The 55,121-nt window shown below is 69.6% G+C and carries 59 protein-coding genes (2 of these 59 running past the window's edge); 38 read left to right on the forward strand and 21 right to left on the reverse strand.

Annotated features, from left to right (window positions below; translation table 11 throughout):
* Positions 1-1,176, reverse strand: the 5' portion of a protein-coding gene (locus ED92_RS31740; RefSeq protein WP_037344833.1) for an MMPL family transporter. The gene continues 1,005 nt to the left of window position 1, outside the view; the window shows 1,176 of its 2,181 coding nt (coding positions 1-1,176); the start codon lies at positions 1,174-1,176; its stop codon lies off the left edge, out of view.
* A 160-nt stretch (positions 1,177-1,336) separates the two neighbouring features.
* Here ED92_RS31740 and ED92_RS31745 point away from each other — a divergent pair, with 160 nt between their 5' ends.
* Complete coding sequence (locus ED92_RS31745) at positions 1,337-1,906, forward strand: TetR/AcrR family transcriptional regulator (RefSeq protein ID WP_016335985.1); 570 nt, start codon at positions 1,337-1,339, stop codon at positions 1,904-1,906.
* Between the two features lie 46 nt (positions 1,907-1,952).
* A complete protein-coding gene (locus ED92_RS31750) occupies positions 1,953-2,825 on the forward strand; it encodes a hypothetical protein (protein WP_037344836.1) in 873 nt (290 codons plus the stop codon).
* On the opposite strand, the gene ED92_RS31755 is transcribed toward ED92_RS31750, so the two are convergent.
* Both ED92_RS31755 and soxR read right to left on the reverse strand, forming a co-directional pair.
* Positions 2,799-3,122, reverse strand: coding sequence for a hypothetical protein (locus ED92_RS31755; RefSeq protein WP_037344838.1), 324 nt, complete (start codon positions 3,120-3,122; stop codon positions 2,799-2,801). The genes ED92_RS31750 and ED92_RS31755 overlap by 27 nt on opposite strands.
* 46 nt (positions 3,123-3,168) lie before the next feature.
* Entirely contained in the window at positions 3,169-3,630 is a 462-nt protein-coding gene (soxR, locus tag ED92_RS31760; protein WP_016335982.1) for a redox-sensitive transcriptional activator SoxR, read from the reverse strand.
* A gap of 52 nt (positions 3,631-3,682) precedes the next feature.
* Between soxR and ED92_RS31765 the strand changes: the two genes are divergently transcribed.
* The 3 genes from ED92_RS31765 to ED92_RS31775 are packed head-to-tail and all read left to right on the forward strand — an operon-like array spanning position 3,683 to position 5,709.
* Entirely contained in the window at positions 3,683-4,375 is a 693-nt protein-coding gene (locus tag ED92_RS31765; protein WP_037344840.1) for a transketolase, read from the forward strand.
* 4 nt (positions 4,376-4,379) lie between these two features.
* Positions 4,380-5,270: a transketolase family protein gene (locus tag ED92_RS31770; RefSeq protein ID WP_037344841.1), complete on the forward strand. Its 891-nt coding sequence runs from the start codon at positions 4,380-4,382 to the stop codon at positions 5,268-5,270.
* A 10-nt stretch (positions 5,271-5,280) separates the two neighbouring features.
* A complete protein-coding gene (locus tag ED92_RS31775) occupies positions 5,281-5,709 on the forward strand; it encodes an NUDIX hydrolase (protein WP_037344844.1) in 429 nt (142 codons plus the stop codon).
* A gap of 7 nt (positions 5,710-5,716) precedes the next feature.
* Here ED92_RS31775 and ED92_RS31780 read toward each other — a convergent pair whose 3' ends face one another.
* Together ED92_RS31780 and ED92_RS31785 are read right to left on the reverse strand one after the other, a co-directional pair.
* The gene (locus ED92_RS31780; RefSeq protein ID WP_037344846.1) at positions 5,717-6,889 is read right to left on the reverse strand and encodes an acyl-CoA dehydrogenase family protein; all 1,173 of its coding nucleotides are present in this window, start codon (positions 6,887-6,889) and stop codon (positions 5,717-5,719) included.
* Between the two features lie 71 nt (positions 6,890-6,960).
* Positions 6,961-7,140 carry a hypothetical protein gene (locus ED92_RS31785; RefSeq protein WP_016335976.1) on the reverse strand — a complete coding sequence of 60 codons (180 nt, stop codon included), beginning with the start codon at positions 7,138-7,140 and terminating at the stop codon, positions 6,961-6,963.
* 136 nt (positions 7,141-7,276) lie between these two features.
* Between ED92_RS31785 and hisH the strand changes: the two genes are divergently transcribed.
* From hisH to ED92_RS31800, 3 genes are all read left to right on the forward strand, one after another.
* The gene (gene hisH, locus ED92_RS31790; protein ID WP_037344849.1) at positions 7,277-7,900 is read left to right on the forward strand and encodes an imidazole glycerol phosphate synthase subunit HisH; all 624 of its coding nucleotides are present in this window, start codon (positions 7,277-7,279) and stop codon (positions 7,898-7,900) included.
* Between the two features lie 9 nt (positions 7,901-7,909).
* Positions 7,910-8,647, forward strand: coding sequence for a bifunctional 1-(5-phosphoribosyl)-5-((5-phosphoribosylamino)methylideneamino)imidazole-4-carboxamide isomerase/phosphoribosylanthranilate isomerase PriA (gene priA / locus ED92_RS31795; RefSeq protein ID WP_037344851.1), 738 nt, complete (start codon positions 7,910-7,912; stop codon positions 8,645-8,647).
* Positions 8,648-8,727: 80 nt separating this feature from the next.
* On the forward strand, positions 8,728-9,084 hold the full coding sequence (locus ED92_RS31800) for a DUF1330 domain-containing protein (protein WP_037344853.1): 357 nt from the start codon (positions 8,728-8,730) through the stop codon (positions 9,082-9,084).
* Here ED92_RS31800 and ED92_RS31805 read toward each other — a convergent pair.
* From ED92_RS31805 to ED92_RS31840, 8 genes are all read right to left on the reverse strand, one after another.
* Entirely contained in the window at positions 9,068-9,454 is a 387-nt protein-coding gene (locus ED92_RS31805; protein WP_037344855.1) for a PPOX class F420-dependent oxidoreductase, read from the reverse strand. The two genes, ED92_RS31800 and ED92_RS31805, sit on opposite strands and share 17 nt — an antisense overlap.
* Positions 9,455-9,463: 9 nt before the next feature.
* Positions 9,464-10,198 carry an ABC transporter permease gene (locus ED92_RS31810; RefSeq protein WP_016335971.1) on the reverse strand — a complete coding sequence of 245 codons (735 nt, stop codon included), beginning with the start codon at positions 10,196-10,198 and terminating at the stop codon, positions 9,464-9,466.
* Positions 10,195-10,920 carry an ABC transporter ATP-binding protein gene (locus tag ED92_RS31815; RefSeq protein ID WP_037344858.1) on the reverse strand — a complete coding sequence of 242 codons (726 nt, stop codon included), beginning with the start codon at positions 10,918-10,920 and terminating at the stop codon, positions 10,195-10,197. The genes ED92_RS31810 and ED92_RS31815 overlap by 4 nt, the downstream gene beginning before the upstream one ends.
* A 427-nt stretch (positions 10,921-11,347) precedes the next feature.
* On the reverse strand, positions 11,348-12,271 hold the full coding sequence (locus tag ED92_RS31820; RefSeq protein ID WP_037344859.1) for an NADP-dependent oxidoreductase: 924 nt from the start codon (positions 12,269-12,271) through the stop codon (positions 11,348-11,350).
* 28 nt (positions 12,272-12,299) lie between these two features.
* On the reverse strand, positions 12,300-13,298 hold the full coding sequence (locus tag ED92_RS31825; RefSeq protein ID WP_037344861.1) for a hypothetical protein: 999 nt from the start codon (positions 13,296-13,298) through the stop codon (positions 12,300-12,302).
* Positions 13,295-13,804 (reverse strand): RNA polymerase sigma factor, encoded by a 510-nt coding sequence (locus ED92_RS31830; RefSeq protein ID WP_037344863.1) that lies wholly within the window; start codon positions 13,802-13,804, stop codon positions 13,295-13,297. Before ED92_RS31830 ends, ED92_RS31825 begins: the two co-directional genes overlap by 4 nt.
* A gap of 89 nt (positions 13,805-13,893) precedes the next feature.
* Positions 13,894-15,114 carry a phytase gene (locus ED92_RS31835; RefSeq protein WP_037344866.1) on the reverse strand — a complete coding sequence of 407 codons (1,221 nt, stop codon included), beginning with the start codon at positions 15,112-15,114 and terminating at the stop codon, positions 13,894-13,896.
* A 10-nt stretch (positions 15,115-15,124) separates the two neighbouring features.
* The gene (locus ED92_RS31840; RefSeq protein WP_037344868.1) at positions 15,125-15,727 is read right to left on the reverse strand and encodes a TetR family transcriptional regulator; all 603 of its coding nucleotides are present in this window, start codon (positions 15,725-15,727) and stop codon (positions 15,125-15,127) included.
* Positions 15,728-15,765: 38 nt separating this feature from the next.
* On the opposite strand from ED92_RS31840, the gene hisF reads away from it, so the two are divergent.
* Genes hisF through ED92_RS31870 form a run of 6 tightly spaced genes read left to right on the forward strand, consistent with a single transcriptional unit; the run spans position 15,766 to position 19,185 of the window.
* Positions 15,766-16,539, forward strand: coding sequence for an imidazole glycerol phosphate synthase subunit HisF (gene hisF / locus ED92_RS31845; RefSeq protein WP_026466775.1), 774 nt, complete (start codon positions 15,766-15,768; stop codon positions 16,537-16,539).
* Positions 16,536-16,925, forward strand: coding sequence for a hypothetical protein (locus ED92_RS31850; protein ID WP_037344870.1), 390 nt, complete (start codon positions 16,536-16,538; stop codon positions 16,923-16,925). Before hisF ends, ED92_RS31850 begins: the two co-directional genes overlap by 4 nt.
* Entirely contained in the window at positions 16,915-17,271 is a 357-nt protein-coding gene (gene hisI, locus ED92_RS31855; RefSeq protein ID WP_016335961.1) for a phosphoribosyl-AMP cyclohydrolase, read from the forward strand. Before ED92_RS31850 ends, hisI begins: the two co-directional genes overlap by 11 nt.
* A 3-nt stretch (positions 17,272-17,274) precedes the next feature.
* Positions 17,275-17,637, forward strand: a complete 363-nt coding sequence (locus ED92_RS31860) for a DUF1304 domain-containing protein (RefSeq protein ID WP_037344871.1) — start codon at positions 17,275-17,277, stop codon at positions 17,635-17,637.
* A gap of 57 nt (positions 17,638-17,694) precedes the next feature.
* Complete coding sequence (locus tag ED92_RS41475) at positions 17,695-18,570, forward strand: hypothetical protein (RefSeq protein ID WP_152611066.1); 876 nt, start codon at positions 17,695-17,697, stop codon at positions 18,568-18,570.
* 9 nt (positions 18,571-18,579) lie between these two features.
* Positions 18,580-19,185 carry a hypothetical protein gene (locus ED92_RS31870; protein ID WP_037344872.1) on the forward strand — a complete coding sequence of 202 codons (606 nt, stop codon included), beginning with the start codon at positions 18,580-18,582 and terminating at the stop codon, positions 19,183-19,185.
* A gap of 13 nt (positions 19,186-19,198) precedes the next feature.
* On the opposite strand, the gene ED92_RS31875 is transcribed toward ED92_RS31870, so the two are convergent.
* Positions 19,199-19,804 (reverse strand): TetR family transcriptional regulator, encoded by a 606-nt coding sequence (locus tag ED92_RS31875; RefSeq protein ID WP_037344873.1) that lies wholly within the window; start codon positions 19,802-19,804, stop codon positions 19,199-19,201.
* Positions 19,805-19,899: 95 nt separating this feature from the next.
* On the opposite strand from ED92_RS31875, the gene ED92_RS31880 reads away from it, so the two are divergent.
* From ED92_RS31880 to trpA, 5 genes are all read left to right on the forward strand, one after another.
* Positions 19,900-21,462: an anthranilate synthase component I gene (locus tag ED92_RS31880; RefSeq protein ID WP_037344874.1), complete on the forward strand. Its 1,563-nt coding sequence runs from the start codon at positions 19,900-19,902 to the stop codon at positions 21,460-21,462.
* On the forward strand, positions 21,455-22,012 hold the full coding sequence (locus ED92_RS31885) for a Trp biosynthesis-associated membrane protein (protein ID WP_081975990.1): 558 nt from the start codon (positions 21,455-21,457) through the stop codon (positions 22,010-22,012). The genes ED92_RS31880 and ED92_RS31885 overlap by 8 nt, the downstream gene beginning before the upstream one ends.
* A gap of 192 nt (positions 22,013-22,204) precedes the next feature.
* Entirely contained in the window at positions 22,205-23,014 is an 810-nt protein-coding gene (gene trpC, locus ED92_RS31890) for an indole-3-glycerol phosphate synthase TrpC (RefSeq protein ID WP_020630310.1), read from the forward strand.
* Entirely contained in the window at positions 23,011-24,240 is a 1,230-nt protein-coding gene (gene trpB / locus ED92_RS31895; RefSeq protein ID WP_052120980.1) for a tryptophan synthase subunit beta, read from the forward strand. Before trpC ends, trpB begins: the two co-directional genes overlap by 4 nt.
* Positions 24,237-25,028, forward strand: coding sequence for a tryptophan synthase subunit alpha (trpA, locus tag ED92_RS31900; protein ID WP_037344876.1), 792 nt, complete (start codon positions 24,237-24,239; stop codon positions 25,026-25,028). Before trpB ends, trpA begins: the two co-directional genes overlap by 4 nt.
* Before the next feature lie 62 nt (positions 25,029-25,090).
* On the opposite strand, the gene ED92_RS31905 is transcribed toward trpA, so the two are convergent.
* Positions 25,091-25,657 (reverse strand): hypothetical protein, encoded by a 567-nt coding sequence (locus ED92_RS31905; protein ID WP_037344877.1) that lies wholly within the window; start codon positions 25,655-25,657, stop codon positions 25,091-25,093.
* A gap of 104 nt (positions 25,658-25,761) precedes the next feature.
* Entirely contained in the window at positions 25,762-27,135 is a 1,374-nt protein-coding gene (locus tag ED92_RS31910; protein ID WP_037344878.1) for a glutamine synthetase family protein, read from the reverse strand.
* Positions 27,136-27,231: 96 nt separating this feature from the next.
* Here ED92_RS31910 and ED92_RS31915 point away from each other — a divergent pair, with 96 nt between their 5' ends.
* Genes ED92_RS31915 through lgt form a run of 3 tightly spaced genes read left to right on the forward strand, consistent with a single transcriptional unit; the run spans position 27,232 to position 30,610 of the window.
* Entirely contained in the window at positions 27,232-28,374 is a 1,143-nt protein-coding gene (locus tag ED92_RS31915; RefSeq protein ID WP_037344879.1) for an amidohydrolase family protein, read from the forward strand.
* Entirely contained in the window at positions 28,371-29,540 is a 1,170-nt protein-coding gene (locus ED92_RS31920) for a M20 family metallopeptidase (RefSeq protein WP_037344881.1), read from the forward strand. The genes ED92_RS31915 and ED92_RS31920 overlap by 4 nt, the downstream gene beginning before the upstream one ends.
* A 29-nt stretch (positions 29,541-29,569) precedes the next feature.
* Positions 29,570-30,610 carry a prolipoprotein diacylglyceryl transferase gene (lgt, locus tag ED92_RS31925; RefSeq protein WP_037344882.1) on the forward strand — a complete coding sequence of 347 codons (1,041 nt, stop codon included), beginning with the start codon at positions 29,570-29,572 and terminating at the stop codon, positions 30,608-30,610.
* A 260-nt stretch (positions 30,611-30,870) separates the two neighbouring features.
* On the opposite strand, the gene ED92_RS31935 is transcribed toward lgt, so the two are convergent.
* Both ED92_RS31935 and ED92_RS31940 read right to left on the reverse strand, forming a co-directional pair.
* Positions 30,871-31,935: a diacylglycerol kinase gene (locus ED92_RS31935; protein ID WP_037344885.1), complete on the reverse strand. Its 1,065-nt coding sequence runs from the start codon at positions 31,933-31,935 to the stop codon at positions 30,871-30,873.
* An 11-nt stretch (positions 31,936-31,946) separates the two neighbouring features.
* Entirely contained in the window at positions 31,947-32,732 is a 786-nt protein-coding gene (locus ED92_RS31940; RefSeq protein ID WP_037344887.1) for an SDR family oxidoreductase, read from the reverse strand.
* 326 nt (positions 32,733-33,058) lie between these two features.
* Between ED92_RS31940 and gltB the strand changes: the two genes are divergently transcribed.
* The 5 genes from gltB to ED92_RS31965 all read left to right on the forward strand — a co-directional run bounded on the left by gltB (position 33,059) and on the right by ED92_RS31965 (position 43,166).
* Positions 33,059-37,627: a glutamate synthase large subunit gene (gene gltB / locus ED92_RS31945; protein ID WP_037344888.1), complete on the forward strand. Its 4,569-nt coding sequence runs from the start codon at positions 33,059-33,061 to the stop codon at positions 37,625-37,627.
* Positions 37,620-39,128: a glutamate synthase subunit beta gene (locus ED92_RS31950; RefSeq protein ID WP_037344890.1), complete on the forward strand. Its 1,509-nt coding sequence runs from the start codon at positions 37,620-37,622 to the stop codon at positions 39,126-39,128. Before gltB ends, ED92_RS31950 begins: the two co-directional genes overlap by 8 nt.
* 113 nt (positions 39,129-39,241) lie before the next feature.
* The gene (locus tag ED92_RS31955; RefSeq protein ID WP_037344893.1) at positions 39,242-40,633 is read left to right on the forward strand and encodes an alpha/beta hydrolase; all 1,392 of its coding nucleotides are present in this window, start codon (positions 39,242-39,244) and stop codon (positions 40,631-40,633) included.
* A gap of 128 nt (positions 40,634-40,761) precedes the next feature.
* The gene (locus tag ED92_RS31960; RefSeq protein WP_037344894.1) at positions 40,762-41,694 is read left to right on the forward strand and encodes a serine protease; all 933 of its coding nucleotides are present in this window, start codon (positions 40,762-40,764) and stop codon (positions 41,692-41,694) included.
* 80 nt (positions 41,695-41,774) lie between these two features.
* A complete protein-coding gene (locus ED92_RS31965; protein ID WP_037345701.1) occupies positions 41,775-43,166 on the forward strand; it encodes a class II 3-deoxy-7-phosphoheptulonate synthase in 1,392 nt (463 codons plus the stop codon).
* A gap of 79 nt (positions 43,167-43,245) precedes the next feature.
* Here the strand turns inward: ED92_RS31965 and ED92_RS31970 are convergent, their stop codons facing one another.
* On the reverse strand, positions 43,246-44,550 hold the full coding sequence (locus ED92_RS31970; RefSeq protein WP_200882766.1) for a wax ester/triacylglycerol synthase family O-acyltransferase: 1,305 nt from the start codon (positions 44,548-44,550) through the stop codon (positions 43,246-43,248).
* 225 nt (positions 44,551-44,775) lie between these two features.
* On the opposite strand from ED92_RS31970, the gene ED92_RS31975 reads away from it, so the two are divergent.
* Positions 44,776-45,285, forward strand: a complete 510-nt coding sequence (locus tag ED92_RS31975) for a DinB family protein (RefSeq protein ID WP_037344897.1) — start codon at positions 44,776-44,778, stop codon at positions 45,283-45,285.
* On the opposite strand, the gene ED92_RS31980 is transcribed toward ED92_RS31975, so the two are convergent.
* Entirely contained in the window at positions 45,272-46,057 is a 786-nt protein-coding gene (locus ED92_RS31980) for a DUF1295 domain-containing protein (protein WP_037345702.1), read from the reverse strand. The genes ED92_RS31975 and ED92_RS31980 overlap by 14 nt on opposite strands.
* Positions 46,057-47,328, reverse strand: a complete 1,272-nt coding sequence (locus ED92_RS31985) for a cyclopropane-fatty-acyl-phospholipid synthase family protein (protein WP_037344899.1) — start codon at positions 47,326-47,328, stop codon at positions 46,057-46,059. The genes ED92_RS31980 and ED92_RS31985 overlap by 1 nt, the downstream gene beginning before the upstream one ends.
* Before the next feature lie 87 nt (positions 47,329-47,415).
* Between ED92_RS31985 and ED92_RS31990 the strand changes: the two genes are divergently transcribed.
* The 10 genes from ED92_RS31990 to ED92_RS32035 form a co-directional block, all read left to right on the forward strand.
* Positions 47,416-48,693, forward strand: coding sequence for an NAD(P)/FAD-dependent oxidoreductase (locus ED92_RS31990; RefSeq protein ID WP_037344900.1), 1,278 nt, complete (start codon positions 47,416-47,418; stop codon positions 48,691-48,693).
* Positions 48,687-49,427 (forward strand): DUF1365 domain-containing protein, encoded by a 741-nt coding sequence (locus ED92_RS31995; protein WP_037344902.1) that lies wholly within the window; start codon positions 48,687-48,689, stop codon positions 49,425-49,427. The genes ED92_RS31990 and ED92_RS31995 overlap by 7 nt, the downstream gene beginning before the upstream one ends.
* Positions 49,420-50,028: an ECF RNA polymerase sigma factor SigK gene (gene sigK, locus ED92_RS32000; RefSeq protein WP_037344903.1), complete on the forward strand. Its 609-nt coding sequence runs from the start codon at positions 49,420-49,422 to the stop codon at positions 50,026-50,028. The genes ED92_RS31995 and sigK overlap by 8 nt, the downstream gene beginning before the upstream one ends.
* Positions 50,025-50,795: an anti-sigma factor domain-containing protein gene (locus ED92_RS32005; RefSeq protein ID WP_037344904.1), complete on the forward strand. Its 771-nt coding sequence runs from the start codon at positions 50,025-50,027 to the stop codon at positions 50,793-50,795. Before sigK ends, ED92_RS32005 begins: the two co-directional genes overlap by 4 nt.
* Positions 50,796-51,045: 250 nt before the next feature.
* Complete coding sequence (ftsZ, locus tag ED92_RS32010; protein WP_037344905.1) at positions 51,046-52,368, forward strand: cell division protein FtsZ; 1,323 nt, start codon at positions 51,046-51,048, stop codon at positions 52,366-52,368.
* Between the two features lie 74 nt (positions 52,369-52,442).
* Entirely contained in the window at positions 52,443-53,150 is a 708-nt protein-coding gene (gene pgeF / locus ED92_RS32015; RefSeq protein WP_037344906.1) for a peptidoglycan editing factor PgeF, read from the forward strand.
* The gene (locus ED92_RS32020; RefSeq protein ID WP_037344907.1) at positions 53,147-53,878 is read left to right on the forward strand and encodes a YggS family pyridoxal phosphate-dependent enzyme; all 732 of its coding nucleotides are present in this window, start codon (positions 53,147-53,149) and stop codon (positions 53,876-53,878) included. Before pgeF ends, ED92_RS32020 begins: the two co-directional genes overlap by 4 nt.
* An 81-nt stretch (positions 53,879-53,959) precedes the next feature.
* A complete protein-coding gene (locus ED92_RS32025) occupies positions 53,960-54,559 on the forward strand; it encodes a cell division protein SepF (protein ID WP_037344908.1) in 600 nt (199 codons plus the stop codon).
* 114 nt (positions 54,560-54,673) lie between these two features.
* A complete protein-coding gene (locus tag ED92_RS32030; RefSeq protein ID WP_005155180.1) occupies positions 54,674-54,949 on the forward strand; it encodes a YggT family protein in 276 nt (91 codons plus the stop codon).
* 54 nt (positions 54,950-55,003) lie between these two features.
* A protein-coding gene (locus tag ED92_RS32035; RefSeq protein WP_037344910.1) for a DivIVA domain-containing protein crosses the window boundary here: on the forward strand, positions 55,004-55,121 show its beginning. 743 nt of this gene lie beyond the right edge of the window; the window shows 118 of its 861 coding nt (coding positions 1-118); the start codon lies at positions 55,004-55,006; its stop codon lies beyond the right edge, outside the window.

Raw genomic sequence — 55,121 nt, forward strand, 5'->3', positions numbered from 1 at the left:
CGGTGCGGCGGTGCTGTCGTTCGGCAGGCCGAGCTGCATGCTCGCGGCGGGCACGGCGACGATCGCGAGTCCGGCGATCGCGGCGATCAGCACCGGGATCCGGTGGCGGGCGACGAACTTCGCCCAGCGCTCGCCGTGTGTCGTCGTGCTTTCCTTGCGGCGCAAGCGGATCTTGCCGCCCGCCAGCTTGCCGCCCGCGAAACCGAGGATGGCAGGCAGGAGGGTGAGCGCGATGACGACCGCGATCGCGACGGTGATCGCCGCGGCGATGCCCATCTCGCCGAGGAACGGGATGCCGACGACGGTCAGGCCCGCCAGCGCGATGATGACGGTCAGCCCGGCGAACACCACGGCGGAGCCCGCGGTACCGGTGGCGCGTCCGGCGGCTTCCTCCGGATCCCGTCCGATGGTGAGTTCGTGCCGATACCGGGAGACGATGAAGAGCGCGTAGTCGATGCCGACGGCCAGGCCGATCATCAGCGCGAGCACCGGCGTGTTCGTGTTCAGTTCGAGGAAACCGGACGCCGTGGTGATACCCGCCATGCCGATGCCGACGCCGATGAGCGCGGTCAGCAGCGGGATCCCGGCCGCGAGCAGCGAGCCGAAGGTGATGATCAGGACGACCGCGGCGACGGCGACACCGAGGCCTTCGGTGGCGTTGGTCGCGGGCATCGCCTGCACGGCGTCACCGCCGAAGTCCACTGTGTACCCGGCCGCCTTGGCGGCGTCCGCGGCGGCCATCAAGCCCTCGCGGTCGGCGTCGGTGAGCTCGAAGCCCGGCACGCGATAGCTGACCTGCGCCAGCGCGACGTGTTTGTCGGGGGAGATCGCCTGCATCTGCAGCGGGTTGACCACGCCGGCGACCTTCGGGGCGTTCTCGAGTCCCTTGACGAGTCCCGTGATCGCCGCCTGTCCGGCGGGATCGGTGATGTCGCCGGGCGTCGAGATGACGACGCGCGCAGTCGCGCCACCGGCGGCGGCTTCCGGGAACCGGTCGGCGAGCTGGTCGATCGCCTTCTGCGACTCGGTGCCGGGGATGGTCACCGAGTTCGAAAGCTGGCCGGACAGGGTCAGCGCTCCCGCGCCGAGGGCCACCAGGACGGCGGCCCACACCGCCGTCACCAGTGCCCGGCGCCGGAACGAGAACCGGCCCAGGCGGTAGAGGAAGCTGGCCACGAAAGTCTCCCGTTCACTCGATCAGGTTCATTCCAAGCTAGCCGATCGGCTAGGGGCCTACAAGCCGATCGGCAAGTGTGTGACTAGCCGCACGGCTAGTACTCGTTTGGCCACGCGGGCACGCTTGACGTAATCTCCGACGGCTGAACGAGGAGGGAACATGGACGTCGTCCACGCGGAGGACACCCGCACGCGACTACTGGGCACGGCGTTGCGGTTGTTCACCGAACACGGCGTGGAAGGCACCTCGCTGCAGATGATCGCGGACGCCCTCGGCGTCACGAAGGCCGCCGTCTACTACCACTTCAAGACGAAGGCGGAGATCACCGAATCCGTCGCCGAGCCCGTGCTGCGCGAGCTGGAGGGCATCGTCGACGACGCCCGCGCCCAGCGCACCCGGGGTGCGCAGATCGACCACCTGCTGGACGGTTTCGTCGATCTCGTGGTGCGGCACCGTTCGCTGGTCGCCCTGTTCTCCAGCGACCCCGGCATCGCCCGCGCGATCGAGAAGTCCGTGCACAGCTCGGACAGTTTCAAGAACCGGCTGCTGGAGATCCTGGTCGGCCCGGATCCGGATCTCACCGCGATCGTCACCGCGCAGGTGCTGCTGGCGGGGATCGCCGTCGCCGGCGGCTCGCCCGAGGTCGCGTCGCTCGACGACGAAACGCTGCGCGAAACGCTCCTGGCCGTCGGGCGCAAGCTCTACAACCGCCCGCGCCGCCGTTCGTGACCGATGTGTTCAAGACGGCGGCCGCGATCCACGCGACGCTGTCGGTATGAACATCGATCTGACGACGGCGGCCACGTTCATGGCCACCCAGGCCCGACTGCTCGACAGGCGGCGCTTCGAGGTCCTTTTCCGCGACGGTGACCCCGCGGCGGCGCTCGCCGCGCTGGAGGCGTACCGCAATCCCGACGGCGGTTACGGCCACGGGCTGGAACCCGACTGCCGCTCGGTGACGAGCCAGCCCGGTGGCGCGCTGCACGCTTTCGAGGTCTTCGCCGACGTCGGCCCGGCGACCAGTCCGCGCGCGGCCGAACTCTGCGACTGGCTCGACTCGATCTCCCTGCCCGACGGCGGGATCCCGTTCGCGGTCCCGATGCCGGATCCGTTCGGCAGCGCGCCCTTCTGGGCGAACGCGGATCCGTCGGTCTCCTCGCTGCAGATCACCGCGATCGTCGCGGTCACCGCCCATCGCGTCGCGGCGCACGATCCCGCGGTCGCCGCGCATCCGTGGCTGGCGAAGGCGACGAGCTACTGCCTCGGCGAGATCGAAAAGCTCGACGAGACACCGCACGCGCTCGTGCTCGCCTTCGCGATGAAGCTGGTGGACGCCCTGGGCGACACGCGTCTGGTCGAGAAGCTCGGCCGGTTCCTCCCGGCCGACGGGGTGGTCGCCGTCGGCGGCGGCATCGAAGGCGAGGCCATGCGCCCGCTCGATTTCGCCCCGGAACCCGGCGGCCCGGCACGGAAACTCTTCCGGCCCGAGGTCATCGAAGCGGATCTGCGGCGGGTGGCGGGCGGCCAGCACGAAGACGGGGGCTGGCGGGTCGACTACACCAGCTATTCGCCCGCGGCCGCGCTGGAGTGGAACGGCATGTTCACCGTGGGCACACTGGGGCTACTGAGGGCCAACGGCCTCGTCTAGCCGCCGCAGGAACTCCGGCGGAACGGCCGCGGTGAGCCACACACCGTTGGCGCTCACCTGGAATTCGTGTCCGGCGGCGGTCATTTCCCGCGCCCCGACGGCTCGCGCGGTGTCCACGGTCGCCGAGAGATGCACGGCGTGCCGGTTCATCGGCCGGAGCCCCTCGCGCCGTTTGTCGTTGCCCTCGACGACTTCGTCGAGTTCGTCGGGGGTGAGGGTGATCCCGATGTCGCCGGGTGCGTGCCGCAGATGCCGGGAGAGTCGCTTCGAGACCCGGATGAGGTGTTTCTTGTCCATTTCGAGGCACAGTGACCCATATCCGGCCCCCGCGTGGCAACGGAATTCAGATGCCGCCCTCGGACGCCGGGCGCAGTTTGCCCGCGCCGGGGCCGAACCGCGACATCTGGTCGTCGGCGTTGTAGAGCCCGCAGCTGCGCAGGGAAAGGCAACCGCAGCCGACGCAGCCGGTCAGCCGGTCACGCAGGCGCTGCAGCGCGTCGATCCGCGCGTCGAGCTCGTCCTGCCAGCCTCGCGAAAGGCGGGCCCAGTCGGCCTTGGTGGGGGCGTGGTCCTTGGGTAGGGTCTCCAGTGCCGAGCTGATGTCGTCCAGGCTGAGGCCGACCCGTTGCGCGGCGCGGATGAAGGCGATCCGGCGCAGCACCGAACGCGAGTACCGCCGCTGGTTGCCAGCCGAGCGTTCGGAGCTGATCAGCCCTTTGTCCTCGTAGAAACGCAAAGCCGTATGGGGCACGCCGCTGCGGTCGGCGACCTGTCCGATGCTCAGGTGTTCAGCCAGTCTCGTCACGTCGCCAGGCTAGCCTTGACTTCGACCTAAGTCGAGGTTGCAACCTCGGTTCATGACCACTGACATCAAGACCGGCTACGAGGATCTGCCGCGGCTGATCTCGCTGATGACCGGGGACGAGAAGCATCAGGCCGCCGCGGAGTCCACTGTGGACGTCTTATGGGTGCTCTACGACCGTGTGCTCGACATCACCCCGGAGAACATCCGCGAGCCCGGCCGCGACCGTTTCCTGCTGTCGAAGGGCCACGGCCCGATGGCTTATTACGCGGTGCTGGCGAAGAAGGGCTTCATCCACGAGGAGGAACTCGCCGACTGGACTTCGGCCGAGTCCCGGCTCGGCCACCATCCGGACCGGGCGAGGTTGCCCGTGGCCGAGATCTCCAGCGGCTCGCTCGGGCACGGGCTCCCGCTGGCCATCGGCACCGTGTTCGGCCTGCGCGCCAAGGGATTCCGTGACGCCAAGGTCGTCACCCTCGTCGGCGACGCGGAACTCGACGAGGGCTCCAACCAAGAGGCCATCGCGGTCGCCGGCCGCATCGGCATGCCGCAGCTGACCGCCGTCGTCGTCGACAACTCCTCGGCCACGCACGGCTGGCCCGGCGGGATCGCGCGCCGGTTCGAGGTCGAGGGCTGGACGACGCGCACCGTCGACGGCCGCGACCACGACGCGCTCCACGAAGCCCTCACCACACCCCATCCGGACCGGCCGCTCGCCGTGGTCGCGACCGTCGAGCGAAAGGCCTGAACCCGTGAACATGCGCGAAACGTTCCTGGAAGCCGCCGCCGAAGTGCTCGACACCGACGCGAACGTCGCCGTCGTGCTCGCCGACATCTCCGCGGCACAACTCGCCTTCGCCGCGAGGAAACATCCCGACCGGGTGCTCAACGTCGGCATCCGCGAGCAACTGATGATGAGCACCGCGGGCGGGCTGGCGCTGGCCGGGATGCGCCCGATCGTCCACACCTTCTCGTCGTTCCTCGTGGAGCGGGCTTTCGAGCAGGTCAAACTCGACCTCGGACATCAGGACGTCGGCGCCGTGCTGGTGTCGTCGGGCGCGTCCTACGACATGCCGACCGCCGGGCGGACGCATCAGGCGCCCGGCGACGTCGCCCTCATCGACACGTTGCCGGGCTGGACCGTGCACGTGCCGGGACACCCCGAGGAAGCACGGAGGCTGCTGCTCGAGTCCATCCCCGGCACCGGACGCGTCTATCTCCGGCTTTCCGCGCAGGAGAACGCGAAAGCGCATCTGGGCGCGGGCCTGCAGACACTGCGCGAAGGCGGGCGGGGCGTGGTGGTGGCCGTCGGGCCGATGCTCGACAGGGTGCTCGAAGCGACGGCCGACCTCGACGTCACCGTGCTCTACACCTCGACGATCCGGCCGTTCGACGCCGCCGGGCTGCGTTCGGCTGTGGAGGCCGCGGGCAGCACCGACGTCGTACTGGTCGAGCCCTACCTCGCGGGAACCTCGGCGCACGCGGTGGCGGACGCTTTGTCCGAAACGCCGCACCGGCTGCTGTCGCTGGGCGTCCGGCGCGACGCGGAAGTCCGGATCTACGGCGAAATGGCCGATCACGACCTCGCGCACGGTCTCGACGCCGGTTCGATCGCCTTGTCCGTCAAGGAATTCCTCCGCTAGCGTCACCGGGATGACGAAGATCCGCCCGCTCGCGCTCGGGGTGATCCGCCGCGGCGACGACCTTCTCGTGTTCGAAGGCCGCGACCACGCCAAAGGAGTGACCTACCACCGGCCGCTGGGCGGCGGGATCGAGTTCGGTGAGACCGCCGCCGAGGCGCTGCACCGCGAATTCCAGGAGGAACTCGCGGCGGAGCTGACCTCGGTCGAGCAGATCGCCGTGCTGGAGAACGTGTTCACCTTCGAAGGCAGGCCGGGGCACGAGATCGTGTTCCTGTTCACCGCCGACCTCATCGACAAGGCGTTCTACGAGCGCGACGAGGTCGGCGTCGTCCTCGACGACGGCGCCCGCGTGCACTGGCTGCCGATGGCCGACGTGGCGAGCGGCAAGGCGATCCTCTACCCGGACGGGCTCGCGGATCTCCTTTCCGCGCGGGACTGATCGCCGCTCAGCGGAAAGCGGCCAGCCCGGTGACCGACTGGCCGAGCGAGAGCGCGTGCATCTCCTCCGTGCCCTCGTAGGTCAGCACGGTTTCCAGGTTCGACATATGCCGCATCACCGGGTATTCCAGCGAGATCCCGTTGGCGCCGAGCATGCCGCGCGCGGTCCTGGCGACCTCCAGCGCGGAGCGGACGTTGGCGAGCTTGCCGAAGCTGACGTGGTTGTGGTGCAGCGTCCCGGCGTCCTTGAGCCGCCCGATCCGCAGCGCGACCAGCCCGGCGCGGTTGACCTCCACGACGAGGTCGGCGAGTTTGCGCTGGGTGAGCTGGAATCCGGCCAGCGGTTTGCCGAACTGTTCCCGGCTCAGCGTGTACTCCAGCGCGGACTCGTAGCAGGAGCGAGCGGCGCCGACGACGCCGAACAGGATCCCGTAGCGCGCCTCGTTCAGGCAGGACAGCGGTCCGCGCAGCCCCCTGACCTCGGGGAACGCCGCCGAATCCGGCAGGCGGACGCCGTCGAGCACCAGTTCCGCGGTCAACGAGGCCCGCAGCGACAGCTTGTGCTTGACCTCGTTCGCGGTGAAGCCCGGCGTGTTCGTGGGGACGACGAAGCCGCGCACGCCTTCGTCGGTCTGCGCCCAGACGACCGCGACGTCGGCCACGGTTCCGTTGGTGATCCACATCTTCGTGCCGCTCAGCACCCAATCGGAGCCGTCGCGCACCGCGCGCGTCCGCATGCTGCCGGGGTCGCTGCCGGCGTCCGGTTCGGTCAGGCCGAAGCAGCCGAGCGCCTCACCGGCGGCCATCCGCGGCAGCCACTCCTGCTTGTGCTCCTCGGTGCCCCATTTGTGGATCGCGTACATCGCCAGCGAACCCTGCACCGAGACGAAGCTGCGCAGCCCGGAGTCGACGGCCTCGAGTTCGCGGCAGGCGATGCCGTAGGCGACCGCGCTGGTACCCGCGCAGCCGTAACCCTCCAGGTGCATGCCGAGCAGCCCGAGCTGCCCGAACCCCTTGGCGAGCTCGGCGGCGGGCAGGACGCCCGTTTCGTACCATTCGGCGACGTTCGGCAGGAGCTGGTCGTGCGCGTACGAGCGCACGGCGTCCCGCATGGCCCGGTCCTCGGCGGAGAGCTCGGCGTCGAGATCGAGGAAGTCGCGCGGATCCGGGCTGCTGCTCATGCGTCACTCCTGGTCGGCTCGGTGGGGCATCTTCCTATGAAGAAAACCACACACACGACCGGAGTCGGGTGTCAGCGATCGCGCCATCCGGTGGTCTTCGTCACCTGAACCGATGCCGTGGCCGTCCGGGCCGGGGCGGAGCGCCGCTTCTGCGCCGGGATCAGCAGCTCCGCGAAGGTAGGGAAAGGCACGCTGTCGATGTCCTCGCGCCAGGCGTTGAGCAGGCGGGTCAGGTCGTCGGCGTCCTGCATCGTTCCTCCATAAGTGCAGGGCGGTCCTGCGCCGGCCTTTCACTCGGAGTCGCTATTACCCAGAAGAGTGAAGGTCGAAACAGGGAATCCGGGGAAAATCCGGTCCGCTAGCCTGGAGAGCGTGGCTACTCCTCGCGTGGTGATCCTGGACTACGGGTCCGGCAATCTCCGATCCGCCGAACGCGCCGTCGAGCGCGCCGGTGCCGACGTCGAGGTCACCGCGGACCCGCATGCCGCGCTCGAAGCCGACGGCCTGGTCGTCCCCGGTGTCGGCGCCTTCTCCGCCTGCATGGAGGGGCTGCGGTCGGTGTCGGGGGAGAAGATCATCGGCAAACGCCTCGCCGGTGGCCGCCCCGTGCTGGGCATCTGCGTCGGTATGCAGATCCTGTTCGAACGCGGGGTCGAGCACGGCGTGGAGGCCGAAGGCGCGGGCGAATGGCCGGGCACGGTCGACCGGCTGGAGGCCGTCGTCCTCCCCCACATGGGGTGGAACACCGTCCGCGCGCCGGAGGATTCGCAGCTGTTCGCCGGGCTCGACGCGGACACGCGGTTCTATTTCGTGCACTCCTACGCCGCGCGGACCTGGGACCTGGACTCCGGCCTCGCCGGGCAGCAACCCAAGGTGACCTGGGCGAACCACGGTCAGGACTTCGTCGCCGCCGTCGAGAACGGGCCGCTGTGGGCGACCCAGTTCCACCCGGAGAAGTCCGGGGACGCGGGTGCGCACCTGCTGCGCAACTGGCTGAACACCCTCGCTTAGAGTGGGCGCGTGACTTTCACGCTCCTTCCCGCCGTTGATGTGGCCGATGGCCAGGCCGTGCGACTCGTCCAGGGCGAGGCCGGCACCGAAACCTCCTATGGCAGCCCGCTGGAGGCGGCGCTCGCCTGGCAGCGTGACGGGGCGGAATGGATCCATCTGGTGGATCTCGACGCCGCGTTCGGCAAGGGCTCCAACCGCGAGCTGCTCGCCGACGTCGTGGCGAAGCTCGACGTCCAGGTGGAGCTCTCCGGTGGCATCCGCGACGACGCGTCGCTGGAGGCCGCGCTGGCCACCGGCGCCCGCCGGGTCAACCTCGGCACGGCGGCGCTGGAGGACCCGGAGTGGACCGCGAAGGTCGTCTCCTCCTACGGCGACCGGGTCGCCATCGGGCTGGACGTGCGGATCACCGAGGCCGGGCACCGGCTGTCCGCGCGCGGCTGGACCCAGGACGGCGGTGACCTCTGGGAGGTCCTCGACCGGCTCGACCGCGACGGCGCGCAGCGCTACGTCGTCACCGACGTGAGCAAGGACGGCACCCTCCAGGGCCCGAACATCGAGCTGCTCCGCGAGGTCGCCGCCCGCACCGACGCGCCGGTCATCGCTTCCGGCGGTGTGTCCAGTGTGGACGATCTCCGCGCGCTGGCCGCGCTGGCCCGGGACGGTGTCGAGGGTTCCATCGTCGGAAAGGCGCTCTACGCCGGCGCGTTCACCCTGCCCGAGGCGCTCGCGGCCGTCGCGGAGTTCTGAGCTTTACCTCCCGGGTAATCGACGCCGCGCGCCCGTTCGGTCAGGATTCCTTCCAGGACAACGAAACCTGGGAGGACATCATGACCGCGTACGGTATCGCCCACCTTCGCCCCACCGGTGCACCGACCGAAGAGGTGCTCCAGTACCTGGAGCGGATCCAGGACACGCTCGACCCCTTCGGCGGGAAGTTCCTCGTGCACGGGAACGAGATCGAGGTCGTCGAGGGGGAGTGGCCGGGAGTGCTGGTGATGATCGGCTTCCCGAGCCTGGCCGTGGCCCGCGAGTGGTACGCGTCGCCCGCCTACCGGGAGATCCTGCACCTGCGGGCGGACCACATCCCGGGCGATCTGATCCTGGTGGAGGGTTGCGGGCCGGACCACGACTCGGCGGCGATGGCGGCGGAGCTGCGGGAGGCTCAGCTCACTCGGCCAGCTTGATCGCGATCCCCACGGTCCGGTCCTTCGGCCCCCGCAGTCTGCTGAAGAACATCGTGACCCGGCCGGTGATCCCGTACTTCCGCGCGATCACCTTGCGCACGCGTTCGGTCTCGTCGAGATCGAGCAGCCGCGCCTCGCCCGCGACGACGTCGCCGTGGGTCTTGTTGCCGCGGAAGTCGCAGGCCTGGACCTCGACCCGCCCGCTGTTGCGGATGCGTTTGACCTTGCCCGCCTTCCGTTCGGACCAGATCACCAGTTCGCCGCCGTCGCCCGCCGCCCAGACCGGCGTCGGCACCGGGGTGCCGTTCTTGCGGAAGGTGGTCAGGACGACGTACTTCTCGGCGGCGATCCGCTCGAACTCCGATCCCATGTGCAGAGTCTAGGCCGTTCGCCTGCGCAGGGTCGCCGCGCCGAGGACCAGTGCCGCCAGGGCACACGCCCCGACGATGATCAGGTTCCGGATCAGCGTCGCGTCCACGGTGCCCGACGTGGTGACCCGGGTGAGGGCCTCGACGGCGTACGAAAGCGGCATCACGTTCGAGAGCCAGTTCAGGAGCCAGCCCATCTCCCCGCGCGGCACGAACAGGCCGCACAGCAGGATCTGCGGCAGCACGAACAACGGCATGAACTGCACCGCCTGGAATTCGGTCCGCGCGAACGCGCTCACGAAGAGGCCGAGGGCCATCCCGAGAAGCGCGTCGAGGACGGCGATGAGCAGCAGCATCCCGATCGAGCCCGCGATGTCCAGGCCCAGCCAGGCGAGCGACACCCCGGCGGCGACGCCGACCTGCACGATCGCGATGGAGCCGAACGCGAGCGCGTAACCGAAGAGCAGGTCCATCCTGCCGATCGGCAGGGTCATCAGCCGTTCCAGCGTGGCCGTGGTGCGCTCGCGCAAGGTCGTGATCGAGGTGATCAGGAACATGATCAGGAACGGGAAAACGCCGAGCAGCGCCGGGGCGACGCGGCTGAACACCGCTTCGGAGTTGAAGACGAAGCGCAGCAGCACCATCAGCAGCGACGGCACGACGATCAGCATCGCGACGGTACGCGGATCGTGCCGGAGCTGCAGGAGGATCCGGCGGGCCGTGGCCAGGGTCAAGGCGGGGTTCACGACGGGCTCACCTCGGTCTCGCGGACCAGCCGCAGGAACGCCTGCTCCAGATCGGTCGTGCCGGTGCGCTCGCGCAACCCGGCCGGGGTGTCGTCGGCGAGGATCCGGCCTTCGCGCATGAGCAGCAGACGGTCGCAGCGCGCGGCTTCGTCCATGACGTGGCTGGACACGAGCAGTGTCGCCCCACCCTCGGCGAGACGGCGGAAAAGCGCCCAGAGTTCGTCGCGGAGCACGGGATCCAGGCCGACGGTCGGCTCGTCGAGGACGAGCAGTTCGGGCTTCCCGAGCAGCGCGACCGCGAGGTTGGCGCGATTGTGCTGCCCACCCGACAGTGAGCCGACTAGCTTGCCGGCGTGATCGGCGAGCCCGACCTCGCCGATCACCCTGTCCACATCGGACACCGGCGCGCGGAGCACGGAAGCGAAGTAGCGCAAGGCTTCCGTGATGGTCAGGTCGGCGTAGATGGCCGGGTTCTGGGTGGCGTAGCCGATCAACCGCCGCAGCGGCGGGCTGCCCGCGGGATGGCCGAGCACGGTGACCTCGCCCGCGGCGACGATCTGCACGCCGACGATCGAGCGCATCAGCGTCGTCTTGCCGCAGCCACTGGGGCCGAGCAGACCGGTGATCCGGCCGCGCGGCGTCGCGAAATTGACATCCCTGACGACCTCGCGGCCGCCGCGGACGACCCGCAGGCCGGTCACTGAGATCGCTGAATTAGTCATGCGTTTAATTCTGCGCCCGTTGAGAAGCGAGAGTCAAGAGGGACATGGGGGCGCGTCTCGTGAGTGGTGAAGACGGTTCTAACCGCCCTTACCACTCACAAGACACGCCTCCAGCAGTACGTGAAGGCCGCCTTCATTGCGCTAGACGCAGTGAAGGGGGCCTTCACGTACTTGGGGAAGGTGTGAAGGTCGAGTTTCCTCGGCTGAGCCGAGGGAAGGGGGCCTTCACGCGCATCTGCTGTGACTGCTGGGACTTGTGGTGTTGCCGAGCCGCGGGTGGCGATCGTGTAGTCCGTGAAGGCCTCCTTGCCTACCTTCAGGGTAGGGAAGGAGGCCTTCACGGACCGGCGGCCAACGGCCACCCACATTCAGTAGGTACCTACGACAGCTTTGGTTCTAACCGTCCTCACCACTCACGAGGTGAGGCTCAAGGGACCAGGACGAGCTTGCCCCGGACGTGGCCCGCTTCGCTCTCGTCCTGGGCCGCGGCCGCCTCGGCGAGCGGGTAGACCCGGGCGATCGGCAGGTCGAGCTTGCCTTCGGCGGCGAGCGCGGCGCCTTCGGCCAGCGAGCCGGGCACCTGCTCGGCAGGAGTTCCCGACGTGAAGCGGACGCCGTGGTCGGCCGCGTCCGGAGCGGCGATGGTGATGACCCGCTTCGGGCCACCGGTCAGCTCCACCAGGGTGGCCAGCGAGCCACGCCCGGAAGCGTCGAAGGACGCGTCGACGCCCTGCGGTGCGACGTCGCGGACGCGCTCGGAGAGCCCTTCGCCGTACTGCACCGGCACAGCGCCCAGCGAGCGCAGGTACTCGTGGTTCCCTTCGCTCGCCGTGCCCACGACGGTCAGCCCGCGCGCGACGGCGAGCTGCACGGCGATGGTGCCGACACCTCCCGCGGCGCCGTCGATGAGCAGCGTCTCGCCCTTCCGGAGATCCAGCAGGTTGAGCGCACGATAGGCGGTGTTGACGACGGCGGGCAGCGCCGCGGCCAGCTCCCACGAAAGCGACTCGGGCTTGCGGACCAGGCTCGCGGGCTTCGCGAGGACGTACTCCGCGTATCCGCCCGCTCCGGAGCCGAGTACCTCGTCACCGGTCGCGAACTCGGACACGCCCTCGCCGACCGCGTCGACGACGCCGGCGATGTCGCCACCGGGGATGGCGGGGAACTCCGTCGGGAACACCTCGGCCATCAGCCCGGAGCGGATCTTCCAGTCGATCGGGTTCACACTCGCGGCCCGGACGGCGACCCGCACCTGGCCGGGGCCCGGCTCGGGCAGCTCCCGCTCGAGGACGCGCAGGACCCCGGAGTCGCCGTACTCGGTGAACACGATGGAGCGGTAGGTGTCCGTCATGCCGTCGACAACCCCCGCCCGTCCGTCGCTATTCCGGCGGCTTCCCGAACCAGCTGTAATCGCCGGGGATCAGCTGCACGCCGTTCGCGATGTCGAGCAGCGTCGCCTGGTCCCGTTTGCCGGAGACGGTGAGCCACCGCCCGCCCTCGACCTGGACGGCGACCGTTTCGTCCTCGTGCCCGAGCCGTCCGGTCCGCTGCGGCAGGAAGAAGCCGTCGGCGCCCCTGACCTGGAGCGGCACGGGCGTGGCGTCGCCCGAGTCCGGCCGTTCGGCGCGGAGCGACGCCGTGACGACCGCCGCCGCGGTGGGTTGCCCGGTACGGGTGGCTTCGAGTTCGGTCGCACCCCCGCCGACGGTCATGAACAGGTTCACCCCGGACAGCTCCAGGTCGGTGGGCAGCTTGCCGAACCGCAGCTCGCCCGAAACCCGGGCACGGTCGTCCCTGACCATCTCGTCCGCGATCCGCTGGCCGACGTCGCGCGGATCCTTCACCCCGATCAGCGTCAAGCTCAGCAGGTACGTGTCGTCGGGCGACCAGGTCAGCATCGTCCCGTCGCCGTAGACCTCCGCGACCATCCCGACGCGGCCGTGCACGATGATCTGGTTCGGCGCGGGCGCGATCGTCCACGGCCCGCGCCGGTCGTCCAGCGGCGTGGTGGTCAGCCGCAGCTGCCCGACCTCGCCGTTGCTCCACGTCCTGGTCTGCGGTCCCGGATAGGGCTTCGCGCTCCGGGTCAGCTCCTTGAAGCCGTCGGGCAGCCAGCCGGGTTTGTACGGCAGCACCGCCCAGTCGGCGTTGCGCGGCGAGGCGGGGGTGACCGTGGTGTAGGCCCGCAGGCCCAGTGGGACGCCGAGGGCGATGATCGCGACCGCCGCCGCGACCAGTGCCAAGGCCATCGTCGGACGGCGTGACGGCCGTTGGGCCAGCGCGTCGCGGATCTCGGCACCGTCGGGCGCCCGCGTCGCCAGGTGTTCGAGGCTCTCCCGGATCAGGTCCTCGGTGTGCTCGTCACTCAGTCGGGTCATTTGCTGGCTCCCGTGGGCTGAACGGACGAGGACGGCCCGGTCTCCCGCAGCGTCGAGAGCGCGCGCGAAATCTGGCTGCGCACGGTCGACGTCGCGCAGCGGAGCACCGCGCCGATCTCCTCGTCGGAGTAGTTCTCGTAGTAGCGGAGCACGATCGCGGCGCGTTGTTTGCGCGGGAGCTTCGCGAGCCGGTCCAGCATCGCGTCGCGTTCGTCGTACTCGATGGCGTGATCGGAGACCGGTGGGCTCACCAGGTCGAGCACTTCCGGCGACGAGGGTGTCACCCGGCGGACCGCCAGCCGCCTCCGCCACGAGAGGTACTCGTTGGTCACCATCCGGCGGACGTAGGTCGGTGGCGAGTCGATCTTCGGCCAGCGTTGCTGAGCACGCAGCAGCACCTCCTGGACGATGTCCTGCGCCAGGTACGGATCGTCGGTCAGGACGGTCGCGTAGCGCAGGAGGCCGTCCAGGCGATCCGCGACGAACTCGTCGAAGCTCGCAGGCACGTGTCCCCCTCAGCCGGTGGTCTCCCCCTAAGGACGCGCGAGACCACCCGGCTGATGCATCGGGAACGGAACTTTCTCGGTGAACGTGATCACCGCACGGCGGTCTCCAGCCGGACGAAGGCGAATCCGGTGGTCGCGAGCTCCTCACCGGAGGGGTCGGTGGCGGCCGGGCGGCGTTCGCCGTCGTGCACCACCAGCAGACCGTGCGGGAACAGCGGCCCCAGCGGCCTGGTGGTGATCGCGGCGCCGTCGGAGTGCTCGACCGAGTCGGTCCCACGTCCGGCGACGACCCGGAAATCGCGCCGCGGGGTGCCGTCACGGTCGTAGACCACGAACCGCGAGTCGCCCTGGCTCGACGCGAGCAGCTTGCCGTCGGCCAGCGCCAGCCCCTCGGCGTCCGCCGTCAGCCACTTGCCGCCGAAGCCGGGGTCGGGGCCGTCGGCGACGCATTCCTCGGTCGCCTCGTCGAACCGCTGCGGAACCCCGAACGACCGCACCTTGTCGATCAGCTCCGGACGGCCGAAACCGGCGCCGTGCACCGGGATCCGCCAGATCCCGACGTCCTCCTGCGCGGTGTAGAGCACGCGGTTCGCGGTGTCGAGGACCGAACCTTCCAGCTGCGGCCGCTCGTCCGGTTCGCTGCAGGGCGACCACGTCTTCCCGTTCGGCAGCCGGAACTCCGACGGCAGGTCGATCGTGCCGATCGGCGCCGTGCCGACGGTGCCGTCCGCTTTGTCGACAAGTCGCAAGAGCGCCACGCGGGTCTCGTGCCGCCGGGTCACCGCGACCCAGCGCGCGCCGGTGCGCGGATCACGTCCGGCGGTGAGCCCGTACGCGGTCCGCTGTTCGTCCACTTCGGACTCCGACGCGGAGAAGACCGGTGGGGCGGAAGGATCCGTGACGTCACGCAGCACCCGCGAGCCGGCCGCGGCTCCGGCCGGGTCGATCCGGTAGACGCGCACGCGGTCCCGGCCGCGGTCGCTCACCACGGCGAGATCGCCGACGACGTCGACGTTGTTGAACCGGCCGCCCTCGGGAACGGCGAGATGCTGCAACTGCCGCGCCTTCAGATCGAACGCGGCCAGCCCGCCTTCCTTGAGCGTGCCGAGTACGACGCTGGCCGAAGGATTCTTCGGGTGGACCCAGATCGCCGGGTCGTCGGCGTCGGCGTTCGCGGGGTCCGCGCCCTTGTCGTCGACGTAGGCCCTGGTCTGCGCCACGGGTGAAGGGTTCTGGCCCGCTTCGGCGGGCACGGCGGCGAGCAGCGAGGCCGCCAGCAGGGGGAGGGGGAGGAGAGCAGCGATGCGCATCCTCGGGAAGCTAGCCGCGCGGAGTGTCCGGCCGGTGAACGTCGGGGGTCAGGTAGTACTGCGCGACCGGCGCCAGCATCGCGACGATCTCGTCCTCCGAGGCGGCGGCCAGCGGCGGGAGCCCGATGACGTAGCGCAGCAGCGCGAACCCGATCATCTGCGCGGCGATCCCGGCCACCCGGACCTTCGGCACGCCGCGCGCTTCGGCGACCCGCGCCAGCACCGCCCGTTCCAGGAACTGCCGCATCATGGTCGCGACCTGCTCGTTGGTGGTCGCGGACCGGATCATCGCCAGGAACGGCGCGCGGCCTTCGGGAGCTTGCCAGAGGCCGAGGAACGCGCGGACGAGGCGTTCGCCGATCTCGTCCTCGGGGCCATCGAGGATCCGGGGGACCAGCTCGCCCGGGTCGACCGGCAGGTTCATCGACAGGGCGAAGAGCCGTTGCTTGGTGCCGAAGAAATGGTGCAGCAGCGCGGCGTTGACCCCGGCGTCGGCCGCGATGCCGCGGACGGTCGCCCCGTCGTAGCCCTGTTCGGCGAACCTGCGCCGTGCCGCGTCGAGGATCACCTCCCGCGTCTCGGTCTGCCCCGGCCGCCGCCCCGCCTGTGCCATTCCGCGAGCTTAGAACGCCCTTGACTACGCTTGTCCCCATGTCAGTCGCAGTCAGGGTCATCCCGTGTCTCGACGTCGACGCGGGCCGTGTGGTGAAGGGCGTCAACTTCGCCGACCTGCGCGACGCCGGCGACCCCGTCGAACTCGCCCGCCTGTATGACGCCGAGGGCGCGGACGAGCTCACGTTCCTCGACGTCACGGCCTCCTCCGGGGACCGCGAGACCACCTTCGACGTGGTCCGCCGGACCGCGGAGCAGGTGTTCATCCCGCTCACCGTCGGTGGCGGCGTGCGCACGAACGACGACGTCAACCGGCTGCTGCGGACCGGCGCGGACAAGGTGAGCATCAACACCGCCGCCATCGCCCGGCCGGAGTTCCTGCGCGAGGCGTCCCGCCGGTTCGGCGCGCAGTGCGTCGTGCTGTCGGTGGACGCGCGCCGGGTCCCCGAGGGCACCGAACCGACCCCGTCCGGCTTCGAGGTGACCACTCACGGCGGCCGCCGCGGCACCGGGATCGACGCCGTCGAATGGGCCGCGCGCGGCGAGGAACTCGGCGTCGGCGAGATCCTGCTCAACTCGATGGACGCCGACGGCACGAAGAACGGCTTCGACCTCGAACTCCTCACCCAGGTGCGCGCGGCCGTCCGGGTCCCGGTGATCGCCAGCGGCGGCGCCGGCGCGCTGGAGCATTTCCTGCCCGCCGTCGAAGCGGGCGCGGACGCGGTGCTCGCGGCCAGCGTGTTCCACTTCGGACAGTTGAAGATCGGCGAGGTCAAGGGCGCGCTGCGCGCCGGGGGAGTCGTGGTCCGGTGATCGCGGGCAAATGGAAGGCCGCCACCGAGGTCAAGGTCGTCTGCGCGCTGCTGCTCGGGCTCGCCGTCGCGTACCTCGCGATGGCCGGGATCCTCATGTTCGCGCCGTATTCGTCCGCGCGGACGTTCCTGCTGCCGGGGACGTCGCTGGTCCTCGGCGGTCTCGTCGTGGCCGGGCTGGTGCTGAAGATGTCGTCCGCGCGGTTCGCCGGGTTCGCGGTCAGCTTCCTCTTCGGGCTGCTGCACGCGCTGTCGATGCTGGCGGCGGAACTCTTCTGGGTGAAGATCGTCTCCGGGATCCTCTTCGCCGGGTACATCTACACGGCGGTCCTGCTCAACTCGATGCCGGTGAAACGGCACCTTCTCGGAGCCACGAATGACGCTTGACCCCGCCCTGTCGGATCGCTTGAAGCGCAACGCCGACGGGCTGATCGCCGCCGTCGTCGTCGAACACTCCACATCGGACGTGCTGATGATGGCGTGGATGAACGACGAGGCGCTCGAACGCACGCTCACGACCCGGCGCGGGACCTACTACTCGCGCAGCCGCAAGGAACTGTGGGTCAAGGGCGAGACGTCGGGCCACGTCCAGCACGTGCGCGAAGTGCGGATCGACTGCGACGGCGATACCGTCCTGCTGCGCGTCGACCAGACCGGCCCGGCCTGTCACACCGGCACGCACACCTGCTTCGACACCGACGAACGGCTGCTGCTGGCCGACGAGAGCGAGTAACCCGTGAATGTCGTCGCCAACGTGCTGGTCGGCATCGTCGCGCTGATCCACCTGTACATCGTCGTGCTCGAGATGTTCCTGTGGACCACCCCGCGCGCTCGCGCCTCCTTCGGCACCACCGAGGAGTTCGCGAAGGAGAGCTCGGCGCTCGCGGCGAATCAGGGGCTGTACAACGGTTTCCTCGCCGCCGCGCTGATCTGGGGCCTGGTCGCGACCGGCAGTACGGCGTGGCAGTTCAAGATCTACGGTCTCGCGTGCGTGATCGTGGCGGGGCTCTACGGGACGGCGACGGCGAGCAAGAAGATCTTCTTCGTCCAGGTGGTGCCGGGCACGCTGGCGCTGATCGCGGTGCTGGTCGCGGGCTGACACCGTCGGGACCTTGGTCCCATCCCCGAACCCCCCTTGCGGGCGTACGCTTTTTCCATGTCACTGGGGACTGGGGAAGGCCCGGCGGAGAAGCATCTCCGCCGGAGATTGGGTTACCGCGTCGCCGCGGTGGTGAGCTTGATACCGGTGAGTGGTGGGGCCATCGGTCTCGCCGTCCAGGCTTTCGGACAAGATCCGATTTGGGGCTTCGAGGGCTTTTTCGACGAAATCGCCTTGATCTGCGTGGGGCTCTCGGTGGCCCTGTTCGCGCGAGATCGGGCGCGGATCCATGCCGGGCTCGCCGAAGCCGCGCCCGACGACCGGAGGGTCGACGGCGCCGCGCTCCTCGCCACCGATCCCGAGCGTGAGACCGCGAAACTGCGTCTGTTGGGTCTTCGCTCCGCCTGGATCGCCCCGATCTGGCCCGCCGTCCTCGCCGCCGGGATCCTCCTGCTCACCCTGGGCGGGTCGGGCGAAGACGGGTTCGGCAAGCTGGGCGTGCTGCCCACGGCGTTCGGTCTCGTCGGGTTCGTGGGCTCGCTGATGTCGGCGACGGGCTGGCGGGCCAGGCACCGGGCCGTCCAGGCCACCGGATGGCGTCCGGCGCGGGCGACGGTACGGCCGGATTACGAGGGGCTGGGCAACCGGCTCCCGCCCGCCACGTACCTCACTTTCGACGACGGCACCGAAACCGTGGTCCGCTCGGTGGGCTGGTCGATCCGCTCGTGCCGCCGTTTCCGGAAGAATCCCGGCCTTCGGGTCCGGGTCGGTGGCGAAGGCGCGAACATGGTCGTCCTGTTCCCGCGGGGGAGGATTTCCCGCCGCCCGTACGCGTTCCCGGCCCGACCTGAACTTGTACGCTCGCTGAGCACTCAGGGTTGCCCCGAAGCGAGACGCGACTCGTTATCCGGAAAACCGGCTCTTCTCGATTAACCTCGGTGCATGAAACTGGGGCGAGGGAAAAAGAAGATCGACCGTCCGAGAAGACGTCCAAGGGTCGCCGGGCGACCTCGCTCCAGTGCGGACGACGACTTCACCGAAGGCTTCGATCCGCCGACGGTCCACGAAGAAGTGGCCGGCCCCTTGATCGAGAAATTGTCGCTTCTCGAACAACGGGCGACGGCTTGGGCGGCGTTCTGGATCGCCTACTTCGTCGCGTGTCAGATAATTTCGGACGATCGCCGATTCGAGGTGCTGGTCCCGCTTTCCTTGGTGGCCTTCTACGGTATTCCGGCATGTCTGTACGCCGCCTGGCTCTGGAAGAGCCGCCGCCGGTCCGCCGAGAAGACGGGTTTGCGCGAGGCCGTGGCGACAGTGCGGCCAGGCTGGCTGTTCCCTCGAATAGACGTCTATCTCGAAGGCGACTACAAGCTGCTCCAGACGCGACGCTCGCTGCGGGTCGCTCCCCGTTTCAACGGGCTCGAGAAAGTGCCCGTCTTCATCGGCGGCGAGGAAACGGACATGATCGTGATCTTCCCGCGCGGGCGCTTCTCGAAGGACACGCTCTACACGGTTCCGGTCAAGGAAATCGAACCGGACACGGATTGAGCCGGCCGACGGGTCAGTCGATGTCGCCGGTCAGATAACGCTGCACGGTCGGCGCGATCGCGGTCACCAGCGGCTCGATCTCGCTCGAAGCCATCGGCTCGAATTTCGCGACGTAGCGCACCAGCCCCATCCCGACGAGCTGGGAAGCGCAGAGCGTGGTCCGCAGTTCGACGCGGTCGGAGCCCAGTCCGCCGATGACCTTCGTGAAGAAGTTCTGGAAGAAACCGCGCAGCACGGCCGCGGCCTGTTCGTGTCCGGCGACGCTGCGGACGAGCGCCTGGAACACCTCGCCGCCCGCGCCGTCCCACCGGGTGAGGAAGGTGCGGACGATCCGCTGACCGAATTCGTCGTCGGGCCCGTTCTGGAGTTCCGCGAGCAGTTCGTGCGGGTCGAAGGGGAGCTTCAGGATGGCTTGGGCGAACAGCCCTTCCTTGCTGCCGAACCAGTGGTTCACCATCGCCGCGTCGACCCCGGCCCGCGTCGCGATCGCGCGCACGGTCGCGCCGTCGAAACCGCTCTCGCCGAACACCGCGCGCGCCGCTTCGATCAGCGCGGTCCGGGTGTCCTGTCCGCCGGGCCGCCGTCCCCGTCGCCGCACGGTAGTGTCTTCACCAGCCATGGCGTCATCATGAACGGACCCGGCCGGAAATTCAACAATCTTTGAATTCATCCCCCCGTCCCGGCCCGTGCGGCCGTTGCAGCACAATGAGCGACATGGTCAGCGCCGCAAACGCCAGCCCGTCGGGGCTCGGCTCGGTCAGCCCTTCGCGCGACGAGTTCCGCGCGCTCGCCGAGGGCCGTCGCGTCATCCCCGTTGTCCGTCGCGTGCTCGCCGACGGTGAGACCCCCATCGGGGTCTACCGCAAGCTCGCCGCCGACCGGCCGGGGACGTTCCTGTTCGAATCGGCGGAGAACGGCGCTTCCTGGAGCCGATGGTCGTTCATCGGCGTCGACAGCCCCGCCGCGCTGACCGTGCGTGACGGCGCGGCCGTGTGGACCGGCACCCCGCCGGTCGGCCTGCCGACCGAGGGCGACCCGCTCACCGTCCTGCGCGAGACCGTCGCCGCGCTCCACACCGAACAGCTGCCCGGGATGCCGCCGCTCACCGGCGGCATGGTCGGCTACATCGGCTACGACGCCGTCCGCTGGCTCGAACGCCTCCCCGAGCTCGCCGAGCGTGACCTCGACATCCCCGAGCTCACCATGCTGCTGGCGACCGATCTGGCCGCCTTCGACCACCACGAGGGCACCGTCACGCTGATCGCCAACGCGGTCAACTGGGACGACTCGGCCGAGCGCGTCGACGCCGCGTACGACGACGCCGTCGCCCGCCTGAACGCGATGACCAAGCAGCTGCACGTCGCCGCCCCGGCCACGGCCGCCGTCTTCGACCGTCCCGCGCCCGAATTCACGCGCCGCCGGTCCAAGCCGGACTTCCACGCGGCGGTCGAGAAGGCCGTCGAGGCGATCAAGGCGGGCGAAGCGTTCCAGATCGTGCCGTCGCAACGCTTCGAGATCGAGACCCAGGCCGACGCGCTCGACGTCTACCGCGTGCTGCGCACGTCCAACCCGAGCCCGTACATGTACCTGCTGCGCCTGGACGGTTTCGACATCGTCGGATCCAGCCCGGAGTCGCTGGTCACCGTGCGGGACGGCCGCGCGACCACGCATCCGATCGCGGGCACCCGCTGGCGCGGCGCGGATCCGGAGGAAGACGCGCAGCTGGCCAAGGACCTGCTCGCGGACGAGAAGGAGCGCGCCGAGCACCTCATGCTCGTCGACCTCGGCCGCAACGACCTCGGCAAGGTCTGCAAGCCGGGCACCGTGCGCGTCGTCGACTTCTTCGACGTCGAGCGCTACAGCCACGTCATGCACATCGTCTCCACGGTCACCGGGGAACTCCTCGACGACAAGACGGCTTTCGACGCCGTCACCGCCTGTTTCCCGGCGGGGACGCTCTCGGGCGCGCCGAAGGTCCGCGCGATGCAGCTGATCGAGGAGCTGGAGCCGACCCGCAGGGCGCTCTACGGCGGCGTCGTCGGCTATCTCGACTTCGCCGGGGACGCCGACACCGCGATCGCGATCCGCACCGCGCTGATGAAGGACGGCACCGCGTACGTCCAGGCGGGCGGGGGAGTCGTCGCGGACTCGGTGGCCGACTACGAGGACAACGAGTCGCTCAACAAAGCCCGCACGGTGCTTTCCGCCGTCGCGGCGGCGCAGACGATGATCGCGGCGGACGAGCTCGACCCGGCGGGTGACCGCACTCGTGTCTGAGGTCCCGGCGAAGAAGGCCAAGCGTCCACTGTGGATCGCCGTGGTGGGCCTGCTGCTGGGCGCGGTCGCGTTGTGGGGTTCCTCGCAGCTCGTGTGGTTCGCGGAGTTCCGCGACGGCGGCGTGCGCGGCACCGTGCTGTACACGGAAACCGGTTCACAGCGCGCGGTTGCGCTGATTCCCCTCGCGTTGCTGGCGCTCGCCGGCACGGCGGGGCTGATCGCCACCGGCGGCTGGCCACGCCGGGTGCTCGGCGTGGTACTCGCCGTGTCCGGCCTCGCCGCGGTGTGGATCGGCGTGGCGGGGGGCTCGCTCAGCGGGTTCGCCGACGGACTGCCCGCCGCCCAGATGCTGGGAGCCCGCGGCCTCGCGATCCTCGGGGGAATTCTCGTGACGGCGGGCGGGTTGGCAGCCATCAAGGGCGCGGGCCGGATGCCGCGCCTCGGCGCGAAGTACTCGGCGCCGGGGGCGAAGAAGAAGGCCGCGAAGGATCCCGAGACCGAGCTGTGGGAGGCGCTGTCCGAAGGCGAAGATCCCACCGCCGGCCGGTGACGACGACGGAATTCGCGGGTTTCGGGGATCTTTCCCGGCAAAGATGACACGGTTGGCATTCGGAGCAACGGACATACCCGGAACCAGGCCGTATCCGTGCGGGGGTTAGCATCGTTTCGGCGGGAAGGGGAAGGTTTTTGTGAGCGACCTTGCGAAGGAATCCGTGAGTACGACGGCCGGTGAGGTACTCCGGTGAGCGTGCTCGAAGACATCGTCGCCGGCGTCCGTGCCGATCTCGCCGAGCGCGAGGCGGTTCTGCCGTTCGACGAACTGAAGAAGCGCGCGACCCAGGTCGCGCCCCCACGTGACGTGCTCGCGGCCCTGCGCGAGTCCGGTATCGGTGTCATCGCCGAGGTGAAGCGGCGCAGCCCGTCCAAGGGCGATCTGGCCGAGATCCCGGATCCGGCCGCGCTGGCGAAGGACTACGCCGACGGCGGCGCCCGGGTGATCAGCGTGCTGACCGAGCAGCGGCGGTTCGGCGGTTCGCTCGCCGACCTCGACGCGGTCCGCGCGGCGGTCGACATCCCGGTGCTGCGCAAGGACTTCATCGTCAGCCCGTACCAGGTGCACGAGGCGCGGCTGCACGGCGCGGACATGGTCCTGCTGATCGTGGCGGCGCTGGAGCAGAACGCCCTGATCGCGTTGCTGGACCGCGTCGAATCCCTCGGGATGACCGCGCTGGTCGAGATCCACAACGCCGAAGAGGCCGACAAGGCGCTCGAAGCCGGCGCGAAGGTGATCGGCGTCAACGCCCGCAACCTGCACACCCTCGAGGTTGATCGGGACGTCTTCTCGCGGCTGGCCCCCGGCCTGCCGATGGACGTCTTCAAGATCGCCGAGTCCGGTGTCCGCGGCCCGGGCGACCTGATGTCCTACGCGGGTCACGGCGCCGACGCCGTCCTCGTGGGCGAAGGGCTCGTCGCTTCGGGAGACCCGAAGGGCGCCCTGGTCAAGCTCGTGACCGCCGGTTCGCACCCCGCTTGCCCGAGGCCTTCTCGATGAGCGTGGAGTACACCGAAACACCGCACGGCGAGCACGACCCGGACGGCCGGGGCTACTACGGCCCCTACGGCGGCCGGTTCATGCCCGAGGCCCTGATCGGCGTCGTCGACGAGGTCGCGGCGGAATACGACAAGGCGAGGACCGACCCGGACTTCGTCAACGAGTTCCGGCGCCTGCTGCGCGAGTACGCCGGCCGTCCGTCGCTGCTCACCGAGGCCAAGCGCTTCGGCGAGCACGCCGGCGGCGCCCGGATCTTCCTCAAACGCGAGGATCTGAACCACACCGGTTCGCACAAGATCAACAACGTGCTCGGCCAGGCGTTGCTCACCAAGCGGATGGGCAAGAAGCGGGTCATCGCCGAGACCGGGGCCGGACAGCACGGCGTGGCCACCGCCACCGCCTGTGCGCTGCTGGACCTGGAATGCGTCGTCTACATGGGCGAGGTCGACACCGAGCGGCAGGCACTGAACGTCGCCCGCATGAAGCTGCTCGGCGCCGAGGTCGTACCGGTGAAGACCGGTTCGCGCACGCTCAAGGACGCGATCAACGAGGCGCTGCGCGACTGGGTCACCAACGCCGACACGACGCACTACCTGTTCGGCACGGCGGCGGGCCCGTACCCGTTCCCGATGATGGTGCGGAACTTCCACAAGATCATCGGCGAGGAGGCCCGCGCCCAGATCCTGGCGCAGGCCGGACGCCTGCCCGACGCCGTCGCGGCCTGCGTCGGCGGCGGATCGAACGCGATCGGGATCTTCCACGGCTTCATCGACGACACGTCGGTGCGCCTGGTCGGTCTCGAACCGGGCGGCGAGGGCGTCGAGGGCAACCGCCACGGCGCCACGCTGACCAAGGGCACCCCGGGCAACCTGCACGGCGCGATGACGTACCTGCTGCAGGACGAGGACGGCCAGACCGTCGAATCGCACTCGATCTCCGCGGGGCTGGACTACCCGGGTGTCGGCCCGGAGCACGCGTGGCTCAAGGACAGCGGCCGCGCCGAGTACCGGCCGGTGACCGACGCCGAGGCGATGGACGCGTTCAAGCTGCTTTCGCGTACCGAGGGCATCATCCCGGCGATCGAGTCGGCGCACGCGCTGGCCGGTGCGCTGGTGCTCGGCCGTGAACTCGGCCCCGAGGGGCTGATCGTCGTGAACCTGTCCGGTCGCGGCGACAAGGACATGGACACGGCCGCGAAGTACTTCGGCCTGGTGGAGAACGCATGAGCGCGCTGGACGACCTCTTCGCGAAGACGAAGGCCGAGGGGCGCGGCGCGCTGATCGGTTACCTTCCGGCGGGCTTCCCGACGGTCGACGGGTCCAAGGATCTGCTGGCGGCGGTGGTCGACGGCGGCGCCGACCTGGTCGAGGTGGGCGTGCCCTACTCGGACCCGGTGATGGACGGCCCGACCATCCAGGCCGCGTCGGTGAGCGCGCTCTCCGGCGGCTTCAAGCTCAAGCACCTGTTCGAGGTCGTCGAGTCGGTGTCGTCGCGCGGCGGCAAGGCCGTCGTGATGACGTACTGGAACCCGGTGCACCGCTACGGCGTCGACCGTTTCGCGCGGGACCTCGCCGCCGCGGGCGGGCTCGGGATGATCACCCCGGACCTGATCCCGGACGAGGCCGACGAGTGGATGGCCGCCTCCGAACAGCATGGTCTGGACCGGATCTTCCTGGTCGCGCCGTCCTCCTCGGAGGAGCGGATCGCGAAGACCGTCGCGGCCGCTTCCGGCTTCGTGTACGCCACCGCGGTGATGGGTGTGACGGGTGCTCGCGACCAGGTCGGCGTGCACGCCGAGGACCTGGTCGAGCGGACCCGCGCGCATACGGAACTGCCGATCGGCGTCGGGATCGGCGTCCGGTCCGGCGAGCAGGCGGCGCAGGTCGCCGGCTTCGCGGATGGCGTCATCGTCGGCTCGGCGCTGGTGACGGCCGCGGCGAGCGGCACCGACGCGGTGCGCGAGCTTTCGGCCGAACTGGCCGCGGGCGTGCGGAAGGCTGTCGCCCCCGCTTGATCTGACGTGAGCCGAAGGGGCCCTTCATCGCATCTCAGGCGGTGAAGGGCCCCTTCGCTACATCAGATGCCGCAGTCGGTGATCGACGACGGCGACGAGTAGAAGCTGGTGTACCAGGTGAATCCGGCGACGTTGTTCGCGTGGTCGAGGTACAGGTCCCATCGGCGGTTACTGCCGTCGGACACGTCGGTGAGGAACCCGAGCGTGCAGATCGCCGCGACGTCGTGGCCCGGGTACATGACCTCGTGAGCCCAGTTCGCCTGTGGGTAGAGGTGCACCCAGGTCTCGCCCTTGGCCCCGCCGGTTCCCTGGCCGACGTTCCCGCACCATTGGCCGGACGGCGCGGTGAGGTACGACGCGTAGGTGTACCCGACCTTGACCGCGTGGTCGTCGTAGACCAGGTTCCAGAGCCCGTCGGCGGCGGACACGTAGCAGAGGGCTCTGAGGCTGACGTCGCTGACCACGACATACGCGGAATCCATGGCGGGCCGGAAATGCACCCATGCCTCACGGATCCCGGGCTGGAACTTCGTCGGATTGCCGGCCGCCGCACTCGCCGCGGTGGCGGTCGAGACCAGGGCTGTCAGGGCGAGCAGGACTGTGACGAGGACGGCTTTCAGTTTCTTCATCGGCTGAGTTCCCCAGTTCGCACAAAGCCCACCCGACCTGGGCGGGCGAGCGTCACTTTAGAGAGCGGCCAGGTCACCGGACAGAGCTGTTCCGGTGACCCGCCTCAGTGGCGCCACCGCTGCGCTTCGGTGATCTCCTCCGGGCTCGCGTCCGCGAACCGCTCGATCTCCGCCCGCCGCACGTCCACGATCGTCGTCGCCAGCGGCGCGCCGAACGCGGCCGCCAGGTCCTTGTCCGCCTCGAACGCGGCGACGGCCTCCTCCAGCCGCTGAGGCAGGCGCTCGATCCCGCGGGCGGCGCGCTCTTCTTCCGTCAAGACGCCAGGATCGACGTCCACCGGATCCGGAAGTGATGCTTCCTCGTCGACACCGGCCATCCCGGCGAACAGCAGCGCGGCCGCCAGCAGATACGGATTCGCGGTCAGGTCGAAACATTTGACCTCGAGGTTCGCCGCCGACGCGCGATTCCCGGCGACGCCGCGCACCAGCCGCAGCGGCGTCTCCCGATTCTCCAGGCCCCACGCGGTGTACACCCCCGCCCAATGGTGCGGCTCCAGCCGCAGATAGCTGACCACCGACGGCGCCCCGATCGCGAGCAGCGCGGGCAGCCGTTTCAGGATGCCGGCGCTGAACGACTCCGCGATCGGTGTCAGCCCGAAAACCCTTTCTCCGCCCGAAAAAAGGTTCCGTGTGCCGTCCCAGATGCTCAGATGCACGTGTCCGCCGTTGCCGACGCCGGCGGGCGCGAACTTCGGGGTGAAGGACGCCTTGAGCCCGTGCCGGTGGCTGAGCGCGCGGATCGTCTCCTTCGTCAGCACGGCGACGTCGGCCGCCCGCACGGGATCGGCGGCGGCGACGGACAGTTCGAACTGACCGTCGGCGTACTCGGGATGGATCTGCTCGACCCCGACGCCTTGTTGGTCCAAAGTGGACACCAGGGCGCGGAGATAGTCCGCGCGCTCGGAAAGCCTCGCGTAACCGTAGGCCGGTCCCGCCGTGGCCGACTTCGCGTCGTCCGGGGCGTCGGCGCTGGTGATCACCCATTCGATCTCGAAACTCATCCGCGCGCGGCGACCGCGTGCGGCGAGCCGGTCCACCGCTGTCGCCAGCAGGGCCCGCCCGTCCTGCGGATGCGGTTCGCCCTCCTGGTCCAGTTTCGTCACCGGCGCCCAAGCCCAGCCGGGCTGCCCGGCGAGCACGGTCAGCGCGTCGAGGTCAGGATGCAGCCGTAGGTCGCCGACCGGCCCGAGGGAATGCTCACCGCCGGTGATGACGTCGTCGAAACCGAAGAAATCGAAGGAATTCGAAGCGCCGACACCCCACGCGGCCGCCGACGGCAGCTTCCGCAGCGGCACCGCCTTGACCCGCGCTATCCCGGCGTTGTCCACGAAGGTCAGCGCCACGAGCTCGACACCCCGTGCCCGGAGTTCCCCGGTGAGGGCGGTCGCGCGGGCGGTCAGTGCTTCCCGGTTCACCATGGTTCCTCATCCTGGCCTGTTCTCCAGCCCCTTGCCACGCCCCGATCCGGCCATAGGGTGAGGCCGCACTCGTCGATCACGAGAAGGGACGCGCTCATGCCGGGAACCCCGATCCTGCCGTTCGTGGCCCGGACGCGGCTGGTGGACCACCACTGCCACGGCGTCGTCACCGGCGATCTCGGCCGGATCGAGTTCGAGCAGATGCTCACCGAGGCCGACACCGTCTCGTCATTGGGCACCACCCTGTTCGATTCGCTGATCGGGCTCGCGGTGCGGGCCCGCTGCGCGCCCGTGCTCGACCTGCCGCCGCACGTGCCGGCCGAGGTCTATCTGGGCCGCCGCGCCGAACTGGGCGCCACGGAGGTCAACGCGCGGTTCCTGCGCGCCACCGGCACGACCGAATTCCTGCTCGACGGCGGTTTCCTACCGGACACGCTGACCACGACCGAGCAGTTCGCGGCGCTGTCCGGCGCCCGGGCGCGGGACATCGTCCGCCTCGAACAGGTCGCCGAAACGGTGATCGGAGCGACCACCGCGGCCGGATTCATCGAGGCATTCACCGGCGAACTGACGAAACGCGCCACGACGGCCGTCGGGTTCAAATCCATCGCCGCCTACCGGGTCGGCCTCGACCTGGCGGGGGAGCGGCCGACGGACGCCGAAGTCACCGAAGCGGCGGGCCGCTGGCTCGCGCGGATTGAGGCGGGCGAACCGGTCCGGCTGGCGGACGAGGTGCTGCACCGCTTCCTGATCTGGACCGGGATCGACCTGGCGTTGCCGATCCAGTTCCACGTCGGATTCGGTGATTCCGACGTCGATCTGCATCGCTGCGATCCGCTGCTGCTCACCGGGCTGCTGCGGGCCACCCGCTCGCACGGGGTGCCGATCATGCTGCTGCACAACTATCCCTTCCACCGGAACGCCGCGTATCTGGCGCAGGTGTTCGAGCACGTGTTCGTCGACGTGGGACTCGCGACGCACAACGCCGGTCATCGTGCGCCCGCGATCATCGCGGAGACAATGGAGATCGTGCCGTTCGGGAAGCTGCTGTTCTCCACGGACGCGTTCGGGCTGGCCGAGCTGTACCACCTCGGTACCGCGCTGTTCCGGCAAGGACTGTCCGACTTCCTGTACGCGGGACTCGGTTCGGACGTACTGTCCGAAGTGGACGCGCATCGGATCGCGGCGCTGGTGGGGCACCGCAACGCCGAACGGGTGTACGGGCTGGAGGGGACATGACGGAGCTGGACGAACTGCAGGACCGGTGGGAGGCCGCGGTCGAAGCGGAGCTGCCTTCCGCGATCGGGCTGCGGCACCGCGTGCACGCCGATCCGCGCGCGTCGGGGGACGAGGAGGACACCGCGCGGGTCGTCGTCGAGGCGCTGGGCGTCGACGACGGGGTCCGGGTCGCCAAGACCGGACGCGCCGTCCTGCTCCCCGGCACCCGGCCGGGACCGGCCGTGGCGCTGCGCACCGAACTGGACGCGCTGCCGGTCACCGAGCGCACCGGCGTGCCGTGGGCTTCGGAGACGCCGCTGATGCACGCGTGCGGGCACGACGTCCACATGGCCGCGCTCGTCGCCACCGTCCGCGCGGCCGCCGTGGTCGGGGTGCCCCGGCCGCTCCTCGCGCTCCTGCAGCCGCGTGAGGAGACGTCGCCGTCCGGCGCGCTGGACATCGTCGAGTCGGGCGTGCTCACCGAGTACGGCGTCGAGTCGGTCATCGGCGCGCACGTCCAGCCCCGGCTCGCGGAGGGCGTGGTGTCGGCGGTGCCGGGGCCGGTCAACGCCTCCACCGACGAGTTCGAAGTCGTCGTCCGCGGCCAGGGCGGGCACGCCGGGTATCCGCATCTGCTGCGGGATCCGATCCTCGCGCTCAGCCAGATCGTGGTGAGCCTGCAGCAGCTCGCGAGCCGCCGGGTCGACCCGGTGTTCGGCGCGGTCTGCTCGGTCGGCCGGATCGAAGCCGGGACCACGGCGAACGTCGTGCCGAACGAAGCCCGCCTGTCGGGGTCGCTGCGGCTGATGCGCGCCGAGGACCGCGACCTCGCGCTGGAGGGGCTCGCCGAGGTCGTCCACGGCACCGCCAAGGCGCACGGCTGCCGGGCGGAGCTGGAGATCAGCCCGTGCGAACCGGTGCTGCACAACGACGCCGGGCTCACCCAGCGCGCGCACCGGCGGCTCGTCCGGACCGGGGCGGCCGTGGACACCGACTTCCGGTCGTTCGGCGCCGACGACTTCGCGCACTACTGCGGGATGACGCGCGGGCTGATGATGTTCGTCGGCCTCGGCGACACCGCGGGCGCGCCGAGCCTGCACGACGAACTGTTCCTGCCGCCCGACGCCGCCATCGGGCAGGTCGCGTCCGCGCTGATCGCGGGCTATTTGGCCGCCGTCGAGGGCTGACGCCCCCAAGAAGTCGACGAAGCGCTACGGTGGCCGACGTGAATACCGCCTCGGCAGCGTTCCTCGCGACCATCCCCAGCCCCGACCAGGGCGTCTGGCATATCGGGCCGGTCCCGATCCGGGCCTACGCGCTCTGCATCATCGCCGGCATCATCGTGGCGATCTGGCTGGGCGAGCGGCGCTGGGTGAACCGCGGCGGCACGAAGGGCACCGTCATCGACGTCGCCGTCTTCGCGGTGCCGTTCGGCCTGGTCGGCGGCCGGTTGTACCACGTCATCACCGACAACCAGCTGTACTTCGGCGAGGGCAAGAACCCGCTCAACGCGCTGAAGATCTGGGACGGCGGCCTCGGGATCTGGGGCGCCATCGCGCTCGGCGCCGTCGGCGCGCTGATCGCCTGCCGCCGCCGGGGCATCCCGCTGCCCGCGATGGCGGACGCGCTCGCGCCGGGGATCGTGATCGCGCAGGCGATCGGACGGCTCGGCAACTACTTCAACCAGGAGCTCTACGGCGCGCACACCGATCTGCCGTGGGGACTGGAGATCTACCAGCGCTACAACCCGACCAACCCGGACGACTTCCTGAACGGGATCGCGATCGGGCACGTCCCGCTGCCGGACAGCCCGGTGCACCCGACGTTCCTCTACGAGCTGATCTGGAACCTCGGTGTCGCGCTGCTGGTCATCTGGGCGGACAAGAAGTTCCGCCTCGGCCACGGCCGCGTGTTCGCGCTGTACGTCGCCGGGTACACCGCGGGCCGGTTCTGGATCGAGATGATGCGGACCGACACCGCGAACCACATCCTCGGCCTGCGGGTCAACGTGTGGACCTCGATCCTGCTGTTCGCCGCGGCGATCGCGTACTTCGTCCTGGCCGCCAAGCGGGGGCCGAGGGAAGCGCCGGAAACGCTGTGGAGCAAGGACGTGCCGCGGGAGGACGCCGTCGAGGACGCTTCCGCCTCGGCCGACTCCGGTGAGTCGCACGCGGAGGTCGCCGCGGCTCCGGACACCGTCCGGGACTCCGCCGCCGACAAGGCGACCGAGGACCCGAAGCCCGACGCCGAGAAGTAGCGCTCCGCCCTCACGCGAGTGCCATGAAAGGTCCTTTCCTTGCAAATTTTGCAAGGAAAGGACCTTTCATGGCATCGGGGACTCGCCGCGGTGAGTCGCGTGATCAGACGGACGACACGTGTGTCCAGACGGACGACACGCGTGATCAGGTGGACGGCACGCGAGTGGACCTGGCCGCGGCCCGTGTCGTCCGTCCCATCACGCGTGTCGTCCGTCCCATCACGCGTGTCGTCCAGACAGTCACGTGAAAGCGCCGGGTATCAGGGGGAAACCAGGCCCCGTCCCGTCACCAAAGGCAGGTCCAGCGCCGTCAGCAGTCCCGGCGGAGCCGCGACCACCGCCGGGATCGCGTTCACCAGCCGCATCGCGGTCGCCTTCAGCCCGGCGGTGTTGTGGTCGCCATCGGTCCCGACCAGCCGCAGGTCCAGTTCATACCGAGGCTCACCGGTCACCTGGACGCGGTAGCAGCCCTGCCCGGTGGGCTGCGGCCAGTCCGGCCCGAGGTCGCCCCGCAGCCGCGTGATGTGCTCCAGCACGCACACCGCCCGTCCTCCGCGCATTCCGCGCACCTCGAACCGCAGCGCCGCCGCTGTGCCCTCCTTGATGGTTCCCGAGGCGATCTCGAACGTCTCAGGCGCCGGGAGCCGCTCGTAGACCTCCTCGACGCCGTCGAGTTCGACGTCCAGACCGGTCGCGAGCTGCCGCACGACGCTGCCCCAGGCCAGCGACAGCACGCCGGGCTGCAGCAACAGCGGCAGGTCGTCCATCTCGCGGCCGAAGCCCATGATGTCGAACAGCACCTTGCCGTTGTCGTACGTCGAATAATCGAGGATCTCCAGGCAGCGCACCTCGTCGATCCGCTCGCACACGCCGGTGAGCACCAGCGGCAGCCAGTCGTTGGCGAAGCCGGGGTCGACACCGTTGACCCACAGCGAAGCGCCGCCTTCGCGGGCCGCCTCGCGGATCGGCTCGATCATCTCCGGCGGCACGACACCTTCGGGGTACTGGAGGAACACCGGGCTGCTGGACACCACGTTGATCCCCGCGCGCAGAAAGCGTTTCAGGTCTTCGACGGCCTCCACGAGCCTGTCGTCGGCCATCGCCGTGTAGAGCACGCAGTCCGGCTTCAGCGCGATGAGCGCGTCCGCGTCGGTGGTGGCCGCGACACCGAGCGGGCGCCCGAGCCCGGCCAGCTCCCCGGCGTCCACCCCTGCCTTGGCCTCGCTCGACACCCAGACCCCGGCGAGTTCGAGATCTGGCCGCGCGGCTATCCCGGCCAGCGCGTGGCGGCCGACGTTCCCGGTACTCCACTGGACCACGCGCACGCGTTCGCCTCCTACAGATCGGGCAGGCCCAGCTCCAGGTTCGGGGCCTGCAGTCCACCGTCGACTTCGATGATCTTGCCGGTGACGTACCGGCCCGCGCCCGACGCGAGGAACACGACGGTGGCCGCGATGTCCTCGGCCTCGCCGATCCGGCGCAGGGGAGTGGCGGCCTCCATCCGGCCGCGCAGTTCGTCGTTGCCCACCACCACTTCGAGCGCGGAGGTCGCCACCGAGCCGACCGAGATCGCGTTCACGCGCACCTTCGGCGCGAGGTCGGCCGCGGCGAGCCGGGTGTAGTGCGCCAGCGCGGCCTTCGCCGTCCCGTACGCGGCGAAACCGCGCCCGGTCACGCGGCCCATCACCGACGAGATGTTGACGACCGAGCCGCCCGACTCCAGTAAGGACGGTGCCGCCGCGACGGTCAGCGCGTGCGCGGTGGAGACGTTGAAGCGAAAGGCTTCTTCGAGGAAGTCCGGGGTGGTTTCCAGCAGCGGCCGGGGATACGTGCCGCCGACGTTGTTGACCACCAGGTCCAGCCGCCCGAACTCCGCCGTCGCGATACGCGCCAGCTCGCCGGCGGCGGCCGGGTCGCTCAGATCGGCGGGCACCACGTGGGCGCGCCGTCCGGTGGCGGCGATCAGGGCCGCTACGTCGTCGAGCTGGGTTTCGGTGCGGGAGGAGATCACCACGTCGGCACCGGCCTCGGCGAGCGCCACGGCGGTCGCCGCGCCGATCCCGCGTCCGGCGCCGGTGACCACGGCGACCTGGTCGGTGAGCCGGAAACGGTCCAGGATCATGGTCGGAACTGTAACACGTTCTATTTCCGGCGTCCCGGGCTCGCGCCGGGCGCCGGGAGTGACTAGGGTCGCCTCACCGCTTCTCGTGACATCCCGGAACAGGACATATACTTAGCGGAACGAACTACTGTGACCTCATCAGGAACTGTGTCGTTCCGGGCGTCCAGATCGTTACCCATCGGCGGGCTTTCGCGCCCGCCGAACTGATGCCGACGTGTTTCACAGGTGTTAAAGTCTCGCTAACGAACGGGCCATCGTCGTCCCGTGCGCATCCCCCGGCCGGCCCCGCCCGGTCGCTGAGCACAGACGACGAAGGAGGTCCCTTCATGATCTTCTCCGCCATTCCAGGCAAACAGGGTCTCTACGATCCCGAATCCGAACAGGACTCCTGCGGTGTGGCCATGGTGGCCGACGTCCGCGGGCGGCGCTCGCACGGCATCGTCACCGACGGCCTGTCCGCGCTGACGAACCTCGACCACCGCGGGGCCGCCGGAGCGGAGCCGACCAGTGGCGACGGCGCGGGCATCCTGCTGCAGCTGCCGGACGAGCTGCTGCGGGCGGAAGTCGACTTCCCCCTGCCCCCGGCGGACGCCGACGGTCACCAGACCTACGCGACCGGGATCGGTTTCCTGCCCTCGGACGTCGAGGAGCGGAACAAGGCCATCGCCCTGATCGAGCGGATCGCCACGGAAGAGGGCCTCGACGTCCTCGGCTGGCGTGAGGTACCGGTCGACGCCGACCGCGCCGACATCGGCCCGACGGCGCGTTCGGTCATGCCGCATTTCGCGATGCTGTTCGTCGCGGGCGCCGAGGCCGACGGGCGATGTCCCGCCGGCCTCGAACTGGACCGGCTGGCCTTCTGTCTCCGCAAGCGCGTCGAGAACGAGAGCGTGACCGCGGGCTGCGGCACCTACTTCCCGTCGCTGTCCTCGCGGACCATCGTCTACAAGGGAATGCTGACCCCCGAGCAGCTCCCGCTCTTCTTCGCCGACCTGACCGACACCCGGCTCACCAGCGCCATCGCGCTCGTGCACTCCCGGTTCTCCACCAACACCTTCCCGTCGTGGCCGCTGGCGCATCCGTTCCGGTTCGTCGCGCACAACGGCGAGATCAACACCATCCGGGGCAACCGCAACCGCATGCGCGCCCGTGAGGCGCTGCTCGAATCGGACCTCATCCCCGGCGACCTCACCCGCCTGTACCCGATCTGCTCGCCCGACGCGTCGGACTCCGCCTCCTTCGACGAGGTACTGGAGCTGCTGCACCTCGGCGGGCGGTCGCTGCCGCACGCGGTGCTGATGATGATCCCCGAAGCGTGGGAGAACCACACCGGGATGGACGCACAGCGTCGTGCGTTCTACCAGTTCCACGCCAGCCTCATGGAGCCGTGGGACGGCCCGGCGTGTGTCACGTTCACCGACGGCACGCTCGTCGGCGCGGTGCTGGACCGCAACGGCCTGCGGCCCGCCCGATGGTGGCGCACCGCGGACGACCGGGTCGTGCTCGCCAGTGAGGCGGGCGTCCTCGACGTCGCCCCCGCGGACGTCGTGGCCAAGGGCCGCCTCAAGCCCGGCCGCATGTTCCTGGTGGACACCGAGGCGGGCCGGATCGTCGACGACGAAGAGGTCAAGTCGGCGCTGGCCAAGGAACTCCCGTACGAGGGCTGGCTGCACGCCGGGCTCCTGCAGATCGCCGACCTGCCGGATCGCGACCACATCGTGCAGAGCCACGATTCCGTGCTGCGGCGCCAGCTTTCCTTCGGCTACACCGAAGAAGAGCTGAAGATCCTCCTCGCGCCGATGGCGGTCAAGGCGGCCGAGCCGATCGGTTCGATGGGCTCCGACACCCCGCCCGCCGTGCTGTCACAGCGTTCGCGGCTGCTCTACGACTACTTCAAGCAGAACTTCGCGCAGGTCACCAACCCGCCGCTGGACGCGATCCGCGAAGAACTCGTCACCTCGATGAGCCGGATCATGGGTCCCGAGCGCAACCTGCTCGCCCCCGGCCCGGCCTCCTGCCGCCACGTGCAGCTGCCGTATCCGGTTATCGACAACGACGAACTCGCCAAGCTGATCCACATCAACGACGACGGCGACCTTCCCGGCTTCGCGTGCAGTGTCCTTTCCGGACTGTACGAAGTGGACGGTGGTGCCGAGGCGCTGGCGTCCGCGATCGAGCGGGTCCGGCGCGAGGCCTCCGAGGCGATCGCGGCGGGCGCGCGCACGCTCGTGCTGTCCGATCGCGACTCCGACCACCGCATGGCGCCGATCCCGTCGCTGCTGCTGGTGTCCGCGGTGCACCACCATCTGGTGCGCACCAAGGAGCGGCTCCGCGTCGCGCTGGTCGTCGAGACCGGTGACGCCCGCGAGGTCCACCACATCGCGCTGCTGCTCGGTTACGGTGCCGCGGCGGTGAACCCGTACCTGGCCTTCGAGACCATCGAGGACATGATCTCGACCGGTGCCGTCACCGGCATCGAGCCCGCCACGGCGGTCCGCAACTACGTCAAGGCGCTCGTGAAGGGCGTCCTGAAGATCATGTCGAAGATGGGCATCTCGACCGTCGGCGCGTACACCGCGGCGCAGGTCTTCGAATCCTTCGGCCTGGCCCAGGATCTGCTCGACGAGTACTTCACCGGGACTTCGTCGAAGCTCGGCGGGGTCGGGCTGACCGTGCTCGCCGAAGAGGTCGCCACGCGGCATCGTCGCGCATACCCGGACAACCCGACCGATCGTGTCCACCGTGGACTCGAGACCGGCGGCGAGTACGCGTACCGCCGCGAGGGCGAGCTGCACCTGTTCACCCCCGAGACCGTCTTCCTGCTGCAGCACGCGACGAAGACCGGCCGGGAAGAGGTGTACAGGAAGTACTCCGACGAGGTGCACCGCCTGTACCGCCAGGGCGGCGCGTTGCGCGGGCTGTTCTCCTTCCGCGAGGGCGCTCGCGAGCCCGTCCCGCTGGACGAGGTCGAGCCCGTCGAGGCGATCTTCAAGCGCTTCAACACCGGCGCGATGTCCTACGGTTCGATTTCGGCCGAGGCGCACGAAACGCTCGCCATCGCGATGAACCGCATCGGCGGCCGGTCCAACACCGGTGAGGGCGGAGAAGACCCCGAGCGGCTCTACGACCCGGCGCGCCGCAGCGCGATCAAGCAGGTCGCGAGCGGCCGGTTCGGTGTCACGAGCGAATACCTCGTCAACGCCGACGACATCCAGATCAAGATGGCGCAGGGCGCGAAGCCGGGCGAGGGCGGGCAACTGCCGCCCAACAAGGTGTACCCGTGGATCGCGCGCACGCGGCACTCGACGCCGGGCGTCGGGCTCATCTCGCCGCCGCCGCACCACGACATCTACTCGATCGAGGATCTCGCCCAGCTGATCCACGACCTCAAGAACGCCAACGAGAACGCCCGCATCCACGTGAAGCTGGTGTCCTCGCTCGGCGTCGGCACGGTCGCTGCCGGGGTGTCCAAGGCACACGCCGACGTCGTGCTGATCTCCGGCCACGACGGCGGCACCGGCGCCTCCCCGATGAACTCGCTCAAGCACGCGGGCACGCCGTGGGAGATCGGTCTCGCCGAGACCCAGCAGACGTTGCTGCTCAACGGTTTGCGCGACCGGATCACCGTGCAGGTCGACGGCGCGATGAAAACCGGCAAGGACGTCGTCATCGCCGCGCTGCTCGGCGCGGAGGAGTACGGCTTCGCGACGGCGCCGCTCATCGTCGAAGGCTGCGTCATGATGCGCGTCTGCCACCTCGACACCTGCCCGGTGGGCGTCGCGACCCAGAGCCCGGATCTGCGCAAGCGGTACACCGGTCAGGCCGACCACGTCGTGAACTACTTCCGGTTCGTCGCCGAAGAGGTCCGGGAAACGTTGGCGGCACTCGGTTTCCGCACCCTCGACGAAGCCATCGGGCACGCCGAGATGCTGAACACCGACGAGGCGATCGAGCACTGGAAGGCCTCCGGTCTCGACCTCGCGCCGATCTTCGAGATGCCCGCCGAGACCCCGTACGGCGGGGCGAAGCGGCGCACGCGGGCGCAGGACCACGGCCTGGAGCACGCGCTCGACCGGACGCTGATCCAGCTCGCCGAGGCGGCGCTGGAGGACGCGCATCCGGTGCGGCTGGAACTGCCGGTGCGGAACGTGAACCGGACCGTCGGCACGCTGCTCGGTTCCGAGATCACCCGTCGCTACGGCGGCGAGGGGCTGCCCGAGGACACGATCCACGTGCTGCTGACCGGTTCCGCCGGGCAGTCGCTCGGGGCGTTCCTGCCGCGCGGCATCACCCTCGACATGGTCGGCGACGCGAACGACTACGTCGGCAAGGGCCTTTCGGGCGGGCGGATCATCGTGCGCCCGCATCCGGACGCGAAATTCGCCGCGGAGGGCCAGACCATCGCCGGGAACACGCTGGCCTACGGCGCCACCGGTGGCGAGATGTTCCTGCGCGGCCAGGTCGGCGAACGGTTCTGCGTGCGGAACTCCGGCGCGGTGGTCGTCGCCGAGGGCGTCGGCGACCACGCCTTCGAGTACATGACCGGCGGACAGGCCGTGGTGCTCGGCCCGACCGGGCGCAACCTCGCGGCGGGGATGTCCGGCGGCGAGGCCTACGTGCTCGACCTCGATCGAAGCAAGGTCAACGAGGAGATGGTGAACCTTCAGACGCCGTCGTCCGAGGACCTCGCCTGGCTCAAGAAGACCGTGCAGAAGCACTACGACCTCACACGTTCGGCCGTGGCCGCGTCGCTGCTCGGCGACTGGCCGCGTCGCTCGGCGGCGTTCACCAAGGTGATGCCCCGCGACTACCAGCGTGTCCTTGACGCGGCGAAGGCGGCGCGTGCCGCCGGCCGCGACGTCGACGAAGCGATCATGGAGGCCGCTCGTGGCTGATCCGACGGGTTTCCTGAAGTACGAACGTGAAGAGCCGAAGAAGAAGTCCAAAGAGGACCGTCTCGCCACCTGGGGAGAGGTCTACGCCGACGTGGAACCCGGCGAGCGCAACGAACAGGTGCGCAAGCAGGCATCGCGATGCATGGACTGCGGCATCCCGTTCTGTCATTCCGGTGGTTCCGGCTGCCCGCTGGGCAACCTGATCCCGGAGTGGAACGACCTGGTGCGCCGCGGCGACTGGGCCGCGGCGAGCGACCGGCTGCACGCGACCAACAACTTCCCCGAGTTCACCGGGAAGCTGTGCCCCGCGCCGTGCGAGGCGGGCTGCGTGCTGTCGATCTCGCCGCTGTCCGGCGGTCCGGTGTCGATCAAGCGGGTCGAGCAGACGATCGCCGACCAGTCCTGGGAAGCGGGCTACGTGCAGCCGCAGGTCTCGGCGGTTTCGTCGGGGCAGCGGGTCGCGGTCGTCGGCTCCGGCCCGGCCGGGCTCGCCGCCGCGCAGCAGCTGACCCGCGCCGGCCACGAGGTGACCGTCTTCGAACGGGACGACCGGCTCGGCGGCCTGCTGCGGTACGGCATCCCCGAGTTCAAGATGGAGAAGAAGGTCCTCGACCGGCGGCTCGCGCAGCTCCGCAAGGAGGGCACGAAGTTCGTCACCGGCTGCGAGGTCGGCGTCGACCTGACCGTCGAGGAACTGCGGGCGGAGTACGACGCGGTGGTCCTCGCCGTGGGCGCGCTGCGCGGCCGCGACGACAAGACCACACCCGGCCGTGAGCTCGCCGGGATCCACCTGGCGATGGAACATCTGGTCCCGGCCAACAAGTACGTCGAGGGCGACGGCCCGTCGCCGATCGACGCGGCGGGCAAGCACGTCGTCATCATCGGCGGCGGCGACACCGGGGCCGACTCCTACGGCACCGCGACCCGGCAGGGCGCGCTTTCGGTGACCCAGCTGGACCAGTACCCGACGCCACCGTCCACAAGGGACGACGAACGCTCGCCGTGGCCGACCTGGCCGTACATCCTGCGCACCTACCCGGCGCACGAGGAGGCGGGCGAGCGCAAGTTCGCCGTCGCGGTCACCCGGTTCATCGGTGACGACGAGGGCAACGTGCGCGCCGTGGAGCTCCGTCAGGTCCGCGTGGTCAAGGACCCCGAGACCGGCAAGCGCATGGTGACCCCGGTCAACGACGAGGTCGAGGAACTGCCCGCCGACCTCGTGTTGCTCGCGATCGGGTTCGAGGGTGTCGAGCACATGCCGCTGCTGGACGGGCTCGGCCTTTCGCTGACCCAGCGCGGCACGCTCTCGTGCGGCGCGGACTGGCAGACCTCCGCGCCCGGCGTGTTCGTCTGCGGCGACGCGCACCGCGGTGCCTCGCTGGTGGTGTGGGCGATCGCCGAGGGACGTTCGGTGGCGAGCGCCGTCGACGCGTATCTCACCGGCGCTTCGGACCTGCCCGCTCCGGTGCACCCGACGGCGTTGCCGCTCGCGGTGGTCTGAGCCCGGTGCGCGCCGACAGCGTGGTCGGCGCGTTCCTTCCTGCCCAAGGTGGAGGGCGGGGATCAACCTCCGGGCCGACGCGGTAGGGCGGCCGGTCACGCCACGCTTTCCGCATGAGAAAAACGTTGGCGATACTGGCTTTCCTGCCACTGGCGGTAGCCGTCCCGGCGACCGCCGATGCGGCTCCGGCGCTACGGTGGACGTCTCCCTGCCCGGACTACGGCATGACCCCCTCACCGACCGAGGGCCTCGAATGCGCGAAACTCCAGGTGCCGCTGGACTACGCCGATCCCGGCGGCCGGACCATCGAACTCACCGTCTCCCGTAAGGCGAGCAAATCGCCGAAGCGGCGCGGCGTGCTGCTCATGAACCCAGGCGGCCCGGGGAGCCCAGGCCTGGCGATGCCCGCGCAACTCGCGCAGCGACAGGGACAGTCCGGCCTGCTCGACAGCTACGACGTCATCGGGTTCGACCCCCGTGGGACGGTCTACAGCACGCCGGTGACCTGTGACCTGAGCGAGGAACAGCGGTTCATCCTCGTCGGCCCGTACGCGGAGGGTCCACGTGACGTCGCCGAGAAGGCGGTGAAGTCGCGTGCGGTGGCGAAGCAATGCGCCGAGTCGAAGACCGCGGATCTCCTTCCACACATGACCACCGCCAACACCGCGCGCGACCTGGACCGGATCCGCGCGGCGTTGGGGGAGCGGAAGATCTCGTACTACGGCGTTTCGTACGGGAGCTATCTCGGCGCGGCGTATGCGTCGATGTTCCCCGCGCGCACGGATCGGATCGTGCTGGACAGCCTGGTCGGCCCCAACGGGCTGGATGTCCAGGCACATCAGCGTTTCGCGGACGGCTTCGACGATCGCTTCGGCGACTTCGCGGCTTGGGCGGCGGCGCGAGACGACGTCTACCACCTCGGGCGGACACCGGCCGAGGTGACGGCGAAGTTCTTCGAGCTGGCCGAAAAGCGCCCAGGAGTCCGCACCGACACCTGGGGAGCGCTGTACGACGACGCGAACTTCCCCGGCCTCGCCGAGCGATGGGCCGCTCCGGCGGCGAAGGCACAAGGCGGGCCGCTCGACGGCGACAATCACGCCGCGCTCCAGCTGCAGGTGCTCTGCAACGACTCCGACTGGCCGGAAAGCGTTCGCTACTACCAAAAAGCGGTCGAACGGGCCCGCGTGACGCATCCGATGTTCGGCCCCGCGGCCGCGAACATCACGCCCTGCGCGTTCTGGCCGGTCGAGCGCCGCGAACCGCCCGTGCGGATCCACGACCGCGGGCCGTCGAACATCCTGCTGGTGCAGAACCTCCGTGACCCGGCGACGCCGCTGTCCGGTGCGCGGGAGCTGCGTTCGGCGTTGGGCGGACGGGCGAAGTTCGTCACCGTGGACGCCGGTGGGCATGGCGTCTTCACCAAGGAGAACGTCTGCGGCAACGACTTCGTGGTCCGGTACCTGCGGGACGGCGTCCTCCCGGCCGCCGACGCGCATTGCCGCTAGACCGAACGGCCCATACGCCACCCCGGATGCGGCCGAACGGCCGCTTGTACGCCCGGTAGCAGGACAAATACTTTCGAAATGTCGTGCAAGTCATACGGCAATTCACCGGTGGCGAAAGGTGGTACGCCATGAAGAGGACGGCTTCCCGGACGGGGATACTGGCGGCGCTCGTGGGGCTGGCGGTGACGGCGCTGACGGCCGTCGCGAATCCCGCCCACGCCGGGCCGGTCCAGCATCAGACGGCGATCGACGCACAGGCGGTCGCGGCCTACTGGACCCCGGAGCGGATGCGGTCGGCGGTGCCGATCGAACAGCTGGTCCAGGCGCCCGCCTTCACGCCGAAGGACGTCGCGAAGGGCACGAGCACGATCATCCAGAGCATCCCCAACGGCGGAGGCGCGTGGACCGGCGCGGGCAAGGTCGTGCAGACCGCGGGCCGGGTGTTCTTCACCATGGGCGGGCGGAACGCGTCGTGCTCCGGTGACGCGGTCACCAGCACCAACGGCAGTGTCGTGATCACCGCCGGGCACTGTGTGAAGTACCAGGGCGCCTGGCACACCAACTGGACCTTCGCTCCCGGCTACAACAACGGCAACACGCCCTACGGCACCTGGGCCGCGAAGACCACGCTGACCACTCCGCAGTGGGAAGCGAGCGAGGACATGAACTACGACATCGGCGCGGCCGTGGTGAACCCGCTCAACGGGCAGAAGCTGACCGACGTCGTCGGCGCGCAGGGGATCGCGTTCAACCAGGCGCGCAACCAGTCGATGTACACGTTCGGGTATCCGGCGGCGGCGCCGTACGACGGCACGAAGCTGATCTACTGCAGCGGGAGCACGTTCACCGACTTCCTGCTCACCAAGGACCACGGGATGAACTGCAACATGACCGGTGGTTCGAGCGGCGGCCCGTGGTTCCTCAACTTCAGCGAGGCGACCGGTGCGGGTATCCAGGCCTCGGTGAACAGCTTCGGCTACAACTTCCTGCCCGGCTACATGTTCGGTCCGTACTTCGGCACCGACGCGCAGAACCTCTACAACAAGGCCCAGGCCGCCTGATCTCCTCCGCCGCCCGTCCACTTTCTGGGACTTTCGTCCCGGTGGGCGGGCGGCTTTCGGCGCGGCATATCCTGGTGCCCGTGAACTGGACAGTGGACGTTCCCGTCGACACGCTCCCCGAACTGCCACCCCTGCCGCCCGAGCTGCGTGACCGGCTCGACGACGCGCTTTCCCGGCCCGCCGCGCAGCAGCCCGAGTGGCCGGACGCCGAGCTGACGAAGCGCGTACGCGGCGTGCTGGAGAGCGTGCCGCCGATCACCGTCCCCGCCGAGATCGACCGGCTTTCGGACCGGCTCGCCATGGTCGCCCGCGGTGAGGCGTTCCTGCTGCAGGGCGGCGACTGCGCGGAGACGTTCGAGTCGAACACCGAGCCGCATATCCGCGCCAACCTGCGCACCCTGCTGCAGATGGCCGTCGTCCTCACCTACGGCGCGAGCCTGCCGGTGGTGAAGGTCGGCCGGATCGCCGGCCAGTACGCGAAGCCGCGTTCGGCGTCCACCGACGCGCTCGGCCTGCCGGTGTACCGCGGCGACATCATCAACTCCCTCGTCGCCAAGCCCGAACTGCGGGTGCCCGACCCCGGCCGGATGATCCGCGCCTACGCGAACGCGGGCGCCGCGATGAACCTCGTCCGCGCGCTCACCGGCGCCGGTATGGCGGATCTGCACCAGGTGCACGACTGGAACAAGGACTTCGTGAAGTCCTCGCCCGCCAGCGAGCGCTACGAGGCGCTGGCCTCGGAAATCGACCGCGGCCTGCGGTTCATGTCGGCCTGCGGCGTCACCGACACCTCGCTCCAGTCCACCGAGATCTTCGCCAGCCACGAGGCGCTGCTGCTGGACTACGAGCGCTCCATGCTGCGGATGGACCGCGCGGACGCGGCGAACCCCAAGCTGTACAACCTGTCCTCGCACTTCCTGTGGGTGGGCGAGCGGACGCGGCAGCTCGACGGCGCGCACATCGCCTTCGCCGAACTGCTGGCCAACCCGATCGGTCTCAAGATCGGCCCGACGACCACGCCCGAGCAGGCCGTCGAGTACGTCCGGAGGCTCGACCCGCGCAACGAGCCCGGCCGCCTGACGCTGATCGCCCGGATGGGCAACGGCAAGGTGCGCGAGGTGCTGCCCGCGATCGTCGAGAAGGTCGAGGCGTCCGGGCACAAGGTCATCTGGCAGTGCGACCCGATGCACGGCAACACGCACGAGGCTTCGACCGGCTACAAGACCCGGCACTTCGACCGGATCGTGGACGAGGTGCAGGGCTTCTTCGAGGTGCACCGCAAACTCGGCACCTACCCCGGCGGCATCCACGTCGAGCTGACCGGCGAGGACGTCACCGAATGCCTCGGCGGCGCGCAGGAGATCTCGGATCTGGACCTTTCGGGCCGGTACGAGACCGCGTGCGACCCGCGGCTGAACACGCAGCAGTCGCTGGAGCTGGCGTTCCTGGTCGCGGAGATGCTGCGCGGCTGACCTGCCCTGGATGTCATGAAAGGGCCGTTCAGGACAAAAAATGTCCTGAACGGCCCTTTCATGACACTTGGCGCTACAGCTAGGCGGTGTCCAGCAGGCGCGAAGCGGACTTGAGCACGCCGTCCCGCAGCGAGCCCACGTCCGAGACCGCCGCCCCGTTCGCCTGCAGTCCGATGTGGACCGAGTCGCGATAGGTCGCCACCGCGATCCCGAGCGCCTGCCGCGGCGCCAGCGGCACGAACGGGTACACGCCCGAAACCTTCGTCCCGTCCAGGGTGAGCCGGTTGGGCGGCACCGGCACCGTGGTCACCACGAGGTCGAACAGCAGCGGCGCGGCCAGCCCGGCTGCCTTCGAACCGAGCCGGTGCAGCATCGGCGGCATCCGGTCGGCGAGCAGCGGGAAGGCGCCCGCGCCCCGCGCCGGGCCCGCGGCCTTGTTCCGGCTCATCTCGCGCTGGACGGCCAGCAGCCGCTCGACCGGATCGTCGAGGCCGACCGGCAGCTCGCAGAGGTACCCGGACAGCTTGTTCCCGCCGAGCTGCTCGGCGGACCGCCCGCGCACGCTTACCGGGATGAGCGCCCGCAGCGTCCGGTCGTCGGCGCGCTGGCCGCGGTTGATCATCCATTCGCGCAGCGCGCCGCTGAGGATCGCCAGCACGACGTCGTTCGCGGTCCCGCCGTGGGTCCGGCGGATCCGGCGGATCTCGGCCGTGTCCAGCCGGACGAGGCCGAGCCGTCGTTCGGTCGACGGCGGCGCGCTGATCGGGGACAGCGGCGAACGCGTCGCGCGCACCACCGACGACGCGATCCCGGCCTGGGCCAGCGTCGAGCCGACCGCTTCCTTGACCGCGTCCACAGGGGACCGTGGCGGGGGCGGCACGGACCCGCTGTGCGGACGCCTCGGCGCACGCGGCAGATCGTCGAGCAGGCCGACGGCGACGGCGTACGCGCCCGCACCGTCGGTCAGCGCGTGGTGCAGTTTCAGCAGCAACGCGAACTCGCCGTCCGGCAGGCCGGTGACGAGATGCAAGTCCCACAACGGTTTTCCGGTGTCGAGCGGCCGTCCCATCCATCGTGACGCGTAGGCGGAGAGCGGGTCCGGTTCGTACAGGGAGCTCAGGTGGTGATGTGAAATATGTTCACTGGCAACGAAATCCGGGTCTTCGGCCCAGATCGCGGCGCCGGGCGGGAACAGCGCGGTGCGGGGACGCTGACGCAGCTTGGGGAGCCGCGCCGCCCGCTCGGCGAGCAGCGTGGTCAGCTCGCGCGCGTGCACCTGCCCGTGCGGACGGAAGGTGACCACCGCCCCCATGTGCATGGGCGTCGTTTCGCTTTCCAGGCAAAGGAAAGCGACATCGAGTGCGCTCAGCTGCAGGCCTGACATCAGTGACCTTTCTCCGGGAACCGGCGGGCGATGGGCACAACTGCACCAGCCTGACATGACGGGCGGGTGGTCGTCATGTTTCCTGGGCGCTAACTACCGTGGGGTTCACTCGAACGATGGGATCACGTTCGGACATGGACCACGGCTCTGCGACAGATGGTGGACAGTGCCTCCCCGGGTAACTCGTTAGCGGATCATCCGAGGAAACCGGCAGACTGCACGACCATGACCGACGAACCGAAGCGCCCCGAACCGCCGCTCACCGGCGACGAGCGCACCCAGCTGAACGGCTTCCTCGACTTCCTCCGCGCCACCGTCGTGTGGAAATGCTCCGGCCTCACCGACGAGCAGGCCCGGCGACCGCTCGTCCCCAGCGAACTGACCACCGTCGCCGGTCTGCTCGGGCATCTGACCCTCGTCGAGCAGTACTGGTTCAACGTGGTGCTCGGCGGGCAGGAGGACGTCTGGAAGGAGGCGCTGGAGGCCGATCCGGACGCCGAGTTCCGGGTCGCCATGCAGACCCCGATCGAGCAGCTGATCGCCGCCTACGAGGCCGAGTGCGAGCGCAGCCGCAAGATCGTCGAAGCGATGGGGCTGGACGACGAGGTCCCTTTCCGTGGCGACCGCAAGGTCAACGTCCGGTTCGTGGTCGCGCACATGATCGAGGAGACCGGCAGGCACGCCGGCCACCTCGACCTGTTGCGCGAGCTGACGGACGGTCTCACCGGGGAGTGACGCGGCGAGGGGGCAGCGGGAAGAACCCGCTGGTCCGCTCGACGTACGTCGCGTATCCCGGCCGCGAACGCCGCAAACCCTTCTCCAGCAAAGGTTTTCCGGTCCCCTTGGCCAGCGTGTACGTCATCGCGATCGGCGACAGCACGGTCGCCGCCCCCACCCAGCTCGAACACGCCAGCAGGTACAGGCCCCACCACACGCACGCGTCCCCGAAGTAGTTGGGATGCCGGGTGTAGCGCCACAGCCCGCTGTCGAGCACCTTCCCCTTGTTGCCCGGGTCGGCCTTGAACCGGCGCAACTGCTCGTCGCCGACCGTCTCGAACCCGAAGCCCACCAGCCACACCGCGACGCCCAGCCACGCCGTCACCCCGAAGGTGTCGCCGTACATCGCGAACTGGACCGGCAGCGAGACGAACCAGAGCACCACGGCCTGCACCAGGTACACGCGGACGAACAGCTTGAGCGCCGGATTCGGGCCGGCGCTCTCGGCCATCCGCACATAGCGCGGGTCTTCGGGCAAGTTGTGGTTGCGCAGGTGGAGGTGGACGCCGAGGCGTACGCCCCAGACCGCGGTCAGCAGCGCGGTGACCACGCGCAGCGCGACCGACCCGTCCCCGAGCGGGGCCGCCACCAGCGCGACGAGCGCGAAGCCGGGGCCCCACAGCGTGTCGACGGTGTCGTACCGCTTCCGCCATCGCGCGATGCCGAAGGTGATGACGAAGGCCAGCAGCGTCGCGCCCGCCGTGACCGCGAGGGTCCCGCCGAGAGGCATCAGGACCACTCCCGGGTGGCGGGCAGCGCGCTCAAGCCCTCTGCCGACGAACGGACCGCGAGGATCTGGTCCACGCCCATCCGGTTCTCCTCGAACGCGAGCGCCCCGCCGACCAGGTACAGCCGCCACACCCGGGCGCCGGATTCACCGATCAGCGCGACGACGTCGTCCCAGTTGCTTTCGAGCGTCTTCTCCCAGGCCCGGACCGTGCGCACGTAGTGCTCTCGCAGCGCGTGGACGTCGCGGATCTCGAATCCGGCGGTCTCCAGATGCCCGAGCGTGCGGCTCAGCGGCCGCATCGTCATGTCGGGGGCGATGTAGCGTTCGATGAACGCGCCGCCGCCGGGCGCCACCGCGCCGCGCGACATCTGCTGCAGGACCAGCCGTCCGGTGGGCTTGAGCATCCGGTACAGCGTCCGGGTGTACTCCGGGTAGTTCTCCTCGCCGACGTGCTCACCCATCTCGATGGAGGCGACGGCGTCGAAGGGCTCGTCACGCAGTTCGCGGTAGTCCTGCCGCCGGACCTCGACGCGATCCTCCAGATCGTGCTGGACGAGGCGGCCGCGGACGTGCTGCAGCTGCTCCGCCGACAGCGTGATCCCGACGGCGGTCACGCCGTGATGTTTCGCCGCGTGCACCAGGAGCGAGCCCCAGCCGCAGCCGACGTCGAGCAGCCGCATCCCCGGGCGCAGGCCGAGCTTGCGGCAGATCAGTTCGAGCTTGTCCCACTGCGCCTGTTCGAGGTCGTACCCCTCGTCCTCGGACGTCCAGTACGCCGACGAGTAGGCCATCGATTCGTCCATCAACAGCTGGTAGAAGGCGTTGCTGAGGTCGTAGTGGTGCGCGATCGCCGACTTGTCGCGGAGCAGGGTGTGCAGCTTCCCGGACAGCCGGGCCTCCTCGGCGGGCGGCTTGGGCGGCGGCCCGGCGACACCGAGGCCCACGGCGAGACGCAAGGCCTCGGCCCAGTCGCGCGGGCCGAGCTTCGCGCCACGCACGGCGCCCGAACGGGTCAGCGCCCAGATCCGGCGGAATCCGTCGGCGAGATCGCCCTCGACGTCGAGATCACCCGAGACGTACGCCCTGGCCAGGCCCAATTCGCCGGGGGCGTAGAGGAGACGGCGCAGGGCCCGGCGGTTGTGGAGTACCACGGTCGGGGCATCCGGCGGACCGGCGCGTACGCCATCCCAGGTACGCAAACCGACCGGAAGGGCACCACCGAGGAGCCGCTCGACGAACGGGGCTAGGCGGGACACAGGACTGTTCGGCATAGTCGTCATTCGCTCCCGGACCGGAAAGGGATGGGTCGGATGCCGAGCCGGTTCACGAGATCCAATCCTCGCCCGATCCGGCTCCGAATGCTTCACGTGCACACCAAGGGTCAACGCATCGGAGTCATCGGCAGCGGCGTGGCCGGCCTCACGGCCGCCTATCTGCTGCAACGCCGCTACGAGGTACTGCTGTTCGAAGCCGAGGACAGGCTGGGCGGGCACGCGCACACCCACGACGTCCCGAGCGCGCACGGCGGCACCGTCGGCGTCGATTCCGGGTTCATCGTGCACAACGAGCGTACCTACCCGAACCTGCTCCGCCTGTTCGCCGAACTGGGCGTCGCCACCCGCGACACCGAGATGTCGATGAGCATCCGCTGCGACGGCTGCGGGCTCCAGTACGCCGGCGCGAAGGGCCTGAAAGGCCTGTTCGCGCAGCCGCGCAACGTCGCACGGGGCCGCTACCTGCGGATGCTCGCCGACGTCAAGCGCTTCCACCGGCACGCGAGGCGCGTCCTCGAAGCGCCCGAGGCCGGAGACGTCACCCTCGGCGCCTTCCTCGCGATCGGCGGGTACACGAAGTACTTCGTCGACCACTTCATGCTCCCGGTCGTTTCGACCGTCTGGTCCGCCGACCGGACCGACACGCTCAAGTACCCCGCGCGCTACCTGTTCGAGTTCCTCCGCAACCACGGGATGCTGTCGGTCGGCGGGTCCCCGAAGTGGCGCACCGTCGTCGGCGGCTCCCGCGAGTACGTCGAGCGGGCCGCCAAACAGCTGACCGCGGTGCATCTGTCGACTCCGGTCCGCTCGGTCAAGCGCACCGCTCGGGGGATCGAGGTCCGCGACGACGCCGACACGCGGCACCGGCTCGACAAGGTCGTCCTGGCCACGCACGCGGACCAGGCGCTGAAGCTGCTCGCGTCGCCGACCGCGGCGGAGCGCGACGTCCTCGGGGCGTTCCGGTACTCCAGCAACGAGGCGTGGCTGCACACCGACACCGGCGTGCTCCCGACGGCGGAATCGGCGCGGGCGGGCTGGAACTACGCGACGCCGTTCTGCGGTGCCCATCACGGCGCGGTCCAGGTGTCCTACGACATGAACCGACTGATGCGGCTCGACGAGCCGACCGGCTACGTCGTCACGCTCAACCCGGGCACCGGCCCGGCCGACGGCTCGGTGCTGGCCAAGATGACCTATGAACATCCCGTCTACACGCCGGAATCCGTGGCCGCCCAGCGCCGTCTGCCCGAACTGAACGACGGCACGGTAGCCTTCGCTGGCGCGTACCACGGCTGGGGATTCCACGAGGACGGCTGCGCGTCCGGTGTCCGCGCGGCCGAGAACTTCGGGGTGCGATGGTGACCGTCATGGCCGTGCTCTACGACTCCACGGTGGCGCATGTCCGGCGCGTCGAGCCGCCGATCTCGTTCGCCCACCGGATCTACCTGTGGTTCGTCGACCTCGATGTGCCGCCGAAGCTGCCGTGGTGCCTTCGCCCCTTCGCCCGCTTCGACTCGCGAGACCACTTCGCGCCCGAGGACACCTCCAGCATCCGGTCCAAATTGGACCGCTGGCTCGCGGCGCGCGGCGTCGACCTCCGCGGCGGCCGGGTGCTGATGCTGGCTGGCGCGCGGATGCTCGGCCACAACTTCAACCCGATCACCCTGTACTGGTGCCACCGGCCCGACGGCGAACTCGAATGCGTCGTCGCCGAGGTGCACAACACCTACGGGGGCAGGCACGCGTACCTCCTTCGCCCCGACGAGGCCGGGAACGCCTTCGCGGACAAGGAGTTCTACGTCTCGCCGTTCCAGTCGATGGACGGCGAGTACCGGATGGCGGTACCCCGGCCGGAGTCGCTGCTTTCGGTCAAGATCGCCCTCCATCAGGACGGCCGGACACCGTTGATCGCGTCGTTGCGCGGTGTGCGTCGCCCGGTCACCGCCAAGTGGCTGGCGCACATGCTGATCACCCGTCCGCTCATGCCGCACCGGGTCTCCGCGCTGATCCGGCGGCATGGGGTCAAACTGTGGTTGAAGAAGGCGCCGATCACCCCACGGACGCCGCAGACGGCCGGAGGCAGGCTTGATGGATGAATCGGCACGCCCGCGCCGGATGGCGCCCGTCCCCGGTGACGGCGAACCGGCCGGTCCGACGGCGGAGGAACTGCTCGTCCGGGTCGCGAAGGGGGACGAACGGGCCTTCGACGCCTTGTACGACCAGCTCGCCGGGCCGGTCCTCGGCCTCGTGCGGCGGATCCTCCGTGACGCCGCGCAGTCCGAAGAGGTCACGCAGGAGGTCATGGTGGAGCTGTGGCGCACGGCCACGCGCTACTCCCCGGAGCGGGGGAGCGCGCTGAACTGGGCCATGACGCTCGCGCACCGCCGCGCCGTCGACCGCGTCCGCTCGGCACGCGCCAGTTCGGACCGCGAGGTCAAGGCGACCTTCGAGGCCGCCCGCGCGCGGCCCTTCGACGAGGTGGCGGAGGCCGTCGCGGCCCGTTGGGAGCGTTCGCAGGTACGCCGCTGCCTGACCACCCTCACCGAGCTGCAACGGGAATCCGTCCTGCTCGCCTACTACCAGGGCTATACCTATCGCGAGGTCTCAGAGGTGCTGCAGACCCCGCACGGAACCATCAAGACCCGGCTCCGGGACGGCCTGATCAGGCTCCGGGACTGTTTGGGGGTGACGGCATGACCATGCCCGAAATGCACACGCTCACCGGCGCGTACGCCGTCGACGCGCTGTCCGAAGTGGAGCGAGCGCAGTTCCAGCGCCACCTCGCCGAGTGCGCCTCGTGCGCGCAGGAGGTCCTCGAACTGCAGATGACGGCGACCCGGCTCGGTGCCGCGCTGGCCGAAGACCCGCCGCCCGAACTCAAACGCCGCGTGCTCGCCGAGGCGATGGCGACCAGGCAGCAGCCGCCGAAGACGCGCTTCGGCGCGGGCGAGCGCGTCAAGGACCGGCGTCGCGCCCCGCGCTGGGCGATCGCCGCGGTGGCCGCGGCCGTCGTCGGGCTCGCGGGCACCGCCGTGTTCGGCGGGATCGCCTACGACAACCACTCGCAGCTGACGGCCGCGCGGGAGCGTGCGGCGCAGTACGCGGAGCGCTACGCCCCGGTCGCCGACGTCCTTTCGGCCGCCGATCTCCGGACCGGGCACGCCGAGACCTCGGCCGGCGGCGGTGGCACCGTGATGATGTCGCGCGCGAAGGACCGGCTGGTGTTCATGGCGGCGCAGCTGCCGGCGAACGAACCGGGCCGGACCTATCAGGCCTGGCTCATGTACCCGGGTGCCGCGCCCAAGCCCGCCGGGCTCATTTCCGGTGGTCAGGACGGTGCACTGCTGGTCGCCGACGGGCTCGGCGGGGCGGAGAAGTTCGCGCTCAGCGTCGAACAGGCCGGTGGATCACCGACCGGGTCGCCGTCGAAGGACGTCGTCATGGTCATGTCGATGCCCACCTGATCTTCGCTTTTACCAGGCCGCCGTTCGCCGCCGCGACCGGGTCTCGCTCTTGCGCCCGCGAACATGTTGTGGCAAAACACCTTTGCGACACACGGCGTGGCTACTGGATTCGAGCCAGCCTGGTGCATACCGTCCTGCTTCAACGTCGGCAGTTGACATAACTCTCAATCTGAACTTCAGCTCGAGGGTTCGGTACAGGCTCAGCGACCGGCGGGCAGCACGGGCACACACGATCAGGAAGGCGGCCCCGATGACGCCCCCGCACAACTACCTTGCGGTGATCAAGGTCGTCGGTATCGGCGGCGGCGGCGTGAACGCCGTGAACCGCATGATCGAGGTCGGCCTCAAGGGCGTCGAGTTCATCGCGGTGAACACCGACGCGCAGGCACTGCTCATGTCCGACGCCGACGTCAAGCTCGACATCGGCCGGGAACTGACCCGCGGCCTCGGTGCCGGCGCCGCCCCCGAGGTGGGGCAGAAGGCCGCCGAGGACCACCGCGAAGAGATCGAAGAGGTCATCAAGGGCGCCGACATGGTGTTCGTGACCGCGGGCGAGGGCGGTGGCACCGGCACCGGTGGCGCGCCGGTCGTCGCCCAGATCGCCCGCAAACTCGGCGCGCTGACCATCGGCGTCGTCACCCGCCCGTTCACCTTCGAGGGCAAGCGGCGCAGCAAGCAGGCCGAAGAGGGCATCCAGCAGCTGCGCAACGAATGCGACACGCTCATCGTGATCCCGAACGACCGGCTGCTGCAGCTGGGCGACATCGGCGTCTCGCTGATGGACGCCTTCCGTTCGGCGGACGAGGTGCTGCTTTCGGGTGTCCAGGGCATCACCGACCTGATCACCACGCCGGGTCTGATCAACCTGGACTTCGCCGACGTCAAGAGCGTCATGTCCGGCGCGGGTTCCGCGCTGATGGGCATCGGCTCGGCGCGCGGCGAGGGCCGGGCGATCCAGGCCGCGGAGAAGGCGATCAACTCGCCGCTGCTGGAAGCGTCGATGGACGGGGCGCACGGCGCGCTGCTGTCGATCGCGGGCGGATCGGACCTCGGCCTGTTCGAGATCAACGAAGCCGCCTCGCTGGTGCAGGAGTCCGCGCACCCCGACGCCAACATCATCTTCGGGACGATCATCGACGACTCGCTCGGCGACGAGGTGCGGGTCACCGTGATCGCGGCCGGTTTCGACGCCGGCACCCCGACGCACAAGAAGCTCGACCCGCCCGCGTTCGGCTCCCGCACGAACTCGACCGCGTCCGCGCAGGCCGGCCAGGTCAACGCCGGCGGGGCGACCCCGGTGCAGAGCCCGCCTTCGGGCGCCACGCCGGTGCCGTCGACCGGGTCGAACGGCTACCCGGTCGCGCCGCCGCGCACGCACACGCCGATGCCGTCCACCCGCAACGAGGGCAACGGTTCGCTGAGCGGCGGGCTCCCGCAGCCCGGCGGCGGTTCGCGCGGCTACTCGCCGATCGGGTCGAACACGAACCACGGCAGCCTGCCCGGCCGCGCGACCCCGGTGCACGACGACCCGTCGGACGACGAGGTCGACGTGCCGCCGTTCATGCGCCGGTAGTTCGCCAGTACGTTCCGTGAAGGCCTCCTTGACTACAGTCGAGGGGGCCTTCACTCAGGTCTAGGAGGAAAAGCGTGCGGGTACGGCGGGTCGTCACGACACGGGCGGGCGGGGCTTCCCGCGCGCCTTACGACACCTTCAACCTCGGTGATCACGTCGGCGACGACGCGGGCGACGTCTACGCCAACCGCAAGCGCCTCGCCACCGAACTCGGCCTCGCCGAGGACAGGCTGGCGTGGATGGAGCAGGTCCACGGCCGGACAGCGACCATCGTGGACGGCTCGGAGACCTCCGCCGCCGAAGCGACCGACGCGCTCGTGACGGCCGAGCCCGGCCTCGCGCTCGTGGTGCTCGTCGCCGACTGCGTACCTCTTCTGCTGGCCGACGCCGACGCCGGTGTCGTCGCCGCCGTCCACGCGGGCCGCGTCGGCGCCAGGGTCGGCGTCGTCCCCGCCGCGGTCGAGGCGATGCGTTCGGTCGGCGCCGAACCGGCCAGGACCGAAGCACTGCTCGGTCCCGCGATCTGCGGCGACTGCTACGAAGTCCCCGCCGACATGGCCGCCGACGTCGAAAAGCACGTGCCGGGCAGCGCCTGCAAAACCCGCAAGGGCACGCCGGGGCTCGACCTGCGGGCCGGTCTCTGGCGGCAGCTGGCCGACCTCGGCGTCGGCAAGATCGGCGTGGATCCGCGCTGTACCAACGAAGACAAGACGCTCTTCAGCTTCCGCCGCGACGGCACCACGGGCCGGATCGCCGGGATCACCTGGCTGGACGCGTCATGAGTGACACCCGCAAGGGGGAACTCGCCGCTTCCCTCGCCGAAGTGGAAGAGCGGATCGCGGCCGCGTGCAAATCCGCCGGCCGGGCCCGCGACGAGGTCAAACTGCTCGCGGTCACCAAGACCTTCCCGGCGCTCGACGCCGCGCTGCTCGCCGACCTCGGCGCGCTCGACCTCGCCGAGAACCGCGATCAGGAAGCGGGCGCGAAGGCCGAAGAGGTCGCCGGTCTGCGCCCGGACGCCCGGATCCGCTGGCATATGGTCGGCAGCCTGCAGCGGAACAAGGCCAAATCGGTCGTGCGGTGGGCCGACGAGGTCCAGTCCGTCGACTCCGAACGGCTGGCCGAGGCACTCGCGAAGGCGACCAAGTCGGCCCTCGATTCCGGGCAACGCGAGCACCCGCTGGACGTCCTCATTCAAGTAAGTCTCGATGACGATCCGAAGCGCGGGGGCATTCGGTTGAGCGACGTGAGCCATTTGGCGGAGCGGATAGCCCATGTGGGTGATATTCGCCTCCGGGGGCTTATGGCGGTCGCGCCGCTGGGTACTGATCCCGCGGAGGCGTTCGGGAAACTCGCCCGAGCGTCGGAGCGTCTACGGGAAGAACACCCAAATGCCCGTGAGATCTCCGCCGGAATGAGCAATGATCTCGAGCAGGCGATCGCGCACGGGTCGACCTGTGTGCGTGTCGGAACCGCGTTGCTCGGTGGACGCGGTTTAGCCTCGCCTTAGGGAATACCGTCCCGTCGTTACGGGGAGTGGCGGCGAGGGCGGGGGAGTACGTGCGGGACGCGGCTAAGGCTAGGGAGAGGCATGAGCGCGCTGCAGAAGCTGAAGGCCTACTTCGGGATGGTGCCCGCGGACGAAGACGGCTATGACGTCGAGGATGAGTACCGGCGAGGCTACGCCGACGACGAGTACGACTACGACGACGAGCCGCCGGCCCGGTCACGGGGTGGACGTTACCGGGACGAAGTTGACACTTACGACGAGCCCGCGCCCCGGCCTCGGTCACGCTCCGTGGCCAGTCCGGAGCCGGCCGTCCACGGAGCGCTGGCGATGGACCGTCAGCCGGAGCCGGTCGCGCGGCTGCGGCCGGTCACCGAGCCGGTGCGTCCGGCGGTGCGTGACCCGTTGAGCCGGATCACGACGCTGCACCCGACGAGCTACGCGGAAGCGCGCGCGATCGGGGAGCACTACCGGGAGGGCATCCCGGTGATCATGAACCTCACGGAGATGGAGAACGCGGACGCGAAGCGTCTCGTCGACTTCGCCGCGGGGCTCGCTTTCGCGTTGCGCGGATCGATGGACAAGGTCACCAACAAGGTGTTCCTTCTCTCACCGCCCGATGTGGATGTCACCGCGGAGGACCGTCGGCGGATTGCCGAAGGCGGATTATTCCTGCGCGGCTGATCACCCGGTGACCGCTGAGCGCAGCCGGATGTGATTTTGTCGACTCATCGGCATCCGCGGCCCGTCGACCGCGTCTTTTGACGTGAGGCATGGCAGAGTGGTTACGTGAATGCTGTGTTGCTGGTCGTCTGGTACGTGCTGTTCGCCTTCTGGCTCCTGCTGACGGCACGGATCGTCGTCGAGCTCGTGCGTGCTTTCGCTCGCGAGTGGCGTCCTGCCGGAGGGGTTGCGGTAACGCTCGAGACCATCTACACAGTGACCGACCCACCGGTTCGTCTGTTCAGACGAATCATCCCGACCGTACGAATCGGCGGCGTCGGACTGGACTTATCGATTATGGTGCTGCTGTTGGTTGTGTTCTTCGCGATGCAGCTGGCAACGCCAGGGTGATTTTCGGGGAAGCCCCGGTGGACCTGCAGGCCATGGAGTGCGTGAGGTGATCTGATGTCGTTGACCCCCGCTGACGTGCATAACGTCGCGTTCAGCAAGCCGCCCATTGGCAAAAGGGGCTACAACGAGGACGAGGTGGACGCGTTCCTCGACCTGGTGGAGACCGAGCTTG

The organism is Amycolatopsis sp. MJM2582, assembly GCF_000754115.1.
Classification (GTDB): domain Bacteria; phylum Actinomycetota; class Actinomycetes; order Mycobacteriales; family Pseudonocardiaceae; genus Amycolatopsis; species Amycolatopsis japonica.

Excerpts from the sequence above, each read along its gene's own strand:
- trpA (WP_037344876.1), top strand. The coding sequence starts at position 24,237 with ATGAGCGCGCTGGACGACCTCTTCGCGAAGACGAAGGCCGAGGGGCGC.
- ED92_RS31880 (WP_037344874.1), top strand. The coding sequence starts at position 19,900 with ATGGTCAGCGCCGCAAACGCCAGCCCGTCGGGGCTCGGCTCGGTCAGC.
- ED92_RS31780 (WP_037344846.1), bottom strand. The coding sequence starts at position 6,889 with ATGAGCAGCAGCCCGGATCCGCGCGACTTCCTCGATCTCGACGCCGAG.
- ED92_RS31745 (WP_016335985.1), top strand. The coding sequence starts at position 1,337 with ATGGACGTCGTCCACGCGGAGGACACCCGCACGCGACTACTGGGCACG.
- hisF (WP_026466775.1), top strand. The coding sequence starts at position 15,766 with ATGTCAGTCGCAGTCAGGGTCATCCCGTGTCTCGACGTCGACGCGGGC.
- trpB (WP_052120980.1), top strand. The coding sequence starts at position 23,011 with ATGAGCGTGGAGTACACCGAAACACCGCACGGCGAGCACGACCCGGAC.
- ED92_RS32025 (WP_037344908.1), top strand. The coding sequence starts at position 53,960 with ATGAGCGCGCTGCAGAAGCTGAAGGCCTACTTCGGGATGGTGCCCGCG.
- ED92_RS31815 (WP_037344858.1), bottom strand. The coding sequence starts at position 10,920 with ATGACTAATTCAGCGATCTCAGTGACCGGCCTGCGGGTCGTCCGCGGC.
- ED92_RS31975 (WP_037344897.1), top strand. The coding sequence starts at position 44,776 with ATGACCGACGAACCGAAGCGCCCCGAACCGCCGCTCACCGGCGACGAG.
- ED92_RS32020 (WP_037344907.1), top strand. The coding sequence starts at position 53,147 with ATGAGTGACACCCGCAAGGGGGAACTCGCCGCTTCCCTCGCCGAAGTG.
- ED92_RS31985 (WP_037344899.1), bottom strand. The coding sequence starts at position 47,328 with ATGCCGAACAGTCCTGTGTCCCGCCTAGCCCCGTTCGTCGAGCGGCTC.
- ED92_RS31750 (WP_037344836.1), top strand. The coding sequence starts at position 1,953 with ATGAACATCGATCTGACGACGGCGGCCACGTTCATGGCCACCCAGGCC.
- ED92_RS31785 (WP_016335976.1), bottom strand. The coding sequence starts at position 7,140 with ATGCAGGACGCCGACGACCTGACCCGCCTGCTCAACGCCTGGCGCGAG.
- ED92_RS31990 (WP_037344900.1), top strand. The coding sequence starts at position 47,416 with ATGCTTCACGTGCACACCAAGGGTCAACGCATCGGAGTCATCGGCAGC.
- ED92_RS31995 (WP_037344902.1), top strand. The coding sequence starts at position 48,687 with ATGGTGACCGTCATGGCCGTGCTCTACGACTCCACGGTGGCGCATGTC.
- ED92_RS31775 (WP_037344844.1), top strand. The coding sequence starts at position 5,281 with ATGACGAAGATCCGCCCGCTCGCGCTCGGGGTGATCCGCCGCGGCGAC.
- ED92_RS31835 (WP_037344866.1), bottom strand. The coding sequence starts at position 15,114 with ATGCGCATCGCTGCTCTCCTCCCCCTCCCCCTGCTGGCGGCCTCGCTG.
- ED92_RS31875 (WP_037344873.1), bottom strand. The coding sequence starts at position 19,804 with ATGGCTGGTGAAGACACTACCGTGCGGCGACGGGGACGGCGGCCCGGC.
- ED92_RS31825 (WP_037344861.1), bottom strand. The coding sequence starts at position 13,298 with ATGACCCGACTGAGTGACGAGCACACCGAGGACCTGATCCGGGAGAGC.
- ED92_RS31970 (WP_200882766.1), bottom strand. The coding sequence starts at position 44,550 with ATGTCAGGCCTGCAGCTGAGCGCACTCGATGTCGCTTTCCTTTGCCTG.
- ED92_RS31870 (WP_037344872.1), top strand. The coding sequence starts at position 18,580 with ATGAAACTGGGGCGAGGGAAAAAGAAGATCGACCGTCCGAGAAGACGT.
- ED92_RS31800 (WP_037344853.1), top strand. The coding sequence starts at position 8,728 with ATGACCGCGTACGGTATCGCCCACCTTCGCCCCACCGGTGCACCGACC.
- ED92_RS31910 (WP_037344878.1), bottom strand. The coding sequence starts at position 27,135 with ATGGTGAACCGGGAAGCACTGACCGCCCGCGCGACCGCCCTCACCGGG.
- ED92_RS32005 (WP_037344904.1), top strand. The coding sequence starts at position 50,025 with ATGACCATGCCCGAAATGCACACGCTCACCGGCGCGTACGCCGTCGAC.
- ED92_RS31920 (WP_037344881.1), top strand. The coding sequence starts at position 28,371 with ATGACGGAGCTGGACGAACTGCAGGACCGGTGGGAGGCCGCGGTCGAA.
- ED92_RS31820 (WP_037344859.1), bottom strand. The coding sequence starts at position 12,271 with ATGACGGACACCTACCGCTCCATCGTGTTCACCGAGTACGGCGACTCC.
- ED92_RS31805 (WP_037344855.1), bottom strand. The coding sequence starts at position 9,454 with ATGGGATCGGAGTTCGAGCGGATCGCCGCCGAGAAGTACGTCGTCCTG.
- ED92_RS31940 (WP_037344887.1), bottom strand. The coding sequence starts at position 32,732 with ATGATCCTGGACCGTTTCCGGCTCACCGACCAGGTCGCCGTGGTCACC.
- sigK (WP_037344903.1), top strand. The coding sequence starts at position 49,420 with ATGGATGAATCGGCACGCCCGCGCCGGATGGCGCCCGTCCCCGGTGAC.
- ED92_RS31980 (WP_037345702.1), bottom strand. The coding sequence starts at position 46,057 with ATGCCTCTCGGCGGGACCCTCGCGGTCACGGCGGGCGCGACGCTGCTG.
- ED92_RS31915 (WP_037344879.1), top strand. The coding sequence starts at position 27,232 with ATGCCGGGAACCCCGATCCTGCCGTTCGTGGCCCGGACGCGGCTGGTG.
- ED92_RS31905 (WP_037344877.1), bottom strand. The coding sequence starts at position 25,657 with ATGAAGAAACTGAAAGCCGTCCTCGTCACAGTCCTGCTCGCCCTGACA.
- hisI (WP_016335961.1), top strand. The coding sequence starts at position 16,915 with ATGACGCTTGACCCCGCCCTGTCGGATCGCTTGAAGCGCAACGCCGAC.
- ftsZ (WP_037344905.1), top strand. The coding sequence starts at position 51,046 with ATGACGCCCCCGCACAACTACCTTGCGGTGATCAAGGTCGTCGGTATC.
- ED92_RS41475 (WP_152611066.1), top strand. The coding sequence starts at position 17,695 with ATGTCACTGGGGACTGGGGAAGGCCCGGCGGAGAAGCATCTCCGCCGG.
- ED92_RS31960 (WP_037344894.1), top strand. The coding sequence starts at position 40,762 with ATGAAGAGGACGGCTTCCCGGACGGGGATACTGGCGGCGCTCGTGGGG.
- ED92_RS31765 (WP_037344840.1), top strand. The coding sequence starts at position 3,683 with ATGACCACTGACATCAAGACCGGCTACGAGGATCTGCCGCGGCTGATC.
- ED92_RS31840 (WP_037344868.1), bottom strand. The coding sequence starts at position 15,727 with ATGGCACAGGCGGGGCGGCGGCCGGGGCAGACCGAGACGCGGGAGGTG.
- ED92_RS31755 (WP_037344838.1), bottom strand. The coding sequence starts at position 3,122 with ATGGACAAGAAACACCTCATCCGGGTCTCGAAGCGACTCTCCCGGCAT.
- ED92_RS31955 (WP_037344893.1), top strand. The coding sequence starts at position 39,242 with ATGAGAAAAACGTTGGCGATACTGGCTTTCCTGCCACTGGCGGTAGCC.
- gltB (WP_037344888.1), top strand. The coding sequence starts at position 33,059 with ATGATCTTCTCCGCCATTCCAGGCAAACAGGGTCTCTACGATCCCGAA.